This is a genomic window from Flintibacter sp. (assembly GCF_046973065.1).
Genome location: NZ_JBKVXZ010000022.1, coordinates 1 through 48947, shown reverse-complemented (window position 1 = coordinate 48947; position 48947 = coordinate 1). Strand labels below are relative to the sequence as shown.

The window sequence follows — 48947 nt, the reverse complement described above, 5'->3', positions numbered from 1 at the left end:
ACGACTTCGATGCGGTGCTGAACCAGTACTATGCCAAGGCACGGTTCTATGACGCAGAGAACCGTTATTTCACCGCCATGGATCCCATCCTTGATCCGAGCCAGTATGACCTAACATTTTATACTGAGGCTCCAACTTTGTTTGTTGGATATGCATATGTTTCCAATAATCCTATCATCTATATTGATTTGTTGGGATTGTTCAAAACCGGTGATAGGCTTAGCTATGGCCGGACTAACCCTCAGAGTGATGTTATGAAATTACAGGAAGCCCTCAATAAGTTTATGCCCTATTTGCAACTTCCTATTGCTGACGATGGAAAAACAGATTTTGACGATGCATATGATATAACTATTACGAAAAAGCTCACAGTAAACGGAGTCTTTGATTCTGCAACACTCAAAGCAGTTAACATGTTCAAGGATGCAATTATGCCAGGCGGAAATGTAGGCGCATACAGAGGCGTGGTAGGCGATACAACTTGGGATGCACTCGGCTTAGATAAATATAGTTCTGATGGTAGACGATACATAAAGGGTAACGCGGTTCAAATGCCTACAGTTTCAACTATAACTGGCCTTCCAAATTGGAATGACAGAATGGAAGTCATTGAGTGGTTTGGAAATGCATTCAATACCGCACCTGGAACTCTGTTTGCTTGGGATCCAGTACAAGGTATCTGGTATGCAAGAATAGATGCTGTTCAGCGAATGGGTGGATACAACGATTTTTATAATGATGTCTTCGCTGTAGCAAGTGAAGGTGATGTTAGTTTTCGTAGCTTCATTTCCATTTTCGACACCAAGAACCCCAAATATTCATGGCGAATCGAAGGATGGAAGGGAAACTATTTCCAGATGGGCGTTGGAACAGAAATTGGAATGTACGGTGAGCCTGTTGCAGAACATCAAGAGCGATATCATTCCAAGCATGTGTTGGATTGGTTCCCCAAACTTATGTGCAATACAAGACATTTCCCTGTTGCACCAGCAAACTACTGGCCAACAATTAGTTTAAGTCTGTATGCGAATAACAAACTACTCTTTACCCGACCTACCCAAAAGCATTGGTGGCTAGATGGCTTTGATCCCTATGCTACAATGACAAACCCCAATAACCTAACGGTAATCGCTGATATTGATTTCGGGTATGAGGAGATTGCCAAGGGTTTCGTTGATAATGTACGAGCTGGAAAAAAGGGCGAGGGTATTAGCTATAGAGGTAAGGTAACCTCGGCACTTAATATGTCTAGTTCTCGAATTGGTTCCAAAGTTTCTATTACTTGGAGGTAGCTCTTTGAGCAAGCAGGGGAACTGCTATCTTTGGCAGTTCCCCTGCTCTTAGTGGACTGGTGGAGGATAGCGGAAATGTTCAAACGAATTCGAATTGTAGGGTGTTTAATTAGCTTTTTATTGTTATTTCAATTATCGGCCTGTGGATTTCAAGGAGTCAACAGTATGATAGATTTTTCTAGCTTTAGTTCAAATGCAAATGAAGCAGATAGATTGCTCTACGATTCACTTAGCGGAAATCCGAACCTTGAAGCGGTCAAAGAAGCAATCGAACAAAAGGCAAATGCTAATACGCTTTTGGCCCATCCATCAAAAGACAATGCGCTTTATTATTACTCTGAAGAGCATATGGGTGAGGACATCTTTTGTAACCATACTGGAGTAGATATCGCAGAATATCTATTAGGAAATGGTGCTGATCCAAATTTTATATTGATGGATAAAACTAATCTTCTAATGTACAGCTGCGGAGCTTTTCCTATCTCCGGAGCAGGGATAGATCCTTTATTTGATCTTCTCTTAGATGCAGGTGCGAATGTTGATATGACCGATGATAACGGATTATCTGCACTCGATTATGCAATTATGTGTAACGATACACACAAAGTAGAGCGACTACTTTCGCATGATGCTGTTTACGATACAGATACTCTAATACGTTCTTTAACAACTTACCATGATTCTCAAGATCCGGATTCCATCTTTCGGAAGCTTCAAGTTGCAGAAATGCTTCTATCGAACTTTATCCAATCTGGTATAGGTGAACTTGCAGAGAAGGAAGATATAGCCTTATGTCTCGCAACTGTAAAAGGCGATTGTTCTTCTGCAATTTCTTATCTTCAATCAAGCAAACTAAATTTCGCAGAGGAGATTCCATATACAGCTAGTATTTTAATTTCTGCTTTAAACAACATTGATGTTTTAAAGGCACTGGAAACTACCAACTGTGCTCTTTTAACTGATCATCTGATTTCTGCAATCTCTTATGGGAACTATGATGTTTCTATATATTTACAAGAAAAGCTTGTATCCAGTATAGAGGCGCTTCGATTGGCAGTTCAGTTTGGACAGGCCAAATTAACACAGTATTTTCTTACTCTATCTGATAAATCTGGAGTTATTACTCCGTTTGATTACACTGAATTAGATACGTTATTAGTTAGTGCAGTAAAAAGTAAAAATCTTGATGTTGTTCGTATTCTTTGCGAGTATGGAGAGCAGTACTCACCTGATGCGTTTTATCACGCATTACAAGCAGCCGTTTTATCAGATCAGCAAACGATTTTGTCCTACCTAATCAACGAGATTGGATGTGACATAAATTACCACAGCGAAGGCCAAATGTCCATATTTGAGACTGCGATCTGTCATGGAAATTACGATGTTTTTCTTTTGCTTACGCAAGTCAAAAGTTTAAATCTCGCGGAAAATAACACTTACTTGTATTCAGCAGTTATGAAAGGCAACAATAAGGCATTACAGCATTTACTGAATATGGGCATTGATCCCAATGGGGGTAATCCATCTTATAATCCATTAGTGGAAGGAATAAAACGAGGAAATCTAGAGGCTATTAACTTACTTATTGCTGCTGGCGCAGATGTGAATAAAAAGCTTGATTACTCCGGGAATACAGCAGAAGGATTCGTGGAGAGTTTCTCCTATCCTATTCACGAAGCAGCACAAAGTCTGAGTAGTAATGTTTTGCAAACCTTAATCGATTCAGGTGCACAAACAGATGTAGTGGACAGTGATGGTAATACACCTTTAGACATTGCACTCACTTCGCACAATGTTGAAATATTAGAGAATGCTTAGTTACCTAGTCACTCCTCATATTTTGTTCCTTTCCGTCCTAATTATCAATGTCATACACTTAGTTAATCTCTTCTAATATAGTGGAGTCTATTTACTCTTGTTTAAAGATTTGTATACTCCTAAATACCGAATCTACCATACAAAAACCGTAGCCACCCCGGGCTGGGGTGGCTACGGTTCTCTAGTAAGCGTAAAAACAGTCGGCGGCTTGTCAGGGTAAAATGCCTCTGCCAAACTATAAGAGTCGGTAGTGTCAAGGAATTTTCGCAAAATGGTTTGCAGGCCCTGGCATGAGAGAAGTCAGCCAGCAATGGAGGCGTCCTCAAGGGCAGCCTCCAGGTGCTTCATGTTCATGTACTTCTTGTTGCCCCACTGGGTGCCGGCCACATGGCGCAGCCGGGCGCAGACCAGCATGAGGGCGGAGTTGCCGTCTGGGAAACTGCCCACTACACGAGTGCGGCGGCGGATCTCCCGGTTGAGCCGTTCAATGACGTTATTGGTACGGATGCGAGTCCAGTGTTCGCTGGGAAAATCGCAATAGGTAAGCGTTTCCTCAATGCCATCCTCCACCTTCTTGGCGGCTTCCTTCAGTTTCATAGCACGCAGTTCTTCTACCACAGCTTTGGCCTTTTCACGGGCGGCTTTCTTGCTCTCCTGGGCGTGGATCGCCTTGAGCATCTTGGCCACCAGCTTCACCTTTGAGCGAGGCGTAACGGAGAACACATTACGGTAGAAGTGGACAGTACACCGCTGGTATTTGGCCTCAGGATACACCTCTCCCACGGCTTCCAGCATACCAAGACACTTGTCGCCAACGATGAGTTTTACGCCGTCCAGGCCACGGCCACGCAGCCACTGGAAGAAATTGACCCAGCTGGACTTGTCCTCTTTCATCCCCTCAGCGGCACCCAGGACCTCACGATAACCATCCTCATTGACCGCAATCGCCACCAGAATGGCCACATTCTCAAACTCTCCGCCCCAGTTGCGGCGTAGGTAGATCCCATCCACATAGACATACGGATATCGCCCACCTTGCAAAGGACGGTTCCGCCAATCCTCAATGTGGACATATGCTTTCTTGTTCAACTCACTGATGGTGGAGGGAGAAACCTTGCTGCCCCAGAGGGCCTCAGTAATATCCTCCACACGCCGGACAGATACGCCGGCCAGATACATCTCAATGAGGGCTTCCTCCACACTGCTCTCCCGGCGGCGATACCGCTCAATAATAGCAGTCTCGAAGGAGATCCCCTTGAGTTTTGGCACCTTGAGAGTAACGTCTCCGGAAGTCGTAGTGAGGTTGCGGCTGTAGTGGCCGCTGCGGTAGCCCTGGCGCTGCTCGTTACGCTCGTACCGGGCCGCTTGGGTCAGCTTCTCCGCCTCGGCTTCCAGAAGCTCGTTGAGTGTTTCCTCTACGCTGCCGCGTACAAGTTCCTTGAGCTGCCCCTTGATTACTTCTTCGTTCAGCTGTACAATCTTCTCGGACATGGTTTGCCGTCTCCTTTCAGAATGGTGTGTCGCGACTTCATTCTACCAGAGGGCTGCAAACCATGTCTTCTTTTGTTTGCTTTTCAATTTGCGAAAATTATTGTACCTTATCTAAGAGTCTGAGGAAGTGCATGGTAGTACCAAGTAGGTAAGCGTAAAAACAGTCGGCGGCTTGTCAGGGTAAAATGCCTCTGCCAAACTATAAGAGTCTGAGGAAGTGCATGGTAGTACCAAGTAGTACCAGAGAGTGTCCCAGACTCCAAGATAGTGAGGTGCAGACATGGAGAAGGCAGCAAGTTTACAGAGAGCCAATCAACAACAGCGGTTGGTGGAATGGAGCCGGCGTGTGGAGGCCTGCCGGAGCAGTGGGCTGTCGGTAGGCCAATGGTGCCAGGAGAATGGAATCGCGGTATCCACCTATTTCTCCTGGCAGAGGAAGGTGTTCCAGGCCCTGAAAGAAGTCCGGGAGGTAACCTTTGCAGAGGCGCCAATCATGGAGCGTTCCCAGCTCTCCGGGCATATCGTAGCCGCTATGGAGGTAAGCGGTGTGCGGATCCAGGTCTATGGGGGAGCGGATGAGGCCACACTGCTGGCGATCCTCCGGGCAGCAAAGTCATGCTGAACGATTTTAGTTGCAGCTGTCCGGTGTACATCGCCTGCGGATACACAGATCTGCGACGCGGCATTGACGGGCTGGCAAACCTGGTAAAGAGCCAGTTCCAGATGGACCCGTTTCAGCGGGCGCTGTTTCTCTTCTGCGGGCGGCGGCGGGACCGGCTCAAGGCGCTTTACTGGGAAGGAGACGGCTTTCTGCTGCTGTATAAGCGTCTGGAGAGCGGCAGTTTCCAATGGCCCCGGAGTACGAAGGAAGTGCAGGCCCTGACGCCTCAACAGTACCGCTGGCTGATGGAGGGACTGAAGACAGAGCAGCCCAAGGCAAACAAAGCAGTGAGCGGCCTGAGCGTGATCTGATACCGGAAAGCATTGAAAATTCTGGCTTTTTAACCTGTTTTATGGTATCATTTTCTCATGGAAAACAAGAAGAACACTGCCGCAAGCACCCCGGAAATGGTGACCATCTCACGGGCGGAATATGAAGAATTGAAGCTCCAGAACCAATGGCTTCTGGAGCAGCTTGGTCTTGCCAGGAAGCGGCAGTTTGGCGCATCCTCAGAGCGGCTCCAGGAGGGCCTGATGGACCAGCTGTCCCTCATGGCAAACGAGGCGGAGGCCTATGCCTATGGGACGAAAAATGCCACAGCGGAACAGGTGGCGGTGAAGGCCCATGCCCGCAAGCGGCACAGCGGCAATGTACTGGATATCGTGCCGGAGGGAACCCCCACGGAAGTGGTGGAGCACCGCCTTTGCGAAGAAGAGCGCACCTGTGATACCTGCGGTGCCGTGATGGAGGAGATTGGGAAAGAGGTGCGCCGGAGCCTGAAGATGGAGCCGGCCCGGTTCTGGATCCGGGAGGATGTGTACTACACCTACGCCTGCAAGCAGTGCGAGGCGGAAACAGGCGAAGGCAATCTCCGGAAAACACCCAAACAGCCGACGCTCTGCCCAGGCAGCTTCGCCTCACCAGAGGCGGTAGCCCATATCATGACGCAGAAGTTTGTCATGTACTCACCGCTGTACCGCCTGGAGCAGGAGTTTCAGCGGCAGGGGCTGAAGCTGTCCCGGCAGACGATGGCCAACTGGATCCTGCAGGCCTCGGACACCTGGCTGCGGCCGGTGTATGACGTGCTGCACCGGCAGCTGTGCAAGGAAACCGTGCCGCATGGAGACGAGACCACGCTGCAGGTGCTGAAGGAGCCGGGCAGGACCTCTACGAGCAAGTCCTATATGTGGGTCTACCGGACCAGCGGCTGCGCCGAGTATCCCATTGTCCTGTATGAGTACCAGCCCAGCCGGAAGGCGGAGCACGCGGCGACCTTCCTCAAGGACTTTTCCGGCTGGCTGCACGCGGACGGCTACCAGGGCTACCACAAGCTGCCGGAGAACATCCGGGTGGTGGGCTGCTGGGCTCATGCCAGGCGAAAATTTGACGAGGCGCTGCAAACGCTGCCCAAAGAGAAACGGCAGGAATCTCTGGCGGCCACCGGCGAGTGTTACTGCACCAGGCTGTTTCAGTTGGAGCAGGCTCTCGTGGAACTGACGCCGGAAGAGCGCTATACCAAGCGGCTGGAACTGGAGAAACCGGTTCTGGACGCTCTGTTGGCATGGGCAAATGAGACCAGCGCCAAGACGGCGCCCAAGTCCGCCTTGGGTAAGGCACTGCACTATCTGCGGGAGCAGTGGCCCTACCTGGTGCGCTATCTGGAGGACGGCAGGCTGGAGCTCTCCAACAACCGTGCCGAGCGCAGCATAAAGCCCTTTGTCATAGGCCGGAAGAACTGGCTCTTTTCCAACACCCCGGCCGGCGCTCAGTCCAGCGCTGTGATCTACAGCCTGATTGAGACCGCAAAGGAGAATGACTTGGATCCCTACCGCTATCTGGTTTGGCTCCTGCACAACGCGCCTGACATGAGCCGAACGGATGAAGCCTGGGCCGAATCTTTCCTCCCGGTGAACGCGCCCCAGGAATGCAGAAGTCCTAAATCATAATAGAACTGCAGGCCGCCATCTCAATGCACAGGCACTGAGATGGCGGCCTTTTTATGCGCAGGGAGATTTGACGGTTACTTTCTAAATTTCTATTTGACGCTTACCGACAAAATGGTAGAAGTCCTGTGAACTATCTGAGCCCCGCTTGCGGAAGTTATTTCAACAAGATTCTATTGCCCCGATACCATAGTCAAGTGAACATTTTCTTTACATTCCCACCGTCCCCTGCATGATTTTGGATATATCCCACACGATATATCGCACAAACTATTAAACTATATGTGCGAATATCTGTAGAGGGGCGGGACGCGATGAATGCAAAGGACGCAGTAGCACGACGGATACAGACGCTTTGTTCAGAGCGGAATATGGCGATCAATGCTCTGGCCAATCGCTGTGGCATCCCACCTTCTACAATTTACAGTATGCTCAGTGCCAAAAGTCAGAATCCCGGCGTAGTTTCAATCCAGAAGATATGTGATGGATTAGAGATCAGCGTGAGAGAGTTTTTTGATGATCCCCTGTTTGAAAAATTGGAACCGGCGGTCAACTGAGCAACTGATGGAATGACGGGCTCTCGGGGCTCTTGGCCGCGAAGAACTGCCCTTCCAGCAGCATAAGAGGAATAGAGAGAAGTTTGGTCAAGTGTTCCAGCTGCTTAGCATGTCGTTAAGTGGCTGGATTTTTTGCAGAGGAGTAAGAGAGAGGACATATGGATCGTTTCCAAAATAAGATCATCCATTCTTTGATGGTGCAGCATTCTACCCTCATGGTACAACTGACCTATCGCCGGATTGGAGATTGGCAGTTGGCAGAGGACCTGATACAGGAGACATTCCTGACTGCGTGCTGCAAGGCGGATGTGGTGTGCGCCCACAGCAAACCTGTTGCGTGGTTATATAAAACTCTGGACAATCTGACATTTCGCGAAAGCCGCAAGAGCTATCACAGAGCGGAGGTGCCCTTGAGCGATTGGCAGACGGAGACATGTGAGATAGAACTCTCTCTGGAGTACCATCTTCCAGATGGCCTAAACGAGCAGGAGAAGAAACTGCTCTTAGCCAGGATTGAAGAAGAACGCTCGATCCCGGAGATTGCCGAGGCCCTTGGCATTTCTGAGGTAGCCTGCCGCCAGCGGCTATCCAGAGCAGTCCGAAAATGCCGTGAATTGATGGAACTGGATGGACTGGCGCCAAAATAAAATGTTGATGTCACAAAACACTTGGCTCATGAGATAAACAAGTGGGAGGTAAAAAAATGCGCTATAAACCCCGTTCCGGTAAATCAGATACCGGAACATTCCTCAACGAACAGGATCTTGCCCACAAGAAATCCAATACAGAACTTCTTCAGGAAATTGAGGAGGCATTGCGCTCCGGGACAGCCGAGGACCTGGACACAGATAAGATCGAACAGTATCTGTCCATCTTGCAGGAGCGGGCTCCGGTCATGGAGGACTATGACCCGGAGCAGCAGTGGAATGAGCTGCAGGAAGCACATCCCTTGATTTTCGCAGTTGAAGAAACTCCGCACGAAGAAAAGCGGAGACATCGCCGCCGTTCCCCGCTGCATACACTGCGGTTGGCCCTGGCCGGCCTTACAATGGTGGTCTGCTTTATGGTCACGGCAAATGCGTTGGGCTTTAATCCGGTGCAGTCTGTTATCACATGGGCTGAGGGTGTGATCCAGACGTGCTTCAATCCTTCCGGTATCATGGAACTGCCCGAGGATACCCAGAGTGAGTACCGTTCCCTGAAAGAGGCCCTGACTGCCAACAGTATGAACGCAGACAGACTGCCTACCTGGGTTCCAAAGGACTATTCTCTGGTCGATGTGACTGCACGGCAAATAGACGGCATGACGAAATGTACAGCGGTCTTTGAGTCAAATCGCGGAGAACTGGTCATGCGAGTCAATGAGTTTGCCGCCAAAGATGCTGTGGCATTGGAGGAACGAGAAAAAGGTGGAGAACTATATGTATGCAATGGGACTGATTACTATATTGTATCTGACTTTGAATGGAACAAAGTCGGATGGCAAGTTGGTTCTAACTCATATATAATCAGTGGGCAAATATCGATTGAGGAAATGAAAGAAATCATCAATTCAATCAAATGAGGAGGCCCATATGAGAAAGCATTTGGCATCTGTGATTGCAGTTTTAGTAGTCTTTAGTTTAAGCACGAGTGCAATAGCTGTGGAGGTACCTCCGGACTCCCCACCTCAGATAAATGAACTGCTAAACAACCGATCCAGTGCGTATTTAGATGGATATAGTGTTGCAATCGAAGCTCGTGGAGATGGTGAGATTGCCGTTATTATGAATGTGGATGGCAAAGGCGTCATGGATAAAATCGGAGTCCGAGAAGTAGAAATTGACTATAAAGAAAATGGGACATGGAAGTATTATGATTCTCTGTATGCGGCAGAGCATCCGGAGTTCTATGACTATGATTCCCGGGACTTTATGGGTACCACCTACTTTCAGGGGACGCCCGGTGTTCTTTACCGTGTCACATTGACGGTGTACGCGGGCAACAGCACTGGCCACGATACCGGCTATATCACATCGTATGCTGTGACCTGCAAATAACCCAGATACAGTCGGGTGTAATTTGAAGCATATGATACCAGTAATGATTACACACTACCAGAAACAAAAGAACGGCAGCCGGGCGTTGAAAACGTCCGGTTGCCGTTTTTCTTTTTGATGTTTACTCCTCTGAGTCCGCAACGGAGAGCCCCACTGCAAAGCCGTTGAACTCGATCCCATCTTCAGCGGGGAGCATGATGTACTTTTTCCCGTCTACCAGCTTTGTCTCCACCAGATAGCTGTACTCAGGATCCACAGACACGGATGCCTGCGCGGTCTTGATCTCCACCCGGCCGGCATCGATGAGGTTGACCGGATTGAGGACAGCCCCCTCGCCAAACCGCTCGCTGCAAAGGCTCCCGAATGCGGAGATCTGCTCGTCATTGATACCGCAGTCCCGCAGGATCGCGCCGATCCCATCGACGCTTACGGTCAGAGGATCGGGATCCTTGCTCTGCTTATGCTCCTCGATCTTTGCCGCCAGCTGCTCGTGGACAGCCTGGATCACATCCATGCTGCAGGCATCGCCCAGAGCCTCAGACAATGCTGTCTGGAAGGTCTCCTTCTGCTCGGCGGCGGACATGGGCGGATCGATGTGGAATACAGCGTCGATGAACTCCTGATGCAGTTCGCCGGGCTTTCTGGAGTAGAACAGGGCATTGTAGATATTGGCCGCCCGGTCATCAAAGGCCGGGAATAAAAAGCCAAGCTCCGGGGCCGCCACCGTCTGGGACGCCGCGCAGTGGAACTCATTGTCCCCGGGGAAATAGCCAAGCTCCACCTTGCCCTCCTTGATTGGACAGACAGCGCAGAGCAGATAGTTGAACACCGTTTCAGAGGCATCCGACTGGAGCGCATCATCCTTGCCCCGGTGAGGCACATCATAGGCATCGCAGGCCAGCAGGATCAGGTACTTGCTTTCGCCAAGGTCCAGACTGGAGATGACCTTCTGATAGAAGGCCTGCCGGATGCTGCCATCCTTCAACTCGGAGGAGCGCATGGCGGTGAGCAAACGGTGCTCTTCGCCATCCATCACCTGCTGGGTCGAAAATACAATGTCGATGAGATTTTTCCCGAGTGTGCCGGACAGCACCTTTTTCAGCAACGCCAGATACTTCTCCGCCTCCTCCTGGGGCATCCGGCCCAGGGGCTCGTCCAGATCGCAGATGATCTCCTTGCTGCTGTTGACAAAGCAGCCGTAGATCCGACTGACTGCACTCTTCTCCGGCCGCCAGCGGCGGCGCAGCTCACTTACTTCTTTCAAATTCATGGTCTTATTTCCTCGCTTCTTTTTCGGTATGACTGGCAGCACATCCCGCTGGGGACCACTCCTCAACGGCACTTAAATACGCCGTTTTATTGTATCGAAAAATCCAGACAAAATCAATCTGTTTACATTCAAGTGTATGAGCACTATTGCCAAGTGCCGCCTGCGGCACCATATATGTATGAAACAGTACGGCATACAGTGCTGACACACGCATTTTTCATAATAACAGACCTTCATCAAAGTCCGTACTTCTTGATTAGATAGGCAAAGAAGGTCGTGGCCTCATGGGCCGCGTTTTCCGGGATGCGGCCCCGCAGGAGCGCTGGCGGGATGGTCAGTCCCACAGTCCCATAGACCTCCCGGTGGAACACCACCTTCCCACGGGGCAGATCCAGCCGCTGGATGCGGTAGCCCTGGCTGCGCCAGGCATCGGAGATGACATACTCCGCCGCCTGCCGGGATGGCTCCATGGCGTGGAACGGAAATTCTTTCTCCCACTGATCACCCACATAGGCCGGGGCCTCATCGAACCAGAATGCCTGGAAATATCGGGCCTCCCAGTCCAGCTCAAAGCCGATGATCGTTTCGATTTCGCCGAGCGTCAGCGTGACCGATGGCTGCCTGCACAGACGGAAGAACTCCCGCAGGGCCCAGTAGGGGTCCTCCAGCCCACGGACAGGCTCCGTGACTCCATCCAGCAGAGCGAACACATCCAGACCGGCGGCGCCCCCCTCCTTGCCCTCGATGACCACATCATAGGCGCAGCTCCGGTGGATGTAGGCCAGATTGGAGACGACGGTACGCCCCCGGCCCAGAACAAGCTCCACCAGTTGGATCTCCTGGTCCGGCAGCATAGGCCGTCCGCAGTAATGGCAGCGCCCGGCCTGTCTGCGCCAGATCCCCCGCCGTTTGGCGCCGCTGACCTTCTGATCGTCCCGCCGGCGCTGGAGCCAGACATAGTAGTCCTGGTCCAGATAGGGATGGAAAGAGAGACGGATGGGCCTGTGCTCCGTGATCTCCAGCTCGGATAAGCGTGCGACCTGCACGGCCTTGTTATCCCGCAGGGCGAAGATATGGCGCCCGTCCTGCTCATACCAGTACATATTCTGGATGGTCTTCCACTTCCGCTTGGGGTGGAGCTGGCGCATCTTCTTGATCAGAAGGGCCTGCACACAGCTGTCGATCCGGCGGAAGGTGTCATAGGCGTCGGTGACCCGGTGGTAGCTGCCCCAGCCGTTCAGCTTCCGGTTGAGCCGTTCGATCAGAGCCTGCTGGGAGCCCTTATAGCTCAGGATAAAGGACTCCAGACTGTTCTCAAATTTCTTGACCGCCCGGTCTGAGGGCCGGACCACCAGGACGCCCTCTTCCCTCTGGTACCACCGGGACAGGAACTCAAAACCCAGCTCCACTTTGCTGATATAGGTCTTATCCCAGTTCAGCTTCAAGCCCCGGACCGCCAGGAACCGTTTCAGCAGTCCCAGAATGCGGTCTGCCTGTGCCCGGCTGCGGGCGGTGATGAGGATGTCGTCAGCAAACCGCACCAGATCTCCGCCGCCATAGTCTACCGCACCTTCTGGGTAAAGCTGCTCATATAGAAACGCCTGAAGTCCATCCAGAGCCATATTTCCCAGTATGGGCGAGAGCGACGCGCCCTGGGAGATGCCAACATCAGTTGGGAACAGCTCTCCCTCAAAGGCCACGCCGGCCTTCAGGAACTCCCGAAGCACCTTGCGGTCCATGGAGATGTGCGCCAGCAGCCACTCCTGGCTCAGGGAGTCGTAGCAGGCCCGGACATCCGCCCGCACGATCCACTCCGGTGCGTCCTCCTCTTCCAAAGCGCGGCAGAGACAGGCGTGGGCATCATAGATGGATCTGCCTTTGCGGAACACGAAGGACTTCTTATCCGCGGTGGACTCCGCCACCGGGTCCAGGGAGAAAGCGTAGAGGGCCTGCATAGCCTTATCGTAGGCTGTTGGCACATTGATCCGCCGCTCTTTGTCCCCATCCAGCAGCACGAAACGACGGTATGGCCTGGCGTGGTAGCCCTTGGAGGTCAGGGAGAGCACAGCGCGCATCTTCTCTCCATCTGACTGCCAGCGCACCCCGTCCACACCGGGCTCTGAGTCGTTCTGGACCACATGGCGCACCGCCAGCGCTTTGGCGGCCAGAGAGCGCACCAGCTGCTTTTGCAGCTGTGTCACATGATCCCAGTGGCCGGCAAAGGCCAGCCGGGCCAGGCTCCGCTGATACTCCAGCAGCTCGTCCTCCAGCTGGGCCCAGTCCAGTCCACGCCACATGGCGGCCATATCCTCATCGGACAATTCCTTGCGGGGCGCCATCGGACGCAGTACCAGAGAGATGGGGCAATGGTCGGAGCCGAGGATGTCCGTGTGGTGAGTGATATTCTGCACCATGGGCATCAGAGTCTCGGAGATCAGGAAATAGTCCAGACGCCAGCCACGGTTCTCCAGCCGCTTTTTTAGGCGCATGGACCACCAGGTATAGGCTCCCTCCACCTGCGGATACCAAGTGCGAAAGACATCGATCAGTCCCAAATCCAACAGCTGGTCCATCCCCTCCCGTTCCTGTGACTGGAAGCCGGGTAGCTCCACCTCGTTACGCAGGTTTTCCGGGTAGATGTCGATGTACCCCCTGGCCACATTGAAGTCGCCGCACAGGATCACCGGCTTGTCCAGCGAGCGCAGAAACTCCCGCAGTGCGGCGTCCCATGCTGTGCGGTACTCCAGACGGGCCAGCCCGCTTTGCGAATTGGGCACATAGACATTGGTCACATAGAACTCCTCATATTCCAGCAGGATCAGCCGCCCCTCCTCATCGAAACGGCCGACGCCCATACCGTACCGGACGGAGATGGGCGCCTTCCGCGCCAGAGTCAGTGTGCCAGAATACCCCGGGCGGCTGGCCGGATTCCAGAACTGGAGGTACCCGGGGGTGGAGAGCGGGCATTGGGTCTTGATCTCCTGGCAGCAGAAAATATCCGCACAAGACCTGGCAAGGACGCGCAAAAATCCCTTGCGCTTACAGGCCGCAAGGCCATTGACATTCCAGGACACGATCTTCATAGATACCTCTCCCTCCCATACAGTTTCCTGTCGGCATGACCCCGGTGGTATGGAGTTCCCCTCCATCACAAAAAAACAATGCCCACCCCTGACAGGTTTGTCAAGGGTGGGCGCAAGCGGATGTATCTGCATCGTTTGCAGAAATCTGTACCTTACTGGCTATCTGTGGCTGTACACAGGAAAAGTGCTATGGCTGTTTTGATAATCGCACATTAGTTTATTTTTCGGAGAAACAGACACCATCCTCAAACGCTTCGTTATACCTGGATTGAATGAGGCGATTTGCCTCCGCTACGGAACAGCAGCTATGCTCTCCCCACAGTTTGCACAGTCTCTCCGTCTCTTCATAGTCAGCCTCGGAAATATCCCACTGTTCACAAACCACTTCACACGGCTCCAGCCACAAGATTTCTGCATCCAGATCCAAGACGAAGCAGACAGGGACACTGGTATCTGGGTGCTGGAAGTCCGGGGAATACAAAATATCCATAAATTCGGTTCCTCACTTTCTCAACGGCCACAAGTCCTGTGGAAGAGCCGTTATCTCGGCATACTGGCCGAGTTCTCTCGATTTTACAGTATAATACCTCTTATCGACAAAAGCAACTCTCCAGGCAATTCGCTTAAGCACATCACACCGGGGTGTACCCCCATGGAACCCCATACTGTTTCAGACCTATCACAATCACAAGCCCGTCTCTCTCCCTCAACGTCATCGGAAAGCTGCCATGGTACTCTGCATGGCGCTCAGGCCCGGCCCGAAGAGAGAAGCCACCTGTGCTCAGGTATCCGCGACCCTACAGAGACTCTTCCAGCAATACGTCTGCAATTAAAGCGCAACAGGGGCGGGTGGAATATGTTCCACCTGCTCCTGTTTCTGTGTGTAGTCCTGTTAGAGGATCCTTTGCCCGGCTTTATGTCGCATTCCTGTCATAGAAATAGACGTACAGATTGTAGTCCCTCTCCCGGGTGATCAGCCGCAGCCAAATATAGAGGTGCTCTGTTTCTGAATAGAGGTTATATTCTGTCTGTTCCGCTGTCGGTTCCGCATAGAGCTTGCACGTACGCTTCATGCTCCGCAGAGTCTTGAATTCCGGCAAAGCGAAGAGCGCATCCATGAAGGCATCCATTTCATAGGCCACTTCTGGCAGCGCCTTTTCCTCTTGACCGTGGAACCAGGTCGTCCACCATTGGTAGCCGTCATAATCGGAGCGGGAATACGCGATCAGTGAAGCAGGGTACAGCACGCTGTTCAGGGGCAGCGTTTTCTTTGGGCCGCTAAAAATGTTCTGAAAGCGGCAGCCCCGCAGCAGCCGTGAGGTGTTAATCGGTTCATGCTCACCAAAATAGTGGTGCTTTACGATGTACCACTCGCTCACAGGCAGGATCTCGCCTGTGGCGTCCCGGATTGCTTCGTCCATCCCGCAATCGGAACACACATAGACGTCCATCGCCCGACTCAGCGCATTTTGGGCAAGCGGATATTGCATCTTTTGGCCGCAGCGCATACAGGTCCTGTATTCAGGGAGGTCCGTATCAAAATGCGATTTAGACACAAGCCAGGTCAGTTCCAAATCGTATTTGGGATAAATGATCACGCGATATTTTCTCATAGCAATTCTCCTATTCATTGTTGATTCATCAGGCGATCAGCTGCTCGCCCCACCGGATCTGGAAGTGTCCTTCCTTATCCAATTCCCGGCGCATCAGCAGGGCCATGAGGTTGTAGTCGATGCCAAACTTGTCATAAATCTCATCCAGATCCGCGTCCTTGCCCTTCATGAACAGGTTGATCTTCTCCTTGGCTACCACCATCTGCATGAGATTGGACTCCAGACTTCCGGCGTAGGTGAGGAAGTAGATATCCTTAAACTCTGTGGAAGTGTACCGGATAAAACGCATATAGAACTGGCTCATACCGGAATTGTTATAGTGCAGTTCCGGAAGGATGATCTTGTTGACATACTCGAAATTGACGCTGGAGGGCAGGCTCTGCTGGGTGCAGAGCAGGATACCATTCCCCGTCTCCTTCAGTGACCGGCGCAGGGCCCGCCGCTTGGCGAAGGTGGTGGTGGAGCCTGTTACCTGAATCAGGGGCCGGTCCGGCAGGAGCTGTTGGAACGCCTTTGCGTAGGCGTCCAGCACGACCTTGTGCCGAACACCAATGGCGACGATCTCGTTCTCCCATTGGGCCGCCAGTTCCACAGCTTTCCGGATCTTGACCGGAATGGCACTGCTCTCGTACTCCGCCAGCGTGTTGGGCGCCGCGCTGACCCGGAGCAGCAGGGTGATCTGCTGCATCAGCTTCAGCATGGCGTCCTTTCGTGCATTGCCGGTGGAGGCATAATAGTTGCGCCAGATGGGTTCAAATTCCTTCATCACCTCGTTGTAGACCCCACGCTCCGGGGCCGCAAAGGACACGGGCACCTGATGGATGCGGCGGATCTCCTTCCCGGTGACCTCCTCAAAGGTGCGGGTGATGACTGTCTTGGCCAGAATGACATCCAGAATATCCGCATTGTAGATGTCCTGGGTCCGCTCCCCGATGCCGAATACGGTAGGTTTCTCCGGCAGGTGGCAGGAGGAGAACAGAGTATAGCCGTGTTTGTAGGCGGGAATGGGTTTCCCATAAAACGGATTATTGCGGTGTGTCAAGATGCGGCCCTCATCCCGGTCGTAGCTGTAGGTGGTATCGCACCAGCAGAGCATATTGATGGAATTGTTGTACATTAGCTCTAATTGGGGTGCAAACTCCGAAATGTTGTTGCGGGTGCTGGTGCCCGTGGTCAGCAGTTTATAGCGGCAGCGCCGGAAGCAGTCCAGCGCTGCCTTGGCCCGAATGGAGGAGGGATTGGAGATCTCGTCGCTCTCGTCCAGTACGAACTGGATCTTCTGGCCGTGGCGCTTGAGCCACTTCTTGATGTGCCTGCGGAAGTCCCCCATCTTGTTGAGGGTCATGATCACAAAATCACCGGGTCGGATTCGATCAAAGTCCTTCAGCCGCTGCACGAACACATAAGGCAGGCCATAGTTCTTCAGCGCCACATCCCAGTTGTTGCGGATTGAAATAGCTGAGGACACCACCCAGGTGGAGTGAAGATGCTGCTGCTCCATCCGGTAAGTGCCGGTGGCGATGGCGGCCAGGGTCTTGCCGCTGCCCTGCTCCCACTGGAGGAGACCATATCGCTTCTGCAGCATCAGGTTGACATCATGACGCTGGATGTCGTTAAGCTGGATGACCTCCTCGTTTTCATCGTCCCAAAGGGTAAATTCCTCCAGCCATTCAGCGATGAAGGGGTCCTCCTTCATCTCCGCAAATTGCTGGCTTTGCGTTTCGTACTCCCTGCGCTTGCGGCGAAGGAACCGCTCAAACCCCGGAAAACGCTCCGGCGTGTTGTCCAGCACAGCGTCATTGACAGCAACCGGATCACTCCACTCTGATGGAATCAGCAGTTTGGCTCTGGTGCTGTATGCCTTGTAGACAAACTGATCGTTCTGCTTGACCAGTTTCGCCACATCCTGGGGCGGTTTCCTGTTCTGCCGGCGCAACGTCCGGCGCAGATAGGTCAGGACTTTTGCCTCTGTCAGCTTTTTGCGGTCCCACTCCTTATAGTCCATATTGTCCGGCTTCTGCTCGGTATAGAACCGGTGCAGGTATTCACAGCATTTCGTGTATCGGTCCCGTACCGCCGGATGGATCTTGATCTGATATAGCAATTTTTGTGTCTCGTAGGCGAACCCTGCGGAGGTCTGTTTCATCCGGGCGAGCTCCAGCAGCACGTGGGATCGGTTTTTCTCCAGTTCCGCTTTTGGAAGCATCAGCACCCGCTCATACAAACGGATTGCTTCATTTTCTGGGTCGAAGCCGGTGGCAAGCGTATATAGGGTGCTGGTGGTATAGCGGCGTGCTGTCCAGTCCTTCAGGTCGCTTTTCTTTTGCCAGAACTGCAGTTTTGTGGGAAAGCTTGCAACACCTGAAGCGGCAAACGCATCCTCTGGCAGACCGATCTGTCCAAGGAAACTGAATCGGCCCTCCATCTCGCGGATCATCGCCTTGTCCATAAAATCATCCGCAAGGAAAGAACATGGTGTGACCAGGGCCAGGATGCCCAGAGGTTTGAGTACCTGAGCGGCCTTGACGCAGTAATAGAGCTGGGAGAGGCATTCCCCATTTTCCACATACCATTTGAGATTGAAGGGCGGGTTGCCGACCACATAGTCAAAACGCAGGTTCGGCTTATAGGTGCGGATGTCGGTCAGCTCCAGACGGGCGCCGGGATAGAGGTAATGGGCCACCTTATAGGCTCTGGCGTCCAGCTCACAGCCATAGCAGTTGGTCTCTACTGGCATGAAATTGAAAAAATCGCCCTTTCCACAGGTGAGGTCGGCCACCACATCGCTGATGGAGGGCCGCAGGCTCTCAGCCACCAGCTGACAGATGGCTGGAGGTGTGAAAAATTGCCCGTTCTCGATCTCCTTTTTCTTCTCGCTGTAAGTGTGGTAGTTATCAAAGTCGGCCCGCTCCAGACCGTGCAGACCACCATCTCCAGTATATGCGTTGTAGATATCCTCTCCGGTGATACCGGCCTGGTCCTCGCTGCCGCTGTCAATGAGATAGATGACTTTTTCGTTGAGTGCCTTGCGCTGCTCCCGGGTCAAGGCCATCTCTTGGTGTGTATATTTCATTCGCTGTTTCACCCCTTTCTACACAGCCTGTCAAGCAACAAGGCCGAGGTATCTGGCCGCAAACTCCGCTGCATCGGTCTCTGTGGTGAAGCGGATGTCCACACGGCCATTTTTGAACATCTTCAGGCTGTTTACCTTCTTGCAGGTAGAAAACTCGTGTTCATTGCTGGGGCTGCGGTTGTACCCAAGCAGTTCGGAAAAGCCCAGAGGATAGAGATCGAAGACCCCAGTCTCATAGTGGGCCACGCCCCGCAAAATATTCTTTGTTTTATCCTCCAGCGTCCATTCGTCCTGCCAGCTGTAATGGTGGACGCTGCAAAAGTATCCGGTGAAGCTGATCAGGGCTTTCTTTCGCTCATATTCCGCTCGATTCCGGTACAGGTTCCATGCCGCTTTGTGGCATTTTCCCGCCAGTTCATGGAACGCCTGCTCGGCAAAGCTGCGCCCATCCAGCAGGAGGATGATCTGATCCACCACATCCTCATAGCGGATTTTTGCTGCGCGCAGTTTTTCGTGGTATGCATCATGGGCCTCTTTATTTTCATAGACTCGAAGATCTGGCTTTTGTGGAAGCAGATTGTTAGCCGCATAGTCGGCAGAGACTGATACATGATAGGTGGAATTGAAATAGTGGACGATGTTGTAGATGAGCGATTGGTGCAGATGTTCCAGGTGTGCGTTGATCTGCCGCCGGGAGATGTCAGGGCCGTCGCGGGAAGAGAGATAGGAAGTGTCCGAACTGCCCAGCAGTTCCTTTTGCGTACTCTCCATGTCCTCCCAGAAAAAGGCCAGTTCCTGAAAGGACTGTATCGCGGCGTCATAGGCCGCCTGGTGTGCCTCACAATAGGCTTTGTCATCTGGTGTGATACGGGCATCCGCTTTCACAGTGACCGCATCAAATTTATCCAACAGATCCATAGGCATTGATCCTCCAAATATAGAAATAGCCCGGAGGAATACGCTGTGGGCGCATTCCTCCGGGCTTGGTGTAAGTTTGCTGCGTTCGCAGCGGTCCATCAGACCAGATTTTCGCTGCTGTCATCCTCTGCGGCGGCCAGCGTCTTGTAGGCATAGCAACTGTCGCTCCTGATTACATCTACATAGGTATCCGGATCGTCTCCGAAATCGTAATCTACATGGCCCTCCTGATCCATCCGGCGCAACTTCCGCTGGACATCGGGGGAGAACTCCATGAGGACAGGCTCCGGAAGCAGAACGACATCGGAATCGCTCAGATATTTCATTAGCACCTGATAGTCCTTTTCCGGGACGATTTTCAAAATTGCCATAAGTACCCTCCATTGTTGTTCAACAGTATATAGGATCTTTGCCCCTCTCCACAGTTTCACCCCGAAAACAGTGACCGCAGTATTCCCAGACGCCGGGCGCGTCCAAACACCGCTTGAAGGTGGCGTAAGTGGCACGCCACTTACCCGTTGAGAGATCCTCGCGGTGGGAATAGGGGCAGCCCATCTGGAAACAGGCGGCGCTCATATAGGCGGGCGGCAGGCAGTTCATGGCGTCATCCACCACGGCCTGCTCCACATAATCGCCGATCTGAGCGGCTGAGTAGTCGAAGGTGTCCTGGGTCAGCACCTCTTTCCCATTGTAAAAGCGCACCGCTGGCTGTCGGGACGGCGCGGCGTTCTCCATTGGCCGCGTGGTCTCATTCATGGCAGTTCCCTCCTGTGGCCGGCCTCAGCCTCATAGATGCGACTGTCGATCAGTTCTGCTGTTGTCATTTCATCTACCTCCTATGCGGCTTGATGCGCTCTGGCAAAGAGCGTGTCAAGCTCCTGGGCCATGTGCGTCTGATCCCTGCAGAAAATGCGCCTGCTCTCTCCGTAGCAGACCCCCTTTTCGTCCATATTCTTATATGTGATGGACAACTGCCTGCCAAATTGGGTGATCCAGACACGCTGGCCGCTCAGCTTGTCCTCTGCCACGATCCAAAGGGGTGTGTATCCGCCCTTTGAATTGCGCCAGCCGCTGAAATCAGTAAATCGGAACCCAGGCGATACCTGCCACCTGCGCTCCAGTGCCTCGTAGATCTTGCGGTATTTCATTTCCACACCTCACAATTCGTAGACGCAGTCGAGGAATTTGCTGGCCTCTTCATAGCCGTTATCCTGAAGCATCTGGCTGATCCGATTGATGGCCTTGAGGTCAGAGGGCTGCCTTTGAGGAATCGCCTGGATCGACAGCGTTCCGCCGGCCATAGGTGCGACCTCGATAAGCCCGGCTCCCTTTTGAGGTGGTAATGCCAACAGCGCCGACACGAGAGGGTCGCTGCGATCCCCAGTAACGCGCAGCAGCGGCTGGGTCTCCTCCTCGTCTTTCCCCGTTTCACGGTTGATCTGCTGTTCCAGAGAAAGGCAAGCGGCATTCAGTCCTTCTTCCGGCAACTCTTGCCAACTTCTGCTGGTACATGCAACAGCGCCCGTCAACGGGGTCAGGTGGATGGTGCCATCCTTCTGTACTTCCTCCCGCACCGTCAGAGAATAATCCGGTAAGGAATAGATTTTTGTTCCATCCTCCTGCTCCAGCGTGAGGAAATCCTGATGCCTGTGGTGGACGGAGGGTTGAATGCGCTCGAAGTTCTCGCCGGTACTGGTGGAGATGATGGAATAGCCCAGACGAAGCCGGGGCAGCAACTCGCAGGCCCGCTCATAGGAAACGACACTTACCTGCTGACCTACCAGGTCCCGTACCTCGTATTCCTCCGGGTGGACACGTTCCCCAGCTTCGGACATCAATTCATCCTCCGTTTCAGCGTAGAGCAGGTAGCCACTCAGGGTATCAAAGCACCAGCCTGGCGCGGCGGCGGCCCAGAAGCCATCGCTGTCCTGCCACATTTCCTTGATCTGAGTGGAACATCTTTCAGACATTTTAATGCTACGCTTATTCATAAGTAGAATCACTCCTCATAAAATCTGTATGTCATATTTCGATCATGTACGGTCGCTGTGATGTCTAACAACGTCTCACAGTCTCTTCAGTCTCCGGTATTCCTCATCCGGGTCACATTCCAATTCCTCTCCGGACTCCAGACGTACAAAAGCGGTATCTGCAATTCCAACGCATTCATCCCAAATCGGGATCGTTACTTCTCCAGACTGGAAATCCACTTTTGCGTCGCATACTCTCAGAACTTCGCCGCTGCGCTCAGCGATGAAGCGTGCGGATAACCTTAACCCATTCCGACCGCATACAGATCTGTATCAATAACCGCTTTGATTTCCTCCCCGCTCATGTCCGTAATCTTTTGAACGGCTTTGATGATGCGAGCAATGACCTCCTCTTTGCTCTGTGGCTCAGTATCGCTACGGTGCCAAGGCATGGAGGGCGGATAGTAAAAATACACATTACCACCGCCATCATCGCCAAAAATAGTGGAGTCCGTATCGTCACAATGGCACAAAACGTCCGCGAGATTTTCAAATCCATTGCTGCGGTAAAAAGACTCCAGATCGAAGGAAGAATAGTCGTTTGCAGCAATCATGGCCGCCAAATCAGAGTCATCAGGATATTGCGCATGGAAGAAACGAGCCGCTTTTTCTATGTTGATATAAGGCTTGACATCCAGCGCTCTAAGACCAATTCCTTCGATCATCCAGTAGCTCGTGCTCATTTGCAGACCCTCCTTGATCAAGCTGGCATAGTTCATTCGAGCATCAAAATACGCAAAAAGGAACCGGCAGACCAAACGTGAGTTTCAGTCTGTCGGTTCCTTCGTTGCTTCTTACTGCGTGATTGTCACACAGCGGCTCCATTGGTGTTGCTTAGACGGCAAATCACGGCGATTGAGCCAAGCTCTCCATCCAGAAGATTCAGGTGGTTTTACCAGATCGATCTTCCATTACAGACGGTTGGTTCCCGAACTTCACGTCATGCGTCGGCGCATCCGGCAAAATCGACGGATCAACCCCTCGCAGGAACTGTTCATACATCGTGAGGAAATCATCTCGGTAATGGATACCGTGGTAAATCACATTCCAGTCACCATGGAACACCGGCCCAAATCTGCCAGTGCTCTCCGGAAGTGGATCTAGAGCAACATCCTCCGTTGGCTCCGTGACTTTGAGTAACTCAGCACTCACGAAGTGATCGCCATACATGGAGTAGATGTTGTAGAGGATCTGCTGTCCATCCTCTTCAGGATAGCAGTCCCGAAACACGGCTACTTGACTGGGGATCTCGCCGCGTGCCCTGGCGTAGTCCAGAGCAGCCCCATACAGTTCATCCAAAATCGCGGGAAGATCGCACTCGTCGCTGGGGTAAACCCGAATAAACGGATAGGAGTTTGAAAAGTCTCTCCTGGATTTCTCCTCAATCAGTGATAGAAAATATGTCATAGATCCTCCAAAAGGGGTACAGTACCGTACACAGTTCCGCCCAAATTCGTTTATGTATGCTTGGCCGTGGCTGTATGTCCGAATATCGTGCCGAATATCAAATTATCATTTATTGTGCTTCCATTTTATCCGAAAGCAACATGATCCGCAACCAATTTCTGGCAGACAGAAACAGCCGTACCAGTCATGTACTACATGGTCCATCGGGTTTTGCGGCAAGGTCCAGGTCCTCTCTGATCTTCCGCAGTTTCTCACGCCACTCCTGTTTTGCCTTTGCTGCACGCTCGATCTCAGCCGTCTGCTGGGCGGGGATAAGGGCTGAAAAGCGCCATTCCCGCTGTTCGGCGGCGATGTCGGAGAGAATGCGCAGCAGGATCCGATGCGCCGCCTCATTGACTGTAGGCGCATGGTTCTCCAGAGCCTTACGCCCACGGTGGAAGATATCCAGATAGAGTTCATACTGCTTCTCTGTGATGACCTCCCAGCCGTATGCGTCCAAGAGTTCATTCTCGCTGCGGTACTGCATGGCCGCCTCAAATTCCCTTTCCCTCGCAGTCTGCTCCCGCTCGATCTTCCGCTGGTACTTATCTGCAATCCTCCTTAGCTCCGCCTCGACCTTTTTGCAGGCGTCCGCCTCCATGAGATATCCAGCCGCATCCGGATTGGTATAGCCTCTGCCCATCATCATGCCGCCATCAGCTTCTCAGAAAGTCTGATAGGACAGACCAAGGCCAGATCGCTGCGGCCCTCCGCCTCGATGAGAACGGGCGATACGGCGCTGTTGATCTTGATCTGCACACTGGGCGCGTCTTTGAACTGCCGCAGGGCGTCGATCATCCGGTTCAAGTCGAAGGCAAAGGTGATGCGGTTTTCGCCGACGCACTGCACAACGGCCCTGTATGTCCCGGAGGAGACCGGCATGACCAGTTCGCCGGCCCGGAAGCGCACATAGGGACGGCGCTCCTTGGCCGCAAATCCCTTGAGGTATTTCAGCTCCCGCAGGAAGTCTTTGGGGGACACCGCAAAGGATTCCACATAGGATTGTGGGATGGCCTTATCCACCGCATAGAGGTCCATGCTGGGGATGCAAAAGTCCAAGGTAAGCACACCGTCCGAGATCCGAATGCGGCCCTTCCCAAACTCAATTTGGACATCCCGCTTCCCGAACAGTTTCAGATGGGAAACGGCCCCCTTGCTTGCCGTGAAAGATCGGGGGAAGCTGAAAGCCGGATCCGTGTCGCAGGCCAGTTGGTTCCCATCCAGAGCAAACACATGGGGGCCGGAAAACTGGATGCTGGTACGGCTTGGCTGCGCGTTGGGCGTGGCATCCAGAGCGGCATAGCTCACCCGCTCGACCCGGGCATAGAGCGCCGCCGCATTTACAGAGAAGGACGACTCTGTTTCAAAGGACTGGTAGACCGGATACAATTCCGGATCCATGACGTCAAATTGTGCGGCACGGGTGCCGCAGCGCATGAACAGGCGCCACTCCTTGCTCTTTTCAGAACCGGTTTCCTCCAGTTCCAGCATAAGCGTACCATCAAACAGGCGGCAGGCTTTCGCCACCTCCCTGGTACGGGTGAAGACGAACGCCAGATCATCCCCCTGGGCGGGTATCTGCTTGGTCAGCCAGGTGTCCAGATCCGTGGCCGTCAATATGCAGACGCCGTCCTCAACGCTGACAGACACCTCAGACAATGCGGGGTACGATGATTTCTGAAGGGCCTTGCTGACTTGATCCAGTCCCTCGAAAAATGCTTTGGCGTCAATCGTTGCTTTCTTACTCATGGAATTGATACCTCCAAATTCATTTGTGATCGTCTCAAAGAGACAGCCAGAACACACAAGGATCCAACCGTCCCCTCTGTATGCTCAGAATTCGTCCCATGGGGGCGATTCCTCCGACAGGATGCTAAATGTGCTCCAGCGTCCGCAGTGCGGACAGCACACCTGCCCCTTCTGTGCCCTATCGATCTGCGCTTGGGTCACCTCTCCAGGAATCTGGCAGCAGTCGCTGACGATCGTGACAATCCTTGCGTTCTCCAGTACTTCCGGGCGGAATTGCCGGTTGAAGGGGACATAGCATACCCATTGGGGGTTGTCAAAGATACGGCTTGCATAAGAGTGCAGCGCGTCTTTACGAAGTTCAGACGGACTTGCCTTCATATAGTTGTGTTCTTTGTTCCACTGGGTCAGCGCGTCTACCAGCCATTCCTCGTTTTCCCGTTTGGCAATATACTCGGCCACCTGATACCATAAATCCTCCTGAATATCGCCTATGGGTGTGGCGACACCGGAGCGGGAGAAATGTTTTTTATCCCGCCCAGATCCGGTGGAATAGGGCCGGAAGGTGCCATAACGCCAGTGGATATCCAAAAACATGATGGCATCGAGGTCAATCTGTTCGACAGAATCGATCAGATGATTTATCTTGGAATAGTCCATCGCCAGTCACTCCTTTCAGATGTCAATGGCTGTACATAGCAACTGTCCAGTACCGTCACGGTAGAGCGAGTTGGACATCCAAAAAAATACTAGCTACACTCATCTTATGGGAGGGGATCATGGCACGACCTTCTCGCCAAAAACCGGCCATCTTTCCTCCAAACTCAGGTCATATAACGCACTCGCATCCTCCGCGCTGATTCGGTTGACCGCCAGTACTTTGCCGCCGTTGTTTTTTACGTCCTCAGCCAGAAATTGTTCCGCCTCTTCCAGAGTCGGCTGCCGGACGCCATGAATGCACATCCAGAAGTTGCTGTCGTCCCCAGGGAGAAAAGGCCCAGGACCGATACAGATCTCGTAATACTGATATTTCATAATGGACCTCGTTTCTTTAATAATCGCACTGCGTGCTCCAGCCCGGACTTTCAAGGTTCCATATCTCCGCCGCCCTCTGAATCAAAGACGCTTTCGAGATCATAGTCTGTAAAGGCTAAAAGGTGTTCCGTTCCATCCTCTACATTTTGTTCGGACTCGGTAAAGCCAATATCGGCAAACTCGTTATCGGAAACCAGAGTGCCGTCATCTGTCCGAAACATCAGAGGCATATCGTCATCGCCCACATAGTACAGAAACTCATTTGTCGCATAGCATAATCTTGCAATATCACCGCGGTGGAAAATGAAATATGGGATCGTCCGCTCACCATGGATCGCCGGATATTTTTTGAACATATTCAGGAACTCCTGGAGCTCTGGGCAAACGTAATGCACGGTCAGCTTGCCTGTTTCATTTCGGGTGATCCTTCCAAGCACATCCCTCAACGCATGGTCAGCAGTCAGCTGATAACCGGCCCAGGCCACGCCTGTAATTCGGAACGGTGAAACAACGCCATCCGTTTCCTTATAAACCTGCGTATTCTCAAAGAGATACCTGAGCCACTGGCATACCATATCATCGTCATCATCGTCTGTCTTTTGCCGCTTTGATACCTCCGCTTCCATGATGAAGTGGCTGCCTTCCAAATCAAAATCCAAGATTTTCATGTTTACCTCCTGATCATGTATTATCGTAGTTGTCCAGCAGGTTGGGGTTATCATAGATGTTCCCTATGACCTTTGCGGCAAACTGATCCTTGCATACACGCAGCCGCTTCAGAATGGATGCATCCTCCCATGCGGTTGGGTCATCGCGCTTTTGGTAGCGAATACCGAAACCGGCGATCTCGTTGATCCAGACGATGACGCCGCGCCACAGGGACGAATATGCCATACCCTCGACGATGTCGCCTTCAAAAATCAGCCTGCCTGTTCACTCTTCGGCTTCATGCTTTCTGAGCCAAAATTTTTGTTCCTCCGCAGTCAGTTCATCCCATTCCGTCCTGTCCGTCAATCCGGTAAACTGCCCGACGGTATCGGAATGAACAACGAACTTGTTGATGCTGCTTTGCTCTCCATCCTGATATCCATAGATGACGGAAAAATCACCTTTCCCATGACAAATGCCGCCGTAGACCCAGTTGCTGGGAACCTTCTCGCCATTGAGCCATATCTTTTCACCAAGTCTTCGTGTCTGTCCCCGAAATAACAGCTCACGCATTTGAATACCTCCTATCCAGCACTCTTTGTTGATAAAATTTACCATACGCAGCGTAAAGCCCCTGCCTTAGTGTCGAGATACAGGAACCCATAGGCCCCGCTTCATGCGGCACGGCTGAATATATGTCCGGCGGCTGTGATTTGCCGGACGCGCCACTCTTTTGTACCGCCCAGGCCCATAAGTACCCGCTCCAGCGGGGCGCGCTGACCGCATACGGCATACTGTTCCCAGCGCTGCCGGCGGCCTTTGACGGTTCCTCGCAGAACTCTGTGCTCCAGCACATACATAGTCATCAGACCTCCTTTCGAAGGGCGTCGATCAGCAGCCTCCGGTTCTCCTGATACTGGGGAAGGAAAGGCTGATCCAGATCATAGTTATAATAGCGGTAGTAGAGCAGGCGGAAGAGAAACTGCCTGCGGCCACTCGGCCCCAGCTTTTTCAGCAGTTCCGCAAGCTCCGGAAGTGCGGATGCCTCCAACTCCACGAAGTCTCTGGCATCTCTGGTAAAGTTGTGGTACATCCAATCCTCGATCTTGACCTTGCCGCCTACAAAATGGGAGGCATGACAGTCGAGGCACTGATAGTACGCAAACCGTTGCCCCCGGTCCCCCTCCTTCACCGTAAAGGGATATAGGCGGCAGACCCGGGGCCGGCCCTCGTAAACGCCGCACCGGCCGTCCTCTAAGAATATGCAGGACTGATCTTTGCCCTGGGTATTCAGCAGAAAGATGGGAAAGGAATCATACAACATGGACAGATGGGCATATCGCCCATAAACGTCCTCAATGTCGTCCAAACCGGCCCCATGCTTACGCAAATAGCGTCCCAGATGATAGGCGTCCAGAGGCTCCAGCATGATGCTGTTGTCCACATGGCGGCAGCAATCCCCGCACAAGCGGCAGGAAAAGGCCACCTGATCCTTGGGGCGGACCGGGATGACCGACTGCCGGAGATCCTGTCCCTTTCCCAGATCCGATATATGAATTGAATTCATTGCGTTATCTCCTATAAAAAAAAGGTGCGCCGCAGAACACACGGTTTCTACGGCGCGTCTCTGGCTTATATGCAGCGCACAGCCTTACTTGCTCAGGCGGCCATACTTGTCAGCAAAGGATTGACGGCCACCGTCTGCTGGGCCGGGCCCAGCAGCAGCGTGTAGTTGGTGTTCCGCGTCTCAAAGCAGATCGCGTCAGCCGTGCAGTTGTGGATGGCAACGACCTGTGAGGTACGCATCATCTGACCCTGATACCGGATCAGAGCACAATGGCCTACTGCCAGGGGACACAGCAGCGAGCCGTACAGCGTAGCGGACTTCTTCTGATTCATAACAATGCTCCTCCATTTGATGTAATTTTGGTATTTGGCCTGATTGGTCAGATGGCGCTGACTGGCGCACCATCGTCATAGTACTGATAGATCATCTCATATGCCCGGGTATTGTCCGGCGTCCAGAAACCATCCTGCGCCCATATGGAAAGAAGGCGGGCGCAGAGCCGGATACGCCGCTCGGCGTTCTCCTTCTGCCTTCTGGTGGAGCCCAATGCGCTTCTGTCCCGTCGCGCCGCCTCCATATAATTGGCAACAGCCCGACGGCGTCTATCTTCAAACTGCTCCTTTGTCATAGGAACCACATCACTCCTTTTCCCCTGCACAGTTGATGTCCTCACCTCCCATGTAGAGTTGGAAATACGCCCGATAAAGCTCTTTCAAAAGCCTCCGGATGCGGATCTTGGGCATCCCCTGCGCCAGAGCAATCTCCGCGATGGTATAGCCCTGCAAACGCATCTCCGCCAGCGCATACTGCTGCCTGCTGGAGACGGCGGCCAGATCGTGCAGCAGCAGGCGGGCCTCCAGTTCCGCAAAAGGATCTGGGGCTGCTGACGCCGCCTCGCTGATATACCTCCGCTCCGCATCCTTCCTCCGCGCTTCGGCACGGAGGAAGGATGTGATGCTTTGCGTCATGGCCTGCCAGGCGATGCTGGAAAAGGCATATAGGGACAGTCCCGGCTCCGTCAGGTAGCGGCGGACAGCGCGGAGATAGCCAAACGCGGCAATGTCGTAGTATTCGCTGACCTCCCACCCCTTTTCATGAAGGTAACGGTAGATCAGGTTGTGATTTTGTGCGGCAAACCGGCGCTGCCTCTCAGTCATAGTTTCCATCTGCTCAGGCTGCCTCTCCGCCTGTGGGATCAGTGCCTTGTCGGCATTAGCCCCATTATGCGGGGAGTTCTTCGCGCTCGCCATCGATCACACCGCCGATGGCAAAGTGGTCCTCGTTGTCCGGCAGGCGGCGGCTGGGTGTTCCCACCTCCACCATATCGCCGGAGGTGGCGTCTGCCTGCTCCGCCCGCTGTTCGAGCATGATCTTAACCTGTTCCTTGAACTGGTCCGCATAGTCGCGGACCTGGCGCAGTTCATTCCCCTCGAAGTCATAGAGCAGCTTGAAGGTGGTCACGCTGTAGTCGTCCTTGCCATTATTCATCTTTTTCAGGCCAAGCTGGACCACAGCAGAGCAAATGCCCCGGCGGCGAAGCAGGAAGGCACGGCTGACAAATTCGTTGAAGGGCTTGATGCTGGTGGGCGGCAGGGTGATCTGAAGCGGCATGAACTCACCGCTGCGGAGCAGATACACCATGTGCATATTCTTGCACGCCTTCCCTTTTCCTCTGGTACCGAACTTGTTGTAGCCGCAGCTGGCACATAGGCCGCCGGGAGAACCGTGGCCGAGTTTACCGTCCAGGGCCTGACACTGGGGCGGAGCGTTCTCGTCATCCTCGCCGCCCTCCGTTTCCGGCCAGTAGGCGTTAGAGGGGTGGTGGTAGAGGATGACTCCCTCCAGATACCGGCTGTAGTCCGGGTTGTCCGGATCCTCGGTGGGGATCTCATACTGCAGGGCGCCGCCGGCGGGGACTTTGACCTGCTGGAAGTTCAGCTGGATGCCGTCCATGTCCTCGGCCAGTTCCTCGGCAGTGAAGGTGGTTTCCACGGCCTGGGGAAGCAGGAAATTGCTGCGGGTGGCAGTGGTCATCATTTCGTTGTTCTGGATACTCATTTCTGTTAGCCTCCTAAAAATTAGATTTTAGATTTATGAAAGCATGGTCGTTAGGCGGCCATGCTTGTCACCTGATTGATCCGACGGAACAGTTCTGGGGACATCGTCATGACCGAATACCCGATCTCCTCCAGTTTGGTGGCGCGGTCGTAGTTCTCCACGTCCTGACTGTATCGGGTCACGGCGTTGGCGAGGCCGAAGAGAGTGTAGTCCGCGTCCTGGATCAGATGCCGGAACACGCCTTCGCTCTCCGCTTCGGTAATCCCAAAGTTGGCGCTGGCCATCTTGACCACACTGGGGATATTGGCGGTGTTCAGCTTGATCTCTTTTGTCTCGCGCATCTTGTCCACCACCTGGGCAAATTGAACCTCGTTAATCGCCGCCCTGACAGTGTCCTGCAGCTTGAGGATAAACGCCTTATCATCGGCGGCAAGGGTCTCCTGGGAGTAGATCATGAAATCTTCCTCCGTGTTGCTGGCCCTGCCCAGATGGGTGCGGCGGGTCTTGGCGTCGTTGACCACCATCCCGTTCCTACACACCAGCCGGTAGACCAGCGGCTGCACGCACACGGAGCCCTGGCCGGTCTCACTGTTGGAGATGATGATGCCGGCCTGCACGATGTCGCCGGGGGCGACCTCGGCGGTAAGTCTGGGATTGACGACTTTGATGTAAAGAAAATCTTCCGTCAACTGGCAGGATTCATAGTGCGCCTCCGGCATCTCCCCGATGATCGGCAGCGTTACTCTGGCGATGTCCAGATTATCTATGCGCCTGTAGCGGTTGCTCAGAAAGGCGCGGGCCCGGCCATCCATGGTCCGGATCATCCGCTGTTCCGGCTCCCGCTGAAACCAGCGGTTGACGTTGCAGGAGAGGAGCCCCACGTCACTGTCCATCATCCGCTCATAGTACTTCCGGGGGATACCCAGATAGTCGCCGATTTGGCGGTGGGCGGTTCGTTGTATCTCCAGCGGTTCGATCAGGTCGAGGCCATTTTCACCCTTGAGATGGAGCATGGGCCTGCCATCCCAGTCTTCCATGACGATGCTGTTGGTATTTACCAGATAGTCCTCCTTGGCCTGACTCTGGCGCAGGATCTCCGCGCCGATTTCCTGTATGGTACGTCCCGTTTTCATGTCATGCCGCTCCTTTCTCACCACGCAACTGCGATGCAGTCTTCACGGGCGGTGGCGGCGAGGCCGGCCTGCTCCAGGATCTTCACCAGTGTGACCCAGCATCGCTTCTGCGGGAAGTCCTGTAATACGCCCTGCACAGTTTCCTCATCGGCCTCCATAGGACGGACATAGATGCTGCCATCCTCCTTCAGGAACAGGCAGTGGTGCCCTCGGGAATCCAGATCGGCGATCAGGGCTTCCAGAGTCTTGCGGCCCTGGCGCTCATACCACGCATGGGGGTCCACATCTCCCTGATCGGGAGCCTCGGGCTGTGATTTGCGCTCCAAGGAGGGCGTTGCCAGCTGCTTGACCAGAGAACAGGACAGCGTCCCGCTCTGTTCCAGTTCCACATCGGCGTATTCATACTCCGGGACGCCGTACACACGGATGCGCCCAATACCGCCGTGGATCGCCAGCAGGGTTGGGCTTTTTGTTTTCCACTCCCAGCGGGCCTCTGGATAGAGGGACTTGAGCTGGTCGGAAACCCGGTGATTGACATGGCGCAGCAGCGCCTGGGCCGCCTCTGGATCGTTCTCGGCGGCGTTCCGCTCTGCTTCAGCTGTCTTTCGGGCCTTTTCCGCTTCCAGCTCCTGCTGTTTCCATTCCCGTCTGTCCCTCCTGATCCGCAAGGCAGGGAGTCCAAGGATCATGAATACCCGCAGGCCCCAGATAGCGAAAGCGCCAACGAGGAGCGGGATCTGCCAGTTGCCGCGCACAAACGCCACAACGGCGAGGACGGCAGCAACTAGGATGGAGGTACTGGCCCACATGGGGTTTTTCTGTTTCACTTGCAATTCCACCTTTCTTTCGTTCATTGGGGAAAAATAAAAAAAGAGGCACGATACACAAGCTCAGAATGTCTCTGAAACATTGATGTATCGTGCCTCTTTGACTGCCGGATGGTTATTCCGGCAGGTTTTCCCGCTCCCCGTCAATCGTGCTGTCGGGGATCGGGATGGGTCCTTGCGCTGTGTCTGCTGTTTGGCCGGGAGGTTGCCCTGTCCGGCCTTGGCCCGGAACGAAGCCCCAGTCGCTCAGCTCAAGTCTCAGCCCCTTGTCCCGGGTCACACCATCTTTCCTGGTGTACTCCTCCAGTTCCAGAGAACCGGATACCCAGAGCAAGCTGCCTTTTTTGACGCCGGCCTTCTGAAGTCTGCGCATCACATCACCCCTGGCCCAGACCTGGTAATATTGGGTCCTGGCCCTGTGTCCATACCCGATGTGTTCCCCAAGGGAAAACATGGTGTAGGGGTTCTGATTCACGCTCGTTCCATGCCTCAGCTCAGACGCTGCCCAGCCGATTGTGTAGAGTTGCGCCATCGTTCTCCTTTCCGCCCAAAGGCTAAATTTACACAAAAAGTGCCAGAGGACAGACTGCCTCCCCAAATGGGTGCAGTAATGCCGCTGGCACTTGCGTACAAACCTGACAACGTGTGCAATGCGAGACCGCTCGCTCATAGGCCAATCCAACTTGACCTATCCTCTCACGAGGCGCGCACAAAGAATCAATTACACGAGTAGTCTACCACAATATATAGTGTATGTCAATAAATTATTTCAATATCTTGTATTTCTTAGCCTTGTTCCAGATTCCAGCGAATGCCGCGTGATAGGCAGAGAATGAAAAAGGCCGTCTGAACCAACATGAAGCCTGTCAAACCAAGCAGTACCGCTGCCATTTTATGAGGCCTCATATTGCGGGGAAAGACACCCCTCTGGACGCTATCGAGGAAACGGCCCAAGTCACAGTCAGCATAACGGAAAACGGAGCTATATTCTACTATTTGGTTTCGGATACAAACTCACGCAGGAACTCTTGAAGAACAGATTTCTGCTTTTCCGTCATGGCTGGCAGCCGGATCATATAGGTATGATCCAAGCCGACCAGATAATCCAAAGAGGTATGCAGGATCACCGCGATCTGTTTTGCTCGATCCAAGGATGGATCCTGTATGTTATTTTCATAGCGATAGATGGTCTCCTTGCTGACGCCTAATTTCTTAGCCAACTCCGCGCGTGACAACTTCATGTCTTCCCGCAACTGGCGAAGACGATAACCGAAATCGTAGATCATCTCATTGTCCATATCAACACCTCATGTATATTGTAGTGTTGACATATAGACTTAATACGATGACGATTATGCAAATATATAGATGTATTTCGTTGACATCTGTCGCCTTTTTATGTTAGGATTCCCACATAGAGAAAGTGCCCGTCACTTCGGGCACTTCACTTCTGCTTATCATTTAGCCGCTCGATCATCATCAGAACGCTTTCCAAATCCTTGCTGTCCATATTTTGGATACCTTCAATAATTGCGTAGGCAAGCTGCGGTTCCCGAAATTCGGCTTCGTCATCAAAAAAGTATTTCGGCTTGGCGCCCAATTCTTCTATCAAAGCGAGGAGTTCCTTTACGGACGGCTGCGAATAGCCGGTGACGATATTATGGATATAATTCTTGCTGTGTCCAAGGTCGTAACTTAACTGATATTCAGAAATTCCCCGTTTCAGCCTGAGTTCGGTGATCCGGCGCCTGATAAACTCCATATCCATGTATGCTTCCTCCACCAGCCGTTTTGTCAATCGTACACTTTTATAGTGTTACAATGGGTCGTTGCTGGTGGGTATATTTTACGAAATATCACACCAATAAAGTCAAATAAGACAGAAAAGAGAGAAGCTGAATATGCAGCATGAGACAGAACTGGATCCAATGGATCTGCCCTTCGACCTGGGATCTGACATCGGAATTATCAAAGCGGCATCTCTGGAGTGTCCGGGAGTTTACTATATAGCGGCGTCCCGCGGGCCATTTTTGGTTGCTGACGAGTATTATGTTGTTGATGATGACACAAGCATGATATCCCAAACCGCCAAGAGATATGGGCGCAGGTCGCAGGAATCTCCACGTTTCCTGCTCTATGACCGGAATGATAAATCGAGCGGGTGCGGCATTATCGATTATGAGGTAGCAAAATACCGATATCAGCATAACATTTCTGACCCGTCCGGTTCCACCTTACATGACATCGCAATATATAATATGGAACACAATCCGGAGTACTTTGGAACATATCCGGCGCCGACTTGTACACCTTATGGGTATACAACGCGCTATCACGCACTGATGAAAGGGGTCTTTTGGATCGAAACAGATCAGTGTAAAGAGACACTGGCCATCTGTTACCCTATGTGGAATGGAGACCTTTCCGATGGTGTTATGGAACTTGGTATCCCTGCCGAGGGAGATGCGCAGGCGGGGATGGATATCGCCCTGGGATATTTGTTTTTCAATAAGACCGCGGGAAGCCTTGCACTCTTTGAACTGTGGCAGCTCTATGATTCGCTGCGGGATTCCGGATATATTGATTATCCGGCCTTGATGAATTATATCTGGAAATACGCACCGGAATATGCCGCTGCTCATAACTTGAACAACCAGTTTGGGTTAAACGACACATTGGGCCTGCTGCTGAATGTGTTGGGAGACGAGAGAGAACTTCAGAGCTTTCCAGAAGACAACATTATGATTTCTGAAGGCGCGGGGCTGCGGTTTCTTAAAATATGGGAATAGCGTTCGTCGATGTAGCCAACTATTTTATCAGTATTGTGAGTGGGGAGCAGCGTCCATGTTTTATTGTGAGCATACATTTAACGAAGATAACGATCAGGCAAATGAGGGACTTTTGCGCAGTGGGCTTTATATCAACCTGCAAAGCAATGAAGCAATAGAAATGGATCTGGTGTATTTGACATACCGCGCTGAGCGCGATCTGTATGAGTGGAAACAGCGGCAAGCAACAGATCCTAACAACTTTTGGGCAGGTATGGATTGGCGTGACTATATAACCTTTCTGAGACGCACACCGGTCCTTCTTGCGGCCACACGTCAGGTCATGAAAGCGGCCCTCTTGTCTGTGCAGCCAACTCAGTTTGACTTCTCTCCTCATCAAGACGAGGCCCTTTTCAAAATTCCGGATTTGGCCGATGATGAAATGGTAACCCTTGCACAACTATTTCCCAGCGCGGCTTCTTTCCCTGCGGTGCAGTTTCTGATGCTGCAAGCACAGAGGGGTTATTATCCTCAGATGAAAAAAGTACGCGGCCCGCTTTATGCCTGGGAGACCTATATCACAGAACTTCTCATGGGAAAAGAGGAGATCAACGAGCCGCTGATCCGGGGATTCCGTCATACACTTATGAAAATCGATTTTAGCCCTCAGTGGAAGTTCTTTTATCCCCTTATCCAGAATGTGGTGGAAGAGAAAAGCCAGTAACAAAACCCGTGCGCCACAGTGGACTCCCATTTGGTGTTCTGAAAACTCCAGTTCTGACGGCTTGCCCTGTGGAAAGAGAAAAGATGCCCTTGTCCCACACTCCCAAAAGTGATATTATAGGGAAAATTTGAGACAAGCAAAATCGTGACAGGCCCGGACGAACGGGATAAGACACTGGCAGGAAATAACAGGGTGGAGGATTTTCGGAGAGCTATACATCCATACCGTTGCTGTTGGAACTGCTGGCCGAAATGCAGCTTGGTTGAGCCGGATCGTTGTCTGTTCCCATAAAAAAGCGGGCCTCCTGCCGGGAGTGAATCACTCAGGCAGGAAGCCCGTTATATTATCTCTCTCAGCAGCGTGTAGGGAGAAATCAGCCGCAATATCGGTCATTTTGTACAGATCAGGGTCTATGATGGCTGGCTCCCAAGTGCCACCCAAAGCGCCCTTTTTGCCTGAAACAGTACAGCAAGTGCAGTTCCTCTCCCTGTTTTCGCAGGCATAATTTATATGGAGATGATTTCAGATTGATTCCCCAATATCATACATTTAAAAGTCCGAAGCTGGTCCGTGAACGGATGAAGCAGGCCATCTATGAGATCAGCACAGCAGTTACAGATTTCTTTTGGGATGACGCGCCTCTGAAATATGGTCTGGAGGCCCGCGAGGGCCAGCAGGAGATGGCCTTCGACATTTTGGATGCGATCCGCCGTGGCCAGCACATCACAGTAGAAGCAGGCGTGGGGATCGGCAAGTCGTTTGCCTACCTAGTCCCACTCCTGCTCTACAATCAGCAGACAAGGCTCCCTGTCGTCATTGCTACCTCTACCATTGCACTGCAGGAACAGCTCTTGGACGATGTCAAACGCCTTAGCCCCATGCTGGGCGTCCGCCCGGACGTACTTCTGGCCAAAGGGCAGACCCACTATGTTTGCAAGAGGCGCGTCGAGGCGTTTTTCTCCTCACCGGAGGGGCAGCCTCATGCCCGAATAAGGCTCCAGATCGACCAGGGGGGTGTCAGGATCGCAGGTCATTCCCCTATGCGATCCCAGGCAGCATCTGGGAGAAGATCAACGTCGTTCGCTTCAGCCGCCGGGAATGCATATTCTGTGATCAACGGGGCACCTGTCAATACTATCTGCTTCGCCAGGAACTACAATTTACAACCGGCGTGATCCTCTGCAATCAGGATCTTTTGACCGCGCACCTGTTCCGCCTGGGCAGAGGGCAGGAGGGCCTGCTGAATAGCCAAACACAGCTGATCGTGGTAGATGAAGCACATAATCTGGAGGACAAGGTCCGAAGCGCTACGACAGAGCGTTTCGGCCAGCGGCAAATAAACAGCCTGATCAGTTCAAGCCTGAAGACGCTCCGGAGCGAGGAGCAGTCCTACGTCCAGGGGCAGGCGGACAGGGCTGTCCGTTCCGCCCAGCAGTTCTATGGCAATCTCGCCCGTCAGATGAAGCAGCAGTTGGATTCCACAGACCGGGATCTGAAATATGCTGAGAGGTTTTTCTTTCATGACATCTGGGGCGCCATTGAAAAACTGCGGGTCCTCTCTGAGGATCTGTCTAAGCTGTCTGATTCCATTCAGGTCTATGCCAGCATGGATTTCCGGCACAGGAGCGACACCACTGCAGCTGACGATCTGGAAGCACTTGCCCAGTCTCTTTCCGTACTTCTCGCGGAGCAGGACAAGCGCCTGATCTGGCTGGAGCGGCGAGGCACATCGCCATTCCCCGATCTGATCTGCTGTCCCAAGAACACCCGGGGCACGATCCGCCAACTGTACTTCACCGGATCTGTCCAATCCATTATGACTTCAGCCACCCTGACCAGTGCACAGGGTGGTCGGGCGGAGGAGCAGTATGCTTATTTCCTGCAGAACACCGGTTTCCCGGTCGGAGAACGCGGTGTACTCTCCGAGCCAAAACCCTCCCCGTTTCCCTATGATGAGCACGCGCTGATCTACTACTGCCAGGATCTTCCCCATCCTACCCGCGAGCATGAGGTATTCATTGAAAAAGGAGTAGATCGCCTCGTGCAGCTCCTTAATATCACGCACGGGAAGTCGTTGATCCTCTTCACCGCGAAAACAGATATGGAGGAGGTCTACTCCGCACTCCTGAAAAAGGCCCTGCCATACAAGATCCTGGTGCAGCAGGATGGCTCGTCTCAGGAACGTGTCCTTCAGGAGTTCCGGGAGGATACAGACTCCGTACTGCTCGGCACCGGTTCCTACTGGGAAGGGATCAGTATCGAAGGGAAATCTCTTTCCCACCTTGTGATCTTCCGCCTGCCTTTCCCTGTCCCTGACCCGATCATCGAATACAAGGCATCTCTCGCCAAAGACTCCCTGATGGAGGTTCGGGTACCGGAGATGGTGATCAAACTCAAGCAGGGAATTGGCCGGCTGATCCGTAATTTCACGGACACCGGCATTGTGTCCATCATTGACAGTCGCCTGCGTGACGATGCTCCGGAGCGTTATCACGATGTCGTCTGGAACTCACTCCCCATCCACAACCGCACGACAAACCTGCAGGTGGTGGAAGATTTCTACCACCGGATCTGTATGAAGTAGGCCATCTCAGAACTTTTTGCTGGGTTGGTAACCGCTTCTTCCCAATCCCTTTCCACCGGATGGAGCCAGTTGCAGGGATCATCCAGCGCAGCTGCCAGCATTTTCCCTCAAATAATACTAACATAATAATTACATACTAACACTCGATATGTTATAGTTTAATTTGAGGTGACGCATATGCTCTCTTACCTGAACGAAATGCTTGGGTTCTTTGCTGAGGAACGGTGCTGGGATGCTGCGGAAAAGCTGCCCCACTGTTCTAGTGGAGCCTTACCGCCCATCGGTGCCTGATCCCTGCGACGGCCTTCTATAAGTGGAACGCCGACAAGCGGTGATATCAATTCACGCTCCCAGAGGAACCCGTTCTTTATATGGCAGGCTTCTTTGACCGGGTCGGCAACGAGGACTACTGCTGTATCCTCACCGCCGCCGCCAACGATTCCATGAAGCCGGTGCATGACCGGATGCCCCTGATCCTGCCCCGCAGTGAAGCAGGGCAATCGCTTTCCGGCGGCTCCAACACCAAGTTGCTTCTGGCCGCGCCCCCGCCAATTCCGGAGGTTCGATCCGCAGAACAGCAGATGAGCCTATGGTGACGAACACGAGGCAAGTGTCTTTACTGGAAAAATCACTGAGGTGGACGGAGAACGGTTGACGATGCCAGACAGTGGCCCCCAAGTACCTCTGTCTCCTGTCACCTATTCTTTCGGCGGCATGGGAGGCCTTTGACAACAATCCATGTTTTGTGGTCCGCGTGTAGTATTGGGCCGCAACATCAAAACCGCTGAAAGCCTCGCAGTATGCTAAGGGATAAAACATTCAGATACAGAAAGCCAAGATCTGAAATAAAATTAACATCAATTTCAATCATTTTCTCCCGAAGCTGGTTGAAGACAAGATTCATCAAATCCAGTTCCTGCGGGGAATCAAACAGCTTTAAGTTGCGGATCGCTTTTTCAGCATCCTCCCATGTTTTGGATGCCTCAATCTCAGAACTGGTCATTACTGCCGTCAAAATTTCACTTACAAGCAGCTTGCCGTCCCGTTGGTTGATTTCGTCCCTGAATTGGGCAAGCAATTTCTTTTTCTCCCGTAGAGGAAAGATGCCGCAGTTATCATCGCATTCAACTGCGATAATCTCTGCAATGCACTCCCGCCAGACCGCATATCCGGCGTTGATCATGCCGTCCTCCTCTTTGGTCTGCGCATAGTCTTCACAGTATTCGTCATAGAAGATTTTCCCCCCCAGTTCATGGTGAGCACAGTAGATATGCGCCAGTTCATGCAGGAAGATGTGCAGCAGTTCGAAGGGATGGTAGGGTATGTCCGTACGAAGCAGGATGCCGTCCTTACCGCCGTTGTCCATTCCAATAAAGGAGGACGCCCGGAAATCAAAGTAGCCTTCCTCATGATACCGGTCGCTTAGTCGGTATGGAAAATACTCCGTGCAGAATTGCTCGAATACTTCTTCCTGATTGCCAGTTACGAAACAACTAAGGATAACATTATAAAGAGAAAAATCCGCATCCATCTTTTCGTTAAAAATCTCTATGGCACGGGCAAGATAAGCGTTATAATTCAAATCGTTCAACTCCTCCATCATGAAGTTATTCCGTGATTATTTGAACCTACATTACCAAAAATACACGGAAATTATAACTGATTTTCTCACGTCCGGCAACAGCAAATCCTTTGAATACATGTGCAGCTACCTAAAGAAGATGGCATGAGCAGTCCGTTGATGGTTTGAACGAGATTTGAGGGAAATGATAAAAGGGCGGCCCGTACAATATAGTACGGGCCGCCCTCAGCCATTTTAGCACGCTAAATTACCAGGAGTCACCAGTTCTCCTTCATCCATCGCAGCGATAATGGAGTTGCATCCTGCTTTTCATCAGATCCGCAGCTCCGACAGCATCTCCCAGAAGTCAATCAGATGAAGATCCGGCTCCTCAGCTGGAGTAGAGATAAGCTCCTGGTTATCCTGCTTTTTTGTATCCTCCATTACCTGCGTCCCTGCCCCTTCCATAAAATTGTCCTTATTATAGCACGGCGGGAGCAGAAAGACAATCACGCTCTTAGCGGGACTGCCGATTCAAATAAAATGTCACTACGGCGTCGCGCGAGGCAGGGCTAGCCTGGGCCGAAGCGGTGCCCCACTGTCCCGTGCGGCGTGTTCGGCTGTGCTGAGGCCCTTACTTGGGGGCCTGCTTGAGTTTGGACGCGAAGCTCCGTTTTGATGGCGTATTTGTGTCTGCGGCAGATGCAATCTTTTCTGAATCTGCTCGCGGTTCACCCTGTACCGGCCCGGCAGATATTTCGCTGTCCAAGCGGCAGAGAAGGCAATCTCCAACCTGCTCACATTTCCAAAACGCAAACTCCCTGAAAATCTGATCAAAGGCATACTGACGAAGTCTTCCGACGCATTCGTCCGGATCGATCCGCTGTCCGGTAATGGCCTCATAGCGCTCCACAGAAATGGCCTTGGGCCGGCCATAGTTGTCCGCAGTCAGCAAGACACCGCGCTGTTTAGCCCTGCAGGGATCAATGCAGATGCCGCAGGGGACGTAGAGCGTGTTCCGCCAGTCCCCGCCGCAACTTCTCAGGAATTCAAATATCGAGTATGAAATTGTACGCACAACAAAGAACCTCCTTCATTTTTCTGTTTGGATATGCACCGGCACTTAAAGAATGTGTGCATGGATCTGATGATAGTTTTCGTAAACCATCAGCCAATGGGAGTGGGCAAGCCACCAGCCTTGCGGTGATTCACCTGTCGGATTCGAGAATTGGCAAATCACAGGCAGAGGTTACATGGTGTAGATATGTCCAAATGGTCGCATTAACAATGCTCATACAACTTGATGTGGTTTCCACAGGCACGGAGTGGATGGAATTTTCCATGTACGCCGCAGGGATTTCTTTTCCTTTTGACGTATTTCATAAAACCGTCCGCTGCCGCTCTCCACATACATTCTGCCTCTCGGAGCGTCCGCAGAAAACCACTGCGAACGACGCCTCCTTTCAAAGCCCTGTTTCCTCAGCGTGAGGCCACGTATATGTCATTCCGCCATAGCCAGGCCATTCGTCAAAGAACTCTATCCTATCAAACTGGACGCTCAGGGGCCGCACTTCGCCGTCCCCGGTGAGAGCAAGCTGGCGCACGGGATAGAACCGTGTCCCCTCACCGCTGTCAATAGCGACAGATACCCCCTCGCAGGGCGCCGTGCCAACGATAAAGTCCCGGCCCGTTATATCTGCCAGAACACGTTCACAGGCGTAGTCCGTCTTGATCACCTTGCCGTTGTCAAGGTAAATGCTCAAGGCATCGTTCTTGTGCTGACGAACTCTGACAATGTGGTCCACATTGATCAGGTTCGACTCAACGTTTACAAATCTGCTCATTGTTTGCTCCTTTTCAGAAATTTTGATTTCCGGGCGCGGGGCGAGCATCAGCGCAAGCGGCCCGGGATATGGAAAATTCCTTCTAGATGGGTCAAGCCGACCCATCCAGAAGGATCCGTTGGGAAATTACGCGCCTTGGTGAGGATCAATGCGGGTAGCCGTCCCATTGTTCTGGTCAAATATCTCCATAAAGACTGCCGGGGGAAGTGCATTTTACAGCACTTCCCCCGGCCTCTTTCTTGTTATAAAATTTGTCGCAAAATAGGCCGAGCTCGGCCGCTGCAACCTGTTTCGCAATATGGTCATATTCGGATGGCTCCCCCCACTGGAAAAGGCTCATGTAACATAAAAATGAAGTTCTTCTTCCAACTGGCCAGAATGGGTGAGAAACAAGATCCCGTAGGTTCCGATTCCGTCCTCCCAGGGACCACAGAGTACACAGTCTTCCATGTGACCATCCAGCTGCCACAGCTGCATGGACTTGAAATCCGCCTCAGTCACCGAGCCGCATGCGGCAAGATCCCGCACCTCCTCTCTTGTCAGCGGCCGGGTTTTCAGATAGTGCCGGAACAATTCATCGGTGAGAGCCAATGCCTGCTGGTAAGTCAAAGGGAACGCACCGGTGGACCAAAGGGCGTTCCGTGCGGAAAACGTCTGCTGGCTGCGCACGGGATACCGACAGTTCAAGCACTTATGGAAAATGTCAACAAATGCAGGATTTGCAGGAGGTGTGATCGGACCTTCCAGAACCCTGCCGTCACGCGAGAAGAATTCCAAACGCTCTCCAAATTGGTCTTCCAGAACCAATGCGTTGGGGCGGGAGGGGTAAATGAGGCACAGAGAGGTGTCAAACACCTCACGCAGATACTCCATGATTCGGAACTGTGCCGCTGTACAGGGCTTATAGGTCATGCACGGTTTCCTCCTTTTCCTCTATGATCGTGTCAGTGCGGTATTCTCCAAGATCCTCCAGCGCGAGGATCGAATCACCCGCAGGCATACCTTGAAGATCTGGCTCTCCATGAGACGGGGCACGGTTCAAACGGAAAAAGATGCGGTACTGGTGCCAGACCCGCAGAGCCATCCGCTTATCTAAAGTTATGGTCACTTCCCGGCCATCCTGCAAAAGCAGGCAAACTTTTCTCTGCCGCCCGATTCCGGTGCGGCCGAGGGCAACGCAGGTTACCTCAATCGCCTGATACCTCCGGCTCCGGACCGTGCAGTAATACTCCACGCAGTGCAGGAGTGTGCAGAGTGTCAGCATCCCACTGAGCATCAACAGCACGCGATCCCCAAGCGCGAAAAACACAGCCAGCCCTACAAGCAGAAACCCAAAGCCTGCGGCGCCGGTGATCAGCCACCGGCGCCGCAGCACAGCGGGCCATTCCTGAAACGCAAGCCTATCCATATCCTACACCCGCTCGAAGATGATCTGTTTGTGCAGACACAGGTTGGCGACGGACAGCGTGACAGGCCCCCGGCTTTGAGAGGAGCGCATCAGATCCCCCATGTTGTCACTGGTTGCATCGGCGTCGCAGTAAAGGGTGTCCATCACCTTGTCATCACTGGAGACATCAGTGACGCCCAGATCCACGCAGCGGATCAGTTCCGCCGTGGAGAGCAGCGCCTGTCTTGCCAGAGCCATCACTTGGGCTTCGCCCTCAGACAGCCGAACTTTGTAAAAAATCTGCTTCGCCCGGGCGAAAGGCACTCCGTCCAGCAGGAGCATTTTGAGGAAAGTAACGGTACGCAGGGGCAGGCTCTCCGAGATGGGTACCACATACAGGCTGCTGAGCAGATCGTAGAGAGCCTCAAAATCAGTCTCTCCGTGCCCGGCGGCTACCAGGCCCCTGGTCACCAGACGGCCGAGGCAGGTTTCCAGTGGACGGCGCTCCTCCAGCCTCAGCGTCCGAAACATAGGCTCATAGTACTCTGCTACGCTCTGGGCATCCAAAAGCCGCCAATTCAGGATGCTCCAAACCGTCATCTCCTGGGGGTCCATCCGGTATTCCTGTCGGTTTACCAGCACCACGGGATAGGCGCCGTCCTTGGTCGTGATGCTCCTGAAATGCCCAACTGCCGTGTACAGTGTTCGTCTCTGCATATTCATAGTGGTGATCCTCCTATATATCTGTTCGTCCTTCTTTTGGATTTAGAAACCGGCCGCTCTAGGCAGCACCTCATGATCCAGCAGCGAGACGAAAACTTCATCTCCCCGCAGTTTCTCCGCCGCGCGGGAGATCCACGCTCCCACATGGTTTGGCTTGGTGTGATACATCCTGGCGATGTCGGCTCCGGTATAACCCTTGACCTTCAGCGCCAGCGCCTCCACGCCCAGCCTGGCTACGCCGGTGCAGGTGCGTCTGCCGTGTTCCAGAAGCTGATCTACAAGGATCTGAGCATCCCACACTTCCTGACTGTTCAACTCCTGAAGCCAAGCCTCCGGCGGCGGGATGTCCTCGCTGACCGGAACATCCAATGCCACGGTGGGCAGATGCTCCCGCTGGCGCAGCACACGCCGGCAGTAGTCCAGCAGGTGGTTGCGGATCACGGGCCGGGCGTAGGCGGAAAATGGCGTTCCCCTCCCTGCCTGGTCATAGGTCACAGCGGCGCGGCAGAGCGCCCAGCAGCCCTCCTGATACAGATCATCCGCACCCATATCACAGATAGTTTCATTATATCGGATATGTCGGGCGATCGTCTGACCCACAAGGGACAGGTTCTCATCCACCAACTTCTTCTGATCTTCATTCATTTGGATCATAGCATCCATTGCGATCTTCACCTCCCTCTAAATTGTGGTGTTGCTCAGGCCACCCGGGCCTGCGCCCGGGCGAATGCGCGGCACAGGCTGATCACCTTCTGGCACCGCAGCTCTGAGAATTTGGCGATGTGTGTCTCGGACTCCGGCAGGCCCAGTTGAATCTGGAGCCAGCGGTATGCCTGCTTTCGATTCATGAGGCCGCTGGAGATCAGCCGGTTCAGTGCGGAATGTGCCTCCATACGCTTTCGACGTAGGTTTCGGTCCGCCAGCGTGCCCATGGGCAGCAGGGTGTCCTTGTGGGCCGCTACATAGGCGTCGCAGGCGGGATACCGGGCACATACATAGAGCTTGGCCTCCACGTCATCGGCACGATCCCCATAGACCACAGAGGATGGCTGTAGGTATGCCCGGGAGCCGCAGTAGGGGCATTTGATGTTGATTCGTTTCATTTTACTCATCTCCTTCATACAAATTTGCTGACCAGTCAGGCACGACAGATACTTGGCTGTCCAATCGCGCAGGCGCCTAGCCGCCGGTTGGTGCAGGAACATCCGCAAGTCGCGCGTGGAATGAAAACAGCGTTCCGCTAGTTTTCCCAGTTGTCCTTCAGGCGTTCGAAGATGCTGTATGAACTTTTTTCCCTTGACTGGAACGTCCTTATTTATTCCGTCGCTTTAATACGCACCGCTCAAAGGAAAAAGTGCTCAATATTTCTGTGAACTTTTTGTAAATTCGAAATGCGGCTGGAGAGCATCCGGATAAAGCAGTCAAGCGTGGTTGATAACAGCCATCCAATGGACTACGGCGTGCTTCCGGAGGATATGATGCTGGAAAAGGCCAATGAGAAGCGGCTGGATCAGATATGAGCGGATCGCCGGATTCCTGCGTTGTCATAAACACGGTGTAAAGCAGCAGGTATTTTGCAAGGGAGATCCAGAAAAACTTTCTTGCCTGCGCCAACAGGCGCTTTGTCGGGTTCCTGACAGCAAGGGCCGAGGCAGGCACTTACAGAACAGGAAAATACGCGGCGAGACCCCGTTGATGGAGCGGGGCCTCGCCGCTTTGCCTTTTGCCTCCATGGGCAAAAGGGGGACGGCGGGCCGGGCCTAGCGCCCGGTCCCGTTGCCCGTCCACATCTATCCTACACCTGCCAGCCGCTCAAGGGCAGACACAAACGCCGCAGTGGCCGGCCGTACAGGCCGGTCATTTCTGTGTGCCGACGGAGCCCACCGCAGGGATCAGCAAGGACGTCAACCCTATCGGTGGTGGAAGTGTGCTCCGCAGCGGCTGGGAGGGTATCCGCTTAATCAGGAAACTGCACAAAGCGCGACGGTCAAAACCGCCGCACTCTGTTTCTGCAAAAGAACAGTAGAGGGAACCGTTACAGATGAACTTGACTTTTTGCACTTAGCGAATATAATATAAGCAAGATTATCATAATATAAATTATCATAAATGGAGGTGGCTTTTCTCATGGAATTTATTGGACGCCGCAAGGAACTGGAGGTACTGGAGCAGGAATACCAACGCCCCGGCGGCTTTGTCGTGCTGTATGGCCGCCGCCGGGTGGGCAAGACGACGCTGATCAAGGAGTTTATCAAGGGTAAAACAGCCGTCTATTTCCTCGCCACAGAGGAAGTGGAGTCTCAGAGCATGAAACGGCTGGCCGGCGTGATCTCCCGCGCCACGGGTAATCCCACCCTCAGCCGGGTGTCCTTTTCTGACTGGCTGGATCTGTTTCAGGAGGTCGCCCGGTACCGGCCGGAGGAAAAGAAAGTATTGGTCCTGGACGAATTTCCATACTTGGTCAAGACAAATCCGGCTTTCCCCTCGATCCTGCAGAATGCGTGGGACGAGTTTCTGAAGGACAGCAATGTGATGCTGATCCTCTGCGGATCGCTGATCGGGATGATGCGCAAGCACGCCCTGTCCTATGAAAGCCCCCTCTACGGCCGGCGTACCGCGCAGATCCGTCTGGCGCCCCTCACTTTCACCGATATCCATGCCGCCCAGCCGCAGCCCTTCGAGCGGGCGGTGGCGCAGTACGCGGTCACTGGCGGGGTGCCGAAGTATCTGGAGTTTTTCCCGCCGGAGGAGGATCTTCTGACACAGATCCGGCGCGTGATCCTCTCCAAGAACGGCTTTCTCTATGAGGAGCCAAACTTTTTGCTGAAGGACGAGGTGCAGTCCGCGACCAACTACTTCTCCATCATCCGTGTGATCGCGGATGGGAACCATAAGTTGGGCAGGCTGGCCGGTGCGCTGGGTCTGGAGTCTTCCGCTCTGACGCCCTATCTCTCCACCCTGATTGAGCTGGGCTTTTTGGTGAAGGACACGCCCATCACAGAAAAAAATCCGGAGAAGTCCAGAAAGGGCCTCTATTTCATCTCCGATAATTTTGTGCGTTTCTGGTTCCGATATGTCTACCCCTACAAAGGCGAACTGGAGCTGGATAACCAGCAGATCGTTTTGGATGAACTTGAAAAGGATTTCGTGCAGAAATTCGTGGCCTTTGCCTATGAGGATGTGTGCAAGGATATTTTTGCCTCGCTCTGCCGCACCGGCGCACTGGACTTCACCCCTTCCCGGATCGGTTCTTACTGGCTGAACGATGTGAACAATGATACTCAAATCGATGTGATGGCAGTAGACCACCAGCGGAAGCGGCTCTTTGCGGGTGAGTGCAAATACCATAGCAGGCCAGTGGACGCCCCAGTCTACTATGCGCTGGAGGAGAAGGTAAAAAAATCAGCGGAACTGCAGGCCGTCTTTCCGTCCTACCAGGTCATCTATGGGCTGTTCTCCAAAAGCGGATTCACACAGCGCATGATGGATCAGGCCCAGGGAAGGCCAGATATCCTGCTGATTCAGGAAGACCATATTCTTTCCTCAAATTAAAAACAGGCAGGTGCGATCTCAATTCATTTCGCACCTGCCTGCGTTTTACCCAATGATCCAGAAGGGACCGCCGGCCGCCGCACTCCTGCTGGCTTCATTCAAAATAATGGACAGATCCCACGCCTTCTGACTGCGGGTAGTGCTGGCGGGGTCAGCCACGAGGATCTGCTCATCCTTCACGCCCCGCAGGACAATGAAGTGGCCGCTGGAGGTGAAATGCCCCTTGGTCATCAGGGCGACCACCAGCTTGCCCTCGCCGAGCGCATCCACGATCCGCTGGGGTTCCGACGCCGTGCATCCCTCCACTGGAAGGCCCCATGCCTTGGCGGCGGCCGGGATCAGCGCGTGGTAGGAGCCACTTTTGCTGCACCAGTAGCCGTTCTCATAGGACCACTTAGCCATCTCGATGGGATCGACAATATCTCCTGTCAGGGAGGATACCACGATGGACATGGAGGTGGGGCCGCAGCCGTAACCGCCGATGTGGTCGGTGCCATAGGGTTCGCTGGCATAGCGTTCATCGTATTGATTGAAGTAGACAACCTCCACAGCGCCGGCTGTGAAATGGACACTGCCCAAGGAGGGGATCACGTTTCCGGAGGCGGACTGGAACATCCCATCCCCGAGGAACAGGCTGAGGTTCTGTGCATAGTCCTCGGCCAGTTCCTTTTGCTCGTCGGTCAGGTGGAAGATCTCATCAGCAAAGTGGTCCTCCCCCCGATAGACGATGGTATAGATGTACCAGATCTCCGTTCCACTCTCGTCTGCTTCTGTCTCCGGATCATCCGGGACAGTCCGGGTCTCGCTGGTGCGTGAGAAGGTGTAGAGGACGCTGACTTCGGCGCGCAGGGTCTGTTCCAGGTCAGATAAGGAGATATTTTCCCAGTCCTCGTCCTTGGCTGCGCAATACTGGCCGATAAAGGCGTTGGTATTGCTCACCATATCGCCGGCGTAGGGGTTAACGATCTCGCAGTTGTCCCCGCCGGCCTGAGCGAAATCGTTGGCGATCCGCTGTTCCACATCATCAATACCTTCTCCAAGAATCTGATTGATGGCAAAGGCAATCTCGTTGGTATTTTCAATGATGGCAGCATTGTCGTTCATGATGGGCTCGGCACTCGGATCCGCAGAGCCGCCAAACAGGCTGCCAAAAATAATGGAGGGGAGCATAAGGATAAACAGCACAGGCAGCAATAAGATCATGATGACCACAATGGCGATCGTCCCGATGTGTTTTCTGGCGCCCCAGACGGCCCCGGCCACCGCGCCATAGGGACCGGCAGCCGCGCCCTTCGCGGCCCCGGCGATGGCCTTTCCTGTCTTGATGGCCCCATGAATGGTGTGGGCCGTGCTGGCAGCCTGTTCAAGGGTGCCGTGCTCCCTGTCCCGGTCAGCCAACTTTACGCTCCTCCCCATAGCAGGCGGCAAAGAATCCCTCTGGGAGTTCCCGGAGACAGAAGATCATCTCCGGAGAAAATGCGCCGCAATCGCCGCCGCAGAGCATGGACAGGGCCTCACCGTGAGAGAGCGGGGATTTATAGGGCCTCGCGGTTCGC

The 48947-nt window shown here is 53.2% G+C and carries 54 protein-coding genes and 1 pseudogene; 15 read left to right on the top strand and 40 right to left on the bottom strand.

The genetic code is table 11. The features are described 5' to 3' along the window. Both ACLTXB_RS09620 and ACLTXB_RS09615 read left to right on the top strand, forming a co-directional pair. Positions 1-1292, top strand: a 1292-nt coding sequence (locus ACLTXB_RS09620; protein WP_428226821.1) for a DUF4474 domain-containing protein, incomplete at its 5' end; no start/stop codon positions are given. 75 nt (positions 1293-1367) lie between these two features. Then, a complete protein-coding gene (locus ACLTXB_RS09615) occupies positions 1368-3110 on the top strand; it encodes an ankyrin repeat domain-containing protein (protein ID WP_428226820.1) in 1743 nt (580 codons plus the stop codon). A 300-nt stretch (positions 3111-3410) separates the two neighbouring features. On the opposite strand, the gene ACLTXB_RS09610 is transcribed toward ACLTXB_RS09615, so the two are convergent. Beyond that, the gene (locus tag ACLTXB_RS09610; protein ID WP_428226819.1) at positions 3411-4601 is read right to left on the bottom strand and encodes an IS256 family transposase; all 1191 of its coding nucleotides are present in this window, start codon (positions 4599-4601) and stop codon (positions 3411-3413) included. 280 nt (positions 4602-4881) lie between these two features. Here ACLTXB_RS09610 and tnpA point away from each other — a divergent pair, with 280 nt between their 5' ends. From tnpA to ACLTXB_RS09575, 7 genes are all read left to right on the top strand, one after another. Then, the gene (gene tnpA / locus ACLTXB_RS09605; protein ID WP_410859895.1) at positions 4882-5223 is read left to right on the top strand and encodes an IS66 family insertion sequence element accessory protein TnpA; all 342 of its coding nucleotides are present in this window, start codon (positions 4882-4884) and stop codon (positions 5221-5223) included. Continuing rightward, positions 5217-5573, top strand: coding sequence for an IS66 family insertion sequence element accessory protein TnpB (gene tnpB, locus ACLTXB_RS09600; RefSeq protein WP_130850017.1), 357 nt, complete (start codon positions 5217-5219; stop codon positions 5571-5573). Before tnpA ends, tnpB begins: the two co-directional genes overlap by 7 nt. Before the next feature lie 96 nt (positions 5574-5669). Continuing rightward, positions 5670-7208: an IS66 family transposase gene (gene tnpC, locus ACLTXB_RS09595; RefSeq protein ID WP_428226818.1), complete on the top strand. Its 1539-nt coding sequence runs from the start codon at positions 5670-5672 to the stop codon at positions 7206-7208. A gap of 311 nt (positions 7209-7519) precedes the next feature. After that, positions 7520-7762: a helix-turn-helix domain-containing protein gene (locus ACLTXB_RS09590; protein WP_428226817.1), complete on the top strand. Its 243-nt coding sequence runs from the start codon at positions 7520-7522 to the stop codon at positions 7760-7762. 158 nt (positions 7763-7920) lie between these two features. Continuing rightward, positions 7921-8409, top strand: a complete 489-nt coding sequence (locus ACLTXB_RS09585) for an RNA polymerase sigma factor (RefSeq protein ID WP_428226816.1) — start codon at positions 7921-7923, stop codon at positions 8407-8409. A 56-nt stretch (positions 8410-8465) separates the two neighbouring features. Beyond that, positions 8466-9326 carry a DUF4367 domain-containing protein gene (locus ACLTXB_RS09580; RefSeq protein WP_428226815.1) on the top strand — a complete coding sequence of 287 codons (861 nt, stop codon included), beginning with the start codon at positions 8466-8468 and terminating at the stop codon, positions 9324-9326. A 202-nt stretch (positions 9327-9528) separates the two neighbouring features. Next, positions 9529-9801 carry a hypothetical protein gene (locus ACLTXB_RS09575; RefSeq protein ID WP_428226814.1) on the top strand — a complete coding sequence of 91 codons (273 nt, stop codon included), beginning with the start codon at positions 9529-9531 and terminating at the stop codon, positions 9799-9801. Positions 9802-9922: 121 nt separating this feature from the next. On the opposite strand, the gene ACLTXB_RS09570 is transcribed toward ACLTXB_RS09575, so the two are convergent. The 30 genes from ACLTXB_RS09570 to ACLTXB_RS09425 form a co-directional block, all read right to left on the bottom strand. Beyond that, positions 9923-11071, bottom strand: coding sequence for a DUF4317 domain-containing protein (locus tag ACLTXB_RS09570; protein ID WP_428226813.1), 1149 nt, complete (start codon positions 11069-11071; stop codon positions 9923-9925). Between the two features lie 236 nt (positions 11072-11307). Continuing rightward, entirely contained in the window at positions 11308-14154 is a 2847-nt protein-coding gene (locus tag ACLTXB_RS09565) for an exodeoxyribonuclease III (RefSeq protein ID WP_428226812.1), read from the bottom strand. Between the two features lie 217 nt (positions 14155-14371). Next, positions 14372-14644: a hypothetical protein gene (locus ACLTXB_RS09560; RefSeq protein WP_428226811.1), complete on the bottom strand. Its 273-nt coding sequence runs from the start codon at positions 14642-14644 to the stop codon at positions 14372-14374. A 424-nt stretch (positions 14645-15068) separates the two neighbouring features. Then, a complete protein-coding gene (locus ACLTXB_RS09555; protein ID WP_428226810.1) occupies positions 15069-15767 on the bottom strand; it encodes a hypothetical protein in 699 nt (232 codons plus the stop codon). 28 nt (positions 15768-15795) lie between these two features. Then, a complete protein-coding gene (locus ACLTXB_RS09550; RefSeq protein ID WP_428226809.1) occupies positions 15796-18840 on the bottom strand; it encodes an SNF2-related protein in 3045 nt (1014 codons plus the stop codon). 30 nt (positions 18841-18870) lie between these two features. Next, positions 18871-19758 (bottom strand): hypothetical protein, encoded by an 888-nt coding sequence (locus ACLTXB_RS09545; protein ID WP_428226808.1) that lies wholly within the window; start codon positions 19756-19758, stop codon positions 18871-18873. A gap of 98 nt (positions 19759-19856) precedes the next feature. Beyond that, entirely contained in the window at positions 19857-20129 is a 273-nt protein-coding gene (locus ACLTXB_RS09540) for a hypothetical protein (RefSeq protein ID WP_428226807.1), read from the bottom strand. Between the two features lie 19 nt (positions 20130-20148). Further along, positions 20149-20514: a hypothetical protein gene (locus ACLTXB_RS09535; RefSeq protein ID WP_428226806.1), complete on the bottom strand. Its 366-nt coding sequence runs from the start codon at positions 20512-20514 to the stop codon at positions 20149-20151. Positions 20515-20594: 80 nt separating this feature from the next. Further along, on the bottom strand, positions 20595-20906 hold the full coding sequence (locus ACLTXB_RS09530; protein ID WP_428226805.1) for a hypothetical protein: 312 nt from the start codon (positions 20904-20906) through the stop codon (positions 20595-20597). A 9-nt stretch (positions 20907-20915) separates the two neighbouring features. Then, positions 20916-21749 carry a hypothetical protein gene (locus ACLTXB_RS09525; protein WP_428226804.1) on the bottom strand — a complete coding sequence of 278 codons (834 nt, stop codon included), beginning with the start codon at positions 21747-21749 and terminating at the stop codon, positions 20916-20918. Positions 21750-22030: 281 nt separating this feature from the next. Continuing rightward, positions 22031-22471, bottom strand: a complete 441-nt coding sequence (locus tag ACLTXB_RS09520) for a hypothetical protein (protein ID WP_428226803.1) — start codon at positions 22469-22471, stop codon at positions 22031-22033. 199 nt (positions 22472-22670) lie between these two features. Further along, on the bottom strand, positions 22671-23195 hold the full coding sequence (locus ACLTXB_RS09515; protein WP_428226802.1) for a hypothetical protein: 525 nt from the start codon (positions 23193-23195) through the stop codon (positions 22671-22673). Between the two features lie 184 nt (positions 23196-23379). Then, complete coding sequence (locus tag ACLTXB_RS09510; RefSeq protein ID WP_428226801.1) at positions 23380-23883, bottom strand: adenylosuccinate lyase; 504 nt, start codon at positions 23881-23883, stop codon at positions 23380-23382. Then, positions 23880-24983, bottom strand: coding sequence for a hypothetical protein (locus ACLTXB_RS09505; RefSeq protein WP_428226800.1), 1104 nt, complete (start codon positions 24981-24983; stop codon positions 23880-23882). Before ACLTXB_RS09505 ends, ACLTXB_RS09510 begins: the two co-directional genes overlap by 4 nt. 84 nt (positions 24984-25067) lie before the next feature. Next, positions 25068-25640, bottom strand: a complete 573-nt coding sequence (locus ACLTXB_RS09500; RefSeq protein WP_428226799.1) for a hypothetical protein — start codon at positions 25638-25640, stop codon at positions 25068-25070. 117 nt (positions 25641-25757) lie between these two features. Then, the gene (locus tag ACLTXB_RS09495) at positions 25758-26015 is read right to left on the bottom strand and encodes a hypothetical protein (protein ID WP_428226798.1); all 258 of its coding nucleotides are present in this window, start codon (positions 26013-26015) and stop codon (positions 25758-25760) included. Positions 26016-26065: 50 nt separating this feature from the next. Next, positions 26066-26683: a hypothetical protein gene (locus ACLTXB_RS09490; protein ID WP_428226797.1), complete on the bottom strand. Its 618-nt coding sequence runs from the start codon at positions 26681-26683 to the stop codon at positions 26066-26068. 13 nt (positions 26684-26696) lie between these two features. Then, positions 26697-26936: a YopX family protein gene (locus ACLTXB_RS09485; RefSeq protein WP_428226823.1), complete on the bottom strand. Its 240-nt coding sequence runs from the start codon at positions 26934-26936 to the stop codon at positions 26697-26699. A gap of 12 nt (positions 26937-26948) precedes the next feature. After that, positions 26949-27236: a hypothetical protein gene (locus ACLTXB_RS09480; RefSeq protein ID WP_428226796.1), complete on the bottom strand. Its 288-nt coding sequence runs from the start codon at positions 27234-27236 to the stop codon at positions 26949-26951. A 101-nt stretch (positions 27237-27337) separates the two neighbouring features. Then, positions 27338-27529 carry a hypothetical protein gene (locus tag ACLTXB_RS09475; protein ID WP_428226795.1) on the bottom strand — a complete coding sequence of 64 codons (192 nt, stop codon included), beginning with the start codon at positions 27527-27529 and terminating at the stop codon, positions 27338-27340. Then, positions 27529-28230: a YkgJ family cysteine cluster protein gene (locus ACLTXB_RS09470; protein WP_428226794.1), complete on the bottom strand. Its 702-nt coding sequence runs from the start codon at positions 28228-28230 to the stop codon at positions 27529-27531. The genes ACLTXB_RS09475 and ACLTXB_RS09470 overlap by 1 nt, the downstream gene beginning before the upstream one ends. Positions 28231-28322: 92 nt before the next feature. After that, the gene (locus tag ACLTXB_RS09465; RefSeq protein ID WP_428226793.1) at positions 28323-28562 is read right to left on the bottom strand and encodes a hypothetical protein; all 240 of its coding nucleotides are present in this window, start codon (positions 28560-28562) and stop codon (positions 28323-28325) included. A 47-nt stretch (positions 28563-28609) separates the two neighbouring features. Next, a complete protein-coding gene (locus tag ACLTXB_RS09460; RefSeq protein WP_428226792.1) occupies positions 28610-28858 on the bottom strand; it encodes a hypothetical protein in 249 nt (82 codons plus the stop codon). Between the two features lie 10 nt (positions 28859-28868). Then, complete coding sequence (locus tag ACLTXB_RS09455; RefSeq protein WP_428226791.1) at positions 28869-29387, bottom strand: RNA polymerase sigma factor; 519 nt, start codon at positions 29385-29387, stop codon at positions 28869-28871. A gap of 64 nt (positions 29388-29451) precedes the next feature. Further along, positions 29452-30288, bottom strand: coding sequence for a hypothetical protein (locus tag ACLTXB_RS09450; RefSeq protein ID WP_428226790.1), 837 nt, complete (start codon positions 30286-30288; stop codon positions 29452-29454). 50 nt (positions 30289-30338) lie between these two features. Continuing rightward, entirely contained in the window at positions 30339-31421 is a 1083-nt protein-coding gene (locus ACLTXB_RS09445) for a DUF932 domain-containing protein (protein WP_428226789.1), read from the bottom strand. Positions 31422-31438: 17 nt separating this feature from the next. After that, on the bottom strand, positions 31439-32248 hold the full coding sequence (locus ACLTXB_RS09440; protein ID WP_428226788.1) for a hypothetical protein: 810 nt from the start codon (positions 32246-32248) through the stop codon (positions 31439-31441). A 115-nt stretch (positions 32249-32363) separates the two neighbouring features. Then, the gene (locus ACLTXB_RS09435; RefSeq protein WP_428226787.1) at positions 32364-32780 is read right to left on the bottom strand and encodes a single-stranded DNA-binding protein; all 417 of its coding nucleotides are present in this window, start codon (positions 32778-32780) and stop codon (positions 32364-32366) included. A 460-nt stretch (positions 32781-33240) separates the two neighbouring features. Then, on the bottom strand, positions 33241-33546 hold the full coding sequence (locus tag ACLTXB_RS09430; RefSeq protein WP_428226786.1) for a helix-turn-helix transcriptional regulator: 306 nt from the start codon (positions 33544-33546) through the stop codon (positions 33241-33243). Between the two features lie 146 nt (positions 33547-33692). Then, on the bottom strand, positions 33693-34016 hold the full coding sequence (locus ACLTXB_RS09425) for a helix-turn-helix domain-containing protein (RefSeq protein WP_428226785.1): 324 nt from the start codon (positions 34014-34016) through the stop codon (positions 33693-33695). A 133-nt stretch (positions 34017-34149) separates the two neighbouring features. On the opposite strand from ACLTXB_RS09425, the gene ACLTXB_RS09420 reads away from it, so the two are divergent. From ACLTXB_RS09420 to ACLTXB_RS09400, 5 genes and pseudogenes are all read left to right on the top strand, one after another. Beyond that, positions 34150-35037 (top strand): hypothetical protein, encoded by an 888-nt coding sequence (locus ACLTXB_RS09420; protein WP_428226784.1) that lies wholly within the window; start codon positions 34150-34152, stop codon positions 35035-35037. 55 nt (positions 35038-35092) lie between these two features. Further along, entirely contained in the window at positions 35093-35740 is a 648-nt protein-coding gene (locus tag ACLTXB_RS09415) for a hypothetical protein (RefSeq protein WP_428226783.1), read from the top strand. 578 nt (positions 35741-36318) lie between these two features. After that, a complete protein-coding gene (locus tag ACLTXB_RS09410; protein WP_428226782.1) occupies positions 36319-36915 on the top strand; it encodes a DEAD/DEAH box helicase in 597 nt (198 codons plus the stop codon). Next, positions 36798-38324: an ATP-dependent DNA helicase gene (locus tag ACLTXB_RS09405; RefSeq protein WP_428226822.1), complete on the top strand. Its 1527-nt coding sequence runs from the start codon at positions 36798-36800 to the stop codon at positions 38322-38324. The genes ACLTXB_RS09410 and ACLTXB_RS09405 overlap by 118 nt, the downstream gene beginning before the upstream one ends. Before the next feature lie 347 nt (positions 38325-38671). Next, positions 38672-38920 (top strand): annotated as a pseudogene (locus ACLTXB_RS09400) (SOS response-associated peptidase family protein); the annotation flags it as partial. A 179-nt stretch (positions 38921-39099) separates the two neighbouring features. Here the strand turns inward: ACLTXB_RS09400 and ACLTXB_RS09395 are convergent. From ACLTXB_RS09395 to ACLTXB_RS09360, 8 genes are all read right to left on the bottom strand, one after another. Further along, positions 39100-39906, bottom strand: coding sequence for a hypothetical protein (locus ACLTXB_RS09395; protein WP_428226781.1), 807 nt, complete (start codon positions 39904-39906; stop codon positions 39100-39102). A gap of 613 nt (positions 39907-40519) precedes the next feature. Beyond that, entirely contained in the window at positions 40520-40963 is a 444-nt protein-coding gene (locus ACLTXB_RS09390) for a hypothetical protein (RefSeq protein ID WP_428226780.1), read from the bottom strand. Between the two features lie 385 nt (positions 40964-41348). Continuing rightward, positions 41349-41648 carry a hypothetical protein gene (locus ACLTXB_RS09385; RefSeq protein ID WP_428226779.1) on the bottom strand — a complete coding sequence of 100 codons (300 nt, stop codon included), beginning with the start codon at positions 41646-41648 and terminating at the stop codon, positions 41349-41351. A gap of 417 nt (positions 41649-42065) precedes the next feature. Beyond that, positions 42066-42641 (bottom strand): hypothetical protein, encoded by a 576-nt coding sequence (locus ACLTXB_RS09380; RefSeq protein WP_428226778.1) that lies wholly within the window; start codon positions 42639-42641, stop codon positions 42066-42068. Next, on the bottom strand, positions 42631-43137 hold the full coding sequence (locus ACLTXB_RS09375; protein ID WP_428226777.1) for a hypothetical protein: 507 nt from the start codon (positions 43135-43137) through the stop codon (positions 42631-42633). Before ACLTXB_RS09375 ends, ACLTXB_RS09380 begins: the two co-directional genes overlap by 11 nt. A gap of 3 nt (positions 43138-43140) precedes the next feature. Next, positions 43141-43839 (bottom strand): hypothetical protein, encoded by a 699-nt coding sequence (locus ACLTXB_RS09370; RefSeq protein WP_428226776.1) that lies wholly within the window; start codon positions 43837-43839, stop codon positions 43141-43143. 42 nt (positions 43840-43881) lie between these two features. Next, positions 43882-44514 (bottom strand): sigma-70 family RNA polymerase sigma factor, encoded by a 633-nt coding sequence (locus ACLTXB_RS09365; RefSeq protein ID WP_428226775.1) that lies wholly within the window; start codon positions 44512-44514, stop codon positions 43882-43884. 23 nt (positions 44515-44537) lie between these two features. Further along, positions 44538-44942: a zinc-finger-containing protein gene (locus ACLTXB_RS09360; RefSeq protein ID WP_428226774.1), complete on the bottom strand. Its 405-nt coding sequence runs from the start codon at positions 44940-44942 to the stop codon at positions 44538-44540. 1024 nt (positions 44943-45966) lie between these two features. Between ACLTXB_RS09360 and ACLTXB_RS09355 the strand changes: the two genes are divergently transcribed. Continuing rightward, positions 45967-47391, top strand: a complete 1425-nt coding sequence (locus ACLTXB_RS09355) for an ATP-binding protein (protein WP_428226773.1) — start codon at positions 45967-45969, stop codon at positions 47389-47391. Between the two features lie 45 nt (positions 47392-47436). Here the strand turns inward: ACLTXB_RS09355 and ACLTXB_RS09350 are convergent, their stop codons facing one another. Beyond that, the gene (locus ACLTXB_RS09350; protein ID WP_428226772.1) at positions 47437-48789 is read right to left on the bottom strand and encodes a C39 family peptidase; all 1353 of its coding nucleotides are present in this window, start codon (positions 48787-48789) and stop codon (positions 47437-47439) included. Between the last annotated feature and the right edge of the window lie 158 nt (positions 48790-48947).

What these genes read in the sequence shown, in the direction of transcription:
- ACLTXB_RS09455 (WP_428226791.1), bottom strand. Translation starts at nt 29,387, where the DNA reads ATGACTGAGAGGCAGCGCCGGTTTGCCGCACAAAATCACAACCTGATC.
- ACLTXB_RS09420 (WP_428226784.1), top strand. Translation starts at nt 34,150, where the DNA reads ATGCAGCATGAGACAGAACTGGATCCAATGGATCTGCCCTTCGACCTG.
- ACLTXB_RS09530 (WP_428226805.1), bottom strand. Translation starts at nt 20,906, where the DNA reads ATGAAATACCGCAAGATCTACGAGGCACTGGAGCGCAGGTGGCAGGTA.
- ACLTXB_RS09380 (WP_428226778.1), bottom strand. Translation starts at nt 42,641, where the DNA reads ATGACCTATAAGCCCTGTACAGCGGCACAGTTCCGAATCATGGAGTAT.
- ACLTXB_RS09450 (WP_428226790.1), bottom strand. Translation starts at nt 30,288, where the DNA reads ATGAGTATCCAGAACAACGAAATGATGACCACTGCCACCCGCAGCAAT.
- ACLTXB_RS09510 (WP_428226801.1), bottom strand. Translation starts at nt 23,883, where the DNA reads ATGATGATGGGCAGAGGCTATACCAATCCGGATGCGGCTGGATATCTC.
- ACLTXB_RS09590 (WP_428226817.1), top strand. Translation starts at nt 7,520, where the DNA reads ATGAATGCAAAGGACGCAGTAGCACGACGGATACAGACGCTTTGTTCA.
- ACLTXB_RS09465 (WP_428226793.1), bottom strand. Translation starts at nt 28,562, where the DNA reads ATGAATCAGAAGAAGTCCGCTACGCTGTACGGCTCGCTGCTGTGTCCC.
- ACLTXB_RS09580 (WP_428226815.1), top strand. Translation starts at nt 8,466, where the DNA reads ATGCGCTATAAACCCCGTTCCGGTAAATCAGATACCGGAACATTCCTC.
- ACLTXB_RS09480 (WP_428226796.1), bottom strand. Translation starts at nt 27,236, where the DNA reads ATGCGTGAGCTGTTATTTCGGGGACAGACACGAAGACTTGGTGAAAAG.
- tnpA (WP_410859895.1), top strand. Translation starts at nt 4,882, where the DNA reads ATGGAGAAGGCAGCAAGTTTACAGAGAGCCAATCAACAACAGCGGTTG.
- ACLTXB_RS09520 (WP_428226803.1), bottom strand. Translation starts at nt 22,471, where the DNA reads ATGAGCACGAGCTACTGGATGATCGAAGGAATTGGTCTTAGAGCGCTG.
- ACLTXB_RS09535 (WP_428226806.1), bottom strand. Translation starts at nt 20,514, where the DNA reads ATGAATGAGACCACGCGGCCAATGGAGAACGCCGCGCCGTCCCGACAG.
- ACLTXB_RS09470 (WP_428226794.1), bottom strand. Translation starts at nt 28,230, where the DNA reads ATGAATTCAATTCATATATCGGATCTGGGAAAGGGACAGGATCTCCGG.
- ACLTXB_RS09585 (WP_428226816.1), top strand. Translation starts at nt 7,921, where the DNA reads ATGGATCGTTTCCAAAATAAGATCATCCATTCTTTGATGGTGCAGCAT.
- ACLTXB_RS09540 (WP_428226807.1), bottom strand. Translation starts at nt 20,129, where the DNA reads ATGGCAATTTTGAAAATCGTCCCGGAAAAGGACTATCAGGTGCTAATG.
- ACLTXB_RS09495 (WP_428226798.1), bottom strand. Translation starts at nt 26,015, where the DNA reads ATGAAATATCAGTATTACGAGATCTGTATCGGTCCTGGGCCTTTTCTC.
- tnpC (WP_428226818.1), top strand. Translation starts at nt 5,670, where the DNA reads ATGGTGACCATCTCACGGGCGGAATATGAAGAATTGAAGCTCCAGAAC.
- ACLTXB_RS09360 (WP_428226774.1), bottom strand. Translation starts at nt 44,942, where the DNA reads ATGAAACGAATCAACATCAAATGCCCCTACTGCGGCTCCCGGGCATAC.
- ACLTXB_RS09415 (WP_428226783.1), top strand. Translation starts at nt 35,093, where the DNA reads ATGTTTTATTGTGAGCATACATTTAACGAAGATAACGATCAGGCAAAT.
- ACLTXB_RS09425 (WP_428226785.1), bottom strand. Translation starts at nt 34,016, where the DNA reads ATGGATATGGAGTTTATCAGGCGCCGGATCACCGAACTCAGGCTGAAA.
- ACLTXB_RS09460 (WP_428226792.1), bottom strand. Translation starts at nt 28,858, where the DNA reads ATGACAAAGGAGCAGTTTGAAGATAGACGCCGTCGGGCTGTTGCCAAT.
- ACLTXB_RS09545 (WP_428226808.1), bottom strand. Translation starts at nt 19,758, where the DNA reads ATGGATCTGTTGGATAAATTTGATGCGGTCACTGTGAAAGCGGATGCC.
- ACLTXB_RS09490 (WP_428226797.1), bottom strand. Translation starts at nt 26,683, where the DNA reads ATGAAAATCTTGGATTTTGATTTGGAAGGCAGCCACTTCATCATGGAA.
- ACLTXB_RS09445 (WP_428226789.1), bottom strand. Translation starts at nt 31,421, where the DNA reads ATGAAAACGGGACGTACCATACAGGAAATCGGCGCGGAGATCCTGCGC.
- ACLTXB_RS09375 (WP_428226777.1), bottom strand. Translation starts at nt 43,137, where the DNA reads ATGGATAGGCTTGCGTTTCAGGAATGGCCCGCTGTGCTGCGGCGCCGG.
- ACLTXB_RS09430 (WP_428226786.1), bottom strand. Translation starts at nt 33,546, where the DNA reads ATGGACAATGAGATGATCTACGATTTCGGTTATCGTCTTCGCCAGTTG.
- ACLTXB_RS09570 (WP_428226813.1), bottom strand. Translation starts at nt 11,071, where the DNA reads ATGAATTTGAAAGAAGTAAGTGAGCTGCGCCGCCGCTGGCGGCCGGAG.
- ACLTXB_RS09500 (WP_428226799.1), bottom strand. Translation starts at nt 25,640, where the DNA reads ATGGACTATTCCAAGATAAATCATCTGATCGATTCTGTCGAACAGATT.
- ACLTXB_RS09615 (WP_428226820.1), top strand. Translation starts at nt 1,368, where the DNA reads ATGTTCAAACGAATTCGAATTGTAGGGTGTTTAATTAGCTTTTTATTG.
- ACLTXB_RS09575 (WP_428226814.1), top strand. Translation starts at nt 9,529, where the DNA reads ATGAATGTGGATGGCAAAGGCGTCATGGATAAAATCGGAGTCCGAGAA.
- ACLTXB_RS09550 (WP_428226809.1), bottom strand. Translation starts at nt 18,840, where the DNA reads ATGAAATATACACACCAAGAGATGGCCTTGACCCGGGAGCAGCGCAAG.
- ACLTXB_RS09505 (WP_428226800.1), bottom strand. Translation starts at nt 24,983, where the DNA reads ATGAGTAAGAAAGCAACGATTGACGCCAAAGCATTTTTCGAGGGACTG.
- ACLTXB_RS09355 (WP_428226773.1), top strand. Translation starts at nt 45,967, where the DNA reads ATGGAATTTATTGGACGCCGCAAGGAACTGGAGGTACTGGAGCAGGAA.
- ACLTXB_RS09410 (WP_428226782.1), top strand. Translation starts at nt 36,319, where the DNA reads ATGAAGCAGGCCATCTATGAGATCAGCACAGCAGTTACAGATTTCTTT.
- ACLTXB_RS09370 (WP_428226776.1), bottom strand. Translation starts at nt 43,839, where the DNA reads ATGAATATGCAGAGACGAACACTGTACACGGCAGTTGGGCATTTCAGG.
- ACLTXB_RS09435 (WP_428226787.1), bottom strand. Translation starts at nt 32,780, where the DNA reads ATGGCGCAACTCTACACAATCGGCTGGGCAGCGTCTGAGCTGAGGCAT.
- ACLTXB_RS09475 (WP_428226795.1), bottom strand. Translation starts at nt 27,529, where the DNA reads ATGACTATGTATGTGCTGGAGCACAGAGTTCTGCGAGGAACCGTCAAA.
- ACLTXB_RS09610 (WP_428226819.1), bottom strand. Translation starts at nt 4,601, where the DNA reads ATGTCCGAGAAGATTGTACAGCTGAACGAAGAAGTAATCAAGGGGCAG.
- ACLTXB_RS09560 (WP_428226811.1), bottom strand. Translation starts at nt 14,644, where the DNA reads ATGGATATTTTGTATTCCCCGGACTTCCAGCACCCAGATACCAGTGTC.
- ACLTXB_RS09525 (WP_428226804.1), bottom strand. Translation starts at nt 21,749, where the DNA reads ATGAATAAGCGTAGCATTAAAATGTCTGAAAGATGTTCCACTCAGATC.
- ACLTXB_RS09515 (WP_428226802.1), bottom strand. Translation starts at nt 23,195, where the DNA reads ATGACATATTTTCTATCACTGATTGAGGAGAAATCCAGGAGAGACTTT.
- ACLTXB_RS09555 (WP_428226810.1), bottom strand. Translation starts at nt 15,767, where the DNA reads ATGAGAAAATATCGCGTGATCATTTATCCCAAATACGATTTGGAACTG.
- ACLTXB_RS09565 (WP_428226812.1), bottom strand. Translation starts at nt 14,154, where the DNA reads ATGAAGATCGTGTCCTGGAATGTCAATGGCCTTGCGGCCTGTAAGCGC.
- tnpB (WP_130850017.1), top strand. Translation starts at nt 5,217, where the DNA reads ATGCTGAACGATTTTAGTTGCAGCTGTCCGGTGTACATCGCCTGCGGA.